The following is a 46,266-nucleotide window of genomic DNA, read 5'->3' on the forward strand; positions in this document are numbered from 1 at the left end:
GCCTTGTCCGCAGAAGATCGAGAGCGCGCGACCGTCCGGCTGATTGACGGTCTCGACCGGACAGTTCCTCTCGATGCCCGCCTCACCGTGGCTGTCTATTGGCCGATCCGGGGCGAACCGGATCTGCGGGGCTGGATGGGCAAGGCACACGACGTCGGGGCCGAAGTCCTGTTGCCCGTCGTCATCGAACGAGATGCGCCGCTCGAATTCCATACGTGGACCCCGGATTGCCGCATGGTGCGCGGCGTCTGGAACATTCCCGTGCCAACCGCAGGCGAACCTCGCACGCCCGACCTCGTGATCGTCCCCCTTGTCGGTGTCGACACGACGCTTCATCGCCTCGGAAACGGGGGAGGCTATTACGACCGCACGCTCGCCCGTTTCGAGAAAAAACCGCGGATCGTCGGAATAGGTTTTTCGGGCTGCGTCTTGCAGACCATCTACCCGATGCCCTGGGATGTGCCGATGGACGAGATCCTTCTGTCGGATGGAACCCATTTGACGAGATAGCGCAGAGAGGAGCTGAGCCGTGGCGCATCGCCGCCTCTAACGGCAGGGCTCCGCGTCGAACCTCTTCGACCGTAACCGGCGCGTCGGATGCCGCGTTCGATTTCGCGACACAGGCCGCCCGCCTTGCGAGCAAGCATCGACAGCTTTCGTCAGATCAGACATTGCATTGATGCCCAACGGGCAGTCGGTATGACACGCATGTGTTGGACGAGTTGATGATGGTTGAGGTGATCAGTCTTTCTATTGCGGCTCTTGCCACGGCGGGCGTGATCCTGCGTCCCTTCGGCTGGGCCGACTGGATCTTTGCCGTGAGCGGCGCCGCAGCGGAGGTTCTTCTGAGGGCACTACCACTCTCCGACGCCCTGCATGCCATCGGCGAAGGCCGAGAGGTCTACTTCTTTCTGGTCGGCACGATGCTTCTCGCAGAAGTCGAGGGCCGCGAGGGCCTTTCGAACATCTTGCCGCCCGCGCGGTGCGGGCGGCGGCGGGGTCTGCGCGGCGCCTGTTTTCCATCCTCTATCTGGTCGGCGCAGGCGTGACGGTTTTCCTGTCGAACGATACTACGGTCGTCGTGCTGACGCCTGCCGTCCTCGCGGTGACGCGCCATGCGCGCGGGAAGCCCCTGCCCTATCTCTTCACCAGCGCCATCGTCGCAAATGCGGCGAGTTTCGTCCTGCCGATCTCGACCCCTGCCAATCTCGTGCTCGACCATGGTGTCCTCCCGCACCTCGGCGATTGGCTCGCGCGGCTCGCTTTGCCTGCTCTCGTTGCGATCGTTGTCAGCTATTTCTCTCTTCGCTGGGCGATGCGCCATGATCTGGGCACAGAGCTCGGGACGCCCGATGCCCCCGCGCTTTCGCGGGGTGGCTGGGTCGCAGCGGCCGGGCTGAGCCTTTCGGCGGTGGCGCTGGTCACGGTCTCATCTCTGGGCGGGAGGCTGGGACTTGCGACGCTCAGTGCCGGAGCCGCCGTGGCGCTGGTGGTAGCGTTGACCACCCGGCGGTCTCCCTTGCCCCTCTTACGGCACCTGACATGGGGCGTGGTGCCGCTCGTCGCCGGGCTTTTCGTGCTGGTCGCCATACTGGACCGCGTCGGGTTACTTGCGGCCCTCGGCCAATGGCTTGGGCAGATCTACGCGACCTCGCCGCGGGTGGCAGCGGGAACGAGCGGGATAGCGGTCGGCATCGCGAGCAACCACGCCAACAACCTACCTGTCGGACTGGCTGCCGCCGCAGCCGCGACAACAGGAGACCTCGGGGATCTCATGCGCGACTGCCTCTCGATCGGCGTGGATCTTGGACCGAACCTCTCGGTGACTGGGTCGCTCGCAAACACTCCTCTGGCTCGCGACCCTTCACCGGTCCGGCCTTCACGTCTCCGCAGCCCAGTTCCTGGGCGTCGGGCTCAGGATCATGCCGCCCGCGCTGATCCTGGCACTTCTGATCCGCCTGTGTCTGCCGCGATAAGAGGCTTGAAGTGACCAGGCGCCATGTGGCGAGGCCAGCGGGCATGGCCCGCTGAACACGCGCCCAAAATAGATGAATATTAAATCCGCCAGGGAACCGCAGATGTGCGATAGCGTTGGTCTAGGTCTTCTGACCACAAGTTGGTCTATCCCAATCGCGTATTGTCCCTGTGTCTCGGCAAAGCGCACCTTCTCCTCAGGCACCAAGGTAATATGATGCGCAACGATGCGACCAAAGTTCTCGTCGTCGAGGACGAGGCCATCATAAGGATGGATCTCGTTCTTGGGCTCGAAGAACTGGGCTATTATGTGCTTGAGGCGAACTCCGCTGATGCTGCACTCAGCCTCCTAGACGCGTGGCAGGATATTGACCTGCTAATTACCGATATCGACATGCCCGGCAAAATGAACGGAGCGGGGCTCGCGCATGAGGTGCGGCGCAGGTTTCCCGCATGCCAGATCATCATCATGTCGGGGCATTCGGCGCCCGAAACGCTAGACCTCCCCAAGCGCAGCGCTTTTATGCCAAAACCGATCAGCCCTGGCGAACTCGCAGCGACCTTCACCTGACGAAAAGCTCTGAATATCCGCGATTGCGCCTAAGACGGCATCCTCAGCGTGAAGGTCGTGCTGGCTGACACGGCGTCCGGTTCCCGGATTAGAATTCTGACAGCCGAATGACCTATCCGCTAAGAAAGCGAAGCGGCAGGAGTTTCCTCCCGCCGCTTTGCCTCCCGACGAGTCGTGTGGCGCGCGTCATTAAGTTTTTGCGAAACCTCACATCGCTCAGCCCTCTTGCCAGGAATTCCGGTCCCGAATTTCAGACAAACTATTCCTGAATACCGCCCGGTAGGGCGCTGCGCTCGTCCGGTATCTTTTCTTCGGACAAACTCCGGAAGAAGTGATGCCAAGCAAGAGCAGCATGGCCCTTGGAATGCGCGAGGTCCTTCGTCTGGGACGTCTTGCCCGCAGGCATTTTTTCGACAGCCATATTTCGGCCCTCCCTTTAATCCCCGAGAGATACTCGGAAAATTCCTGTGGATGACCGAAATATCCGGTCAGCGTCGCGGCTTTTTCTCGCGCGGGGACGGTGCCGCAGCACTTTCGTCCGAATTCCGTTCCAAACGCGCCGCGCGCAAACTCGCGGTCAGCTCCGCTCTTTTCTCGGCGTCATCGTCACGGATGAGGCGCACTGCGGCATCCGTCTTGTCCTGAGCCGTCGCGGCTTTCCGAGGCAGATCACGGAAAAAGCCGTCCACGTTGTAATTGCGGGGCATATGCCCTCCTTGGTCGCGAAATCCGGCCCACCGGGCCGGATATGGAACCTTTGAGTTCAGCCGAGCGCCAGATTGCAGGCGGACTCACGCCCGTCGCGTCCGGTTTCGATCTCGTAGATGACGGCCTGTCCGTCATCGAACTGCGAGAGGCCCGCGCGCTCGAGGGCCGAAATGTGGACAAAAATGTCACGTCCACCCGTCTTCGCTTCGATAAAGCCGAAGCCTTTGGTTTGGTTGAACCACTTCACGGTGCCATTGGCCATCGTGATGTCTCCTCAAATATTGCGGTCCGCGGAATGCGACAGCCCGGCTCAGTCAATTCAATAAGGCAGACTGAAGCCAAGTAGGGAGACAGGTTGCAGAAGGGAATAACGTAGCCTGTTTGTTCTACGCCAATTTGGCTCATTTAGCAAAGGAAATGCGCGGCGCTCCATCGCGTTGTCCGGCCTCCCCTGACGACAGCCGATTAATATCGAGCACAATCAATCTGTTGTGCGAAAACGCGGGCGCGCGCTGCAATTTCCTCGCAATAGTGGCGCAGATCGCTTATCTGTGAACTCGCATATCTTAATTCTCGGACCCTGTTCCTTCCGGCTCAGCGACGATCTTGAGCTTTGTCGGGCCGCGCGTTTTCGAAGGCGGCATAAGGAAAAGGAGCCTCACCCGGCCCATAGCGCCGTTCGAGCAGACGAGTCGCTCACAAAACGTGCCGTGCGGGTTCTGGCCGATTGCACATATTCCACCCCTTGCGCGTTCGCCGCGAGCTTCGCACATCGAAAGTGCCCGATAGTGAGCCGCGCGCGTTGACGCTGACGGGGCACTATCCGAACGCAAAGACATCTCGCGCGCAATACCGCGCGTCGACCCAATTCACCGCATGGCGCAGGCCTCGCCCGCACCGTGCCTCCGTGATCGCGCGACCAGTCAAACTGGTCCCCTCACGAATTCTTGGAAAGATACGAACCTTGATCGAAATTTACTGGGGCAAGCCCATCTCTCTTGTCGTGTCGCCTGAGGGCGACGTCAAAAACTTCAGCACCATCGAGCAGGTGCATCACTGGCTTCGCAAGAAGTGGCCCGTCGCCGACACCGCGCAAGACCATGCGATCGGGCGTGTCGAGGCCGCCATGGACTGCCTCGGTTCCGTGGGCGATGCGCGCAGCGCCTTCCTTGGCGCCGCCTGCACCGCAGGTTTCGTGCCATTTGAACCAGCGGCTCGTGCCCTTGCGGCCTGACCGGTTAGACCCCGCGGCAGCCCGTCCGCAGCGGAGCCCTCCGGGCGAAGCGCGAAGGCTACAGGCTCTGCGATCGAAACTTTTCGACGGCCTGTTTGTCTCACCGCAAGCTGACCCCACCGATCGTGCAAGATGCGGACAATGTCTGGCGCAAGGGCACGGGCGCCTCCTTCTTGATGATCCCGCCCTGGCTTCCGGCCGCCGAAGCGAGCGCGCAGGTCGAGGCCTTTCTCGATATCGAGAAAGGCCGTCCGCCCTCAGCCTCGAACGCGCACCTGAGCTAAGAGACGCATTTCTCATCTCATTCCTCGGTTGCATCTTGTATCGCCGCCCGCCAGCCCCATCTATAAGAGGCTTAGTTATTCCGACCGCACCCTGTCTCCTTCATCGGCCTCAGTTTGCTTTTCGATCTGACCGGCCGACCTGCCGCATCCTGCGGGCAGATTTTCAAACAAGGAGACAACACGATGGCCAATGGCACCGTGAAATGGTTCAACCCCGGCAAAGGCTTCGGCTTCATCCAACCCGAGAACGGTCGTAAGGACGTATTCCTGCACATCAGCGCGCTCGAACGAGCGGGCCTTTCCCAGGTCGACGACGGTCAGAAAGTGACCTTCGAGATCGAGACCGGCCGCGATGGCCGGGAATCCGCCAAGGATCTCGAACTCGCCTGATAAAATCGTTCGCGGTCCGGTGTCTTCCGGTCCGCGAACGCACCCATGTTGCGAGAGTCTTCTCTGCTCGAATACCTTTGCGCAGTCCAGGTTCGAAACATCTGTAGAACCACCCATCCGGCATTGCGGATCAGGATGTGCGGGCGGGTTCAAAATTCACCTGTCTACGCGGAGAACGATCATGGGCTATTCCCCTCAAAAGAAACAACTCGACCTCAAGGATTTCCTGAGCCAGCCCGCCAAGAAAGGCTTTCGGAAAGGCGTCGGTTTTCGTCGTGCGCCAACAAATCCGACCCCAGTCAAAGCCGGCGCAAAACAGGCTGTGACGAAATAAAAAGCTGCGCCGAGTTAATTGATTTCCCCGCTCCCCGAGTGAACCTGCCTGATGGCCGCCCCCCCGAGAGACGGGGCTGATCAGTCGGCGTTCAGTGCAAGCCGTTTTCCTGAAGGCCTATTGAGACGTCTTGATCCTTGTTTTGGGCCACGAAACCCTCATGGGTGATGGCCTCCTCGCTGGCCAAGTTCGCCAAAGATTCGGTGCACTACGACTCTTCTCCAGCTTTGGTGATGACCGTTACGCGACATCGTTTCTCTCGCACCGCGCTACCGGCCTTCGGATTGCACGGATAAAAGTGAGACAGTTTGACTGACGCATCCGCCATAGCGGATGTTTGGCTTTCTATCGGGCATTCGAAGCGATGGTAAAAACTGGTGGCCGAACAGGCATATAACGCCGTAAGCCGCTCCGAGCGATTGGCCCGCCGCCTGCATCCAGCAAGATGGGGCGCACACTCGCAAAAGAACAACACAGCTTGAAGTGTCTTGCGGTAGTCGTCGAGAACTCGGCCATGCCAGGTCGGCGTGTGGGATGCAGCGAGCCGCCGCTTGGCCCCAAATCAGTCAGCACAGTCAATCGTGACATTTCCACATTGACGTGGATCACGGACTTAAGCTCCCTTCTCATGGCATCCAACGACAAGTGAACCCACTTTCGCACGCGTTTTGCCTTACCAAGCATTGCTCGCCGAACAGGATATCTGGATGCCCAATGATCCATACGAAACCCTTGGCCTGACCAAGACTGCGACGGCTGACGAAATCAAGAAGGCGTATCGCAAACTGGTGCGGACAAGCCATCCGGATCTGCACCCGGATGACGCGGGGGCCGAAGCGCGGTTCAAGGCGATCTCGGCCGCCTATGAGATCTTGAAAGATCCCGAGACCCGTGCGCGCTATGACGCGGGAGAAATCGACAGTCTCGGCGCAGAAAGTTCGCGGCGACAGTATTACCGTGATTTCTCGGGGTCCTCCGATAACACCTACCAGCACGGGCGCGGGTTTGGACCAGATGTTGATCCGGCAGATATCTTCGCGGACATATTGCGCAATCGCGGGCGGCCTGGCGCTGGCGACTTCGGCGACCGTGGGTTTTCCGCGCGCGGCGCCGACGCGCGGTATTCGCTCACTGTGCCATTTCTGGATGCAGCGCGGGGGGCGGAAACCCAAATAACGCTACCCGATGGACAAAGCCTGACCGTCAAGATCCCACAGGGCACCGAAGACGGCCAGACACTTCGGTTACGCGGCAAAGGTGCGCCTGGATATGGAGATGCCCCCGCGGGAGACGCGCTGATTACCGTTCTCGTGGGGTCCCACCCGGTGTTCGACCGCGAGGGGGATGACATCCTTGTAACGCTCCCGATCACCATCGAAGAGGCTATTCTCGGTGGCAAGGTAACCACACCGACCATTGACGGCCCAGTTGGGCTCACCATCCCAGCGGGCGCAAATTCGGGCCAGGTCTTACGTTTACGGGGACGTGGCATCGCCAACGCAAAGCGCAAAACCAAGGGAGATCAGCGGGTTGAGCTGAAGATCGTTACACCGCCCGACATTGACGAGGGCCTGCGTGATTTCCTCACCGAGTGGCGCAAAACACATAGCTTCGATCCGCGTGTCGACTTGATGAAAAGGGCCAGCGCATGACGGACAGTTTTTCCGAAGAGGACGTGATCTCCAACGTCACCCGGCTCACACGAAGTCAGCTTTTGAGCTATGTCGAAGGCGAGCTCGTCCGACCGGAAAAGAGTGACACCGGCTATGTTTTCCGCCGCGTCGACATCGCGCGATTGGAGTTATTGTGCGATCTTTCCCATGATCTTGACCTCGACGAAACGGCGCTGGCTATCGTGATCTCGCTCCTTGACCAGCTGCATGCTGCGCGACAGGATCTCGTTACGATTGCCCGCGCGCTAGACAGCCTGCCACCGGAACTTCAGACGCGTGTCCTGGCAGCAATGAAACGGCCATGAACACAATGCGCCTCTCCCCCTTTGGAGAAAAGACTAACCTCAAAACGAGGACATTTCAGGGGAACAGGTCACCTGTCTTGCAGTAGTATGGCGGCTCGTTTCATTAACTGCCTCGAAGTGCGGACACTACAGGGAGATTAAAAATGGAAGACCCAATTCAGCTCGGCCAAGGCGTATTCGTGACTGGCGCAGAAAAAACGATCTTCCGATTTGAAGGACGCGCACGGGATGGCTTCGTCACTATTAGCGGATCAGGCGGATTCACGTGCGATGTGCCGGAAGATTGTATTCAAGCTGTCAAAAAGCGCAGCCGTAAGGAATTCGGAAATATCGACTTCCATCGCGACTGACCGCCTGGAATTGAGCCACTGGAACACTCTGAGAATGTCGGCTCCAACACGCTTTGCGCAGCCGCACGAGCGATTGAACCCACAAAACGCGCATCATCTGATTAACGCCTTCACAGGTCGTCGAAACCTACCTCCTCCGCCACGGACACGGCGGCCCGCCCGCTTTGAACGGAGACCTCAACAGAGAGATCGTAGAGCGCGTTGCCATATCCTGAAAAGCTGCCCGAAATCGGTGAGACCTGATGGATGCCTCGACCGACCGCGACCGGTATCAGGTTCTGCGACCCGACGCTGCGATTTGTCGGGTCGAATGCGATCCATCCGGCGCCGGGGACGAATATCTCGACCCATGCGTGGGTCGCCCCTGAGCCAGCCGATCCCACAAGGTTCATTTCGGGATTGAAGAGATATCCCGAGACGATGCGAGCGCCGAAGCTAAGATGGCGGACGGCCTCGGCAAGCAGGACCGCGAAGTCGCGGCACGATCCCCAGCGCCGGTCGAGGGTTTCGGTCGGCGACTGGGTGCCCTCATCCTCCCGGCTCTGGTAGGAAATCTGCGTGAACACGCCGGTGCTGATATCCTTCAGCAGAGACAATGTGTCAGTCGGGCGCGCCATGACGAAGCTCTCGACCCAGCGGGAAAGGCGGCCTTTGGGGTCTTGGTATTGGGGCGTGGTCAGCGCTCCCAAATCCGTCCAGTCGTCCGCAGCGTAGAGAAAAGGATACTGGGTTGCCGAGGCAGCGATAGCGAAGACCGGCCAGGGCGACGCGGTCAGTTCCACGGACGCGCGGCTTTCGATTGCCAGATGATCAGTCTGACCGTCGAACACGGCGGTGGCGATCGCGTTGCCGGCCACATCATGCGCCCACGTTATGTGCGCCGTCGGCGTAATGGAAAGTGCGTGCGAGAGTAGCCGCAATTCGCGCGTCTCACGCGGGCGCAGCATCAACCTGTGCGGCCCGAGAGAGACGTCTCCCCGGTATCGGTAGGTCGTGGCGTGAAAAATGTCGAGACAGGCCAAATGGCGCTCCAATAGGTCCAAAAAAGTGGCGCCCGCGCCTATGCCCTTGCCGGTCAGCGGTGTCGAGATGGGGCCGGCCCGAAGCCAGACGCTTCGCTGAGCCTCTAATCTCTCAGCAGCGGCTCCGGTCTCGTCGGCATCCCTTCGTTTTCAGCGGCCCGAATGGAAGCTTCGTAGCGCCGTTTTTGGGGAGCCGTCAGGGGCTCCAGTCCGGATGGATCCGGATCAGGCGACCGGAATACCGAGTAGAGATGGCGCAGATGCGCCTCCGAGACACCATCGGCTTCCATCACGAGGCGCACCATCGGATCCGAAAGCATCTCTTCCACGAAAAAGTCCGACAGGGCACGCCCCGTAAGCTTGTCTCTGGCACGCGCGTGATCGAGATCGGCCAGAGAAACGGTCAGCGTCCTTACCAATCCGGGATGTGTGGCTCTGGGATGAAGCTTCACCATGACGGAAGCTTTCCAAGTTTCGGGGTCCTTCCGATCCGGAGGAGAGACCAGCTCCGTCTCGATCTCATACTCTCCCGCCGGGAGTGTCTCGGTAAATCCCGGAAGGCTGAACGGGCGGGAAAAAACCGCAATGGTCTTGCGTGTAAACTCTTCCACCGGCGCAATCCTCTCACATGATGAGCGAATGGCTCGCGCCCCTTGTCAGGAGCGGGGCGCGGGCCTGTTCAGGTCTCACGAAGTCTTGGATTTCGCGGGCGCGTCCTCACTGGCGGCTTTGGGCTCGCTCTTCTCTGCAGGGGGCTTGGCGGTCTTCTCGGGCGTTGGCTTCAGCGCCGCAGCGGCCCGAGTGGTCAGGTCCTTGAAGGACATGTCATCGATCCTTTTATCGCCCGACGTCAACTCTTGGTCCATGTCGGACCGGGATGCTTGTCGTCGGTCTGATCTATATGGGGACGAGGGACCTACTTTACGACGGTCAGACGCCGATGAATCTGAGATCAGGTGCAATTTCCGGTCCAGCCCCCGAACTCCTCAAGCGCATCCCGATCCGATGTCCGGGACATTCGCACGGGCCAGTCAATGGCGAAAGAACCGTGGCAGGTCATCGCGAGAACAACCGGCAGATAGCTGTGTCGGGAACACCGGTGCAAATCACGTGACACCCCGTGGAGCGCAAATGAGCTTCATGCAACTTCTCTGCAATGGCCTGGCTTGCGCAGGGCGGAGCGCCTGGCGATAGTTCGAAAGGAAAATTCAGGACAAGTAGGGATGCGCATGCAAACACTCCGACCTCATGGCCTCGAGTGTGTCACATGGAATGTCCATCGGGGACGCGGGCAGGACAACCGCGTCGATCCGGAACGCATCGTCGACGTGCTTGCATCGGAAGTCTGCGCGCACGGCCCGGAGGTTCTCGCCTTGCAGGAGGCTGATGAGGAAACACCTCCACACGCAGGACTTCTCGATCTCAAAAGGATCGAAGCCGAGACCGGGCTTCGATCCATCCATAGCAACGCGGCGCTGCGCTGGGGGCCGCAGAGCGATGGGTTTCTGGGCGCCATCCTATTTCTCCATCCCGATTTCGAGATCACCGCCACCCATGTCCTCGACCTGCCCGGCCATTGCCATCGCGGCGCGGTGGTGGTGGACACACGAAAGAATGGCAAGGCGCTGAGAATCCTGACCACCCATCTTTCGCTGGGGCAGATGCTGCGCGCCGCGCAAATGCGCACGATCGGGCAGTTCCTGTTTCGGCGCCCGGAGATGCCGACGATCGTGCTGGGAGATCTGAACGAGTGGCGGCCCTGGGGTGGTCTGGCATTCTCGAAAAAGCTCGTCGGGCTGCGCCTGTCGGGCCCGCTGCGCAGAACCTTCCCCGCCACCCGCCCACTATTGCCGCTCGATCGGATCCTGAGCGACCAGCCCGCTGCCGTGCGCGAAGCGCGGGTTCTCGACGGGCCGGGTATTCGCGTGGCCTCGGATCACCGGCCGCTGGCGGCGCGGGTGCTACTGGCCTGAACGGCGCGGCCACATCCGGCGTAGAAGCCCGTCGCGCAGCCAGAGCGTATGATAGAAGGCTGCGCCGATATGCAGCGCGATCAGGGCAATCAGGCCAAGCCGCGCATAGGCATGAATCGCCTTCGCGGCCGTTTCGAGCCCTTTCTCCTTTGCCACGAGGCGCGGCAGGCCCAGAGCGTCGAGCCCTTCGATCGGATAACCGCCCGCGCGCACGCGCGTGTAGCCCGAAACCACCATCACGAAGACCAGAAGATAGAGAAGCGCATGTGTCACATGGGCGACGCGTGCCTGCCAGTGCGGCGTGGTCGCGGGCAGCGGCGGCGGAGGATGAGCGATCCGATACCCAAGCCGGATCAGCATCAGCGCACCGATGATTACGCCCGCGTTTTTGTGAAAGAGGTAAAGCAGATCCCGGACCGAAGGCGCCAGCCCTTCGGCGATCATCACCTGCCCCGCAGCGATCAACCCGAGGACAAGCACCGCCACGCTCCAGTGCAGCCAGCGGGCCGGGGCCGAATATGCCGCATTCTCCTCATGTCGAGTCTTGCGCATGCTTGCCCCCCAGATTCTCCGAATTATTCGGCTATTCGCTTGCCATAATGAACCATATCATGCGCCATTGCGTTTCTTTAACTATTGTCACGCCGGGGTTGTCTTCATGATCCAGTCGCCTCTCGCGCCACAACAGTTTCAGCGCCTTCTGGCTGCGGCACGCGCGGACCGTCCGTCGGGGGCGGCGTTGCGTATGGCATCGCTGGGGCTGCCGCTGGGACTGGTGGCGGCGTCGATCATCGCGCCCTGGGGATTCGCCCTTGCCTTCCTGAGCTTCAGCGCCGTCGCCTTCGGAACGATCGCAATTTCACTCGCCTTCTGGCGCTCCTACCCACATGGCCGGCTGGGCCTGTGCAACGTGGTTACGCTTTCGCGCGCCGCCCTGATCGTAACCTTGCTCGCCCCGCTTCTCGCGCGCGATCCGACCACGGAAATCCTTGCCTGGTCGATCACGGCGATCGCGACACTGGCCTTCGCGATGGACGGGCTCGATGGCTGGCTGGCGCGCCGCACTGCGCTGGTGTCGCGCATTGGCGCACGCTTCGACATGGAAACCGATGCGGCGCTTGGCTTCGTGCTGTCGGTCCTTGTCTTTGCCTCGGGCACGGTCGGGGCCTGGGTCCTGCTGCTAGGTTCGATGCGCTATATCTACATTGCGCTGGCGCAAGCCCTTCCCTGGCTGAATGCCCCGCTGCCCGAGAGCTTCCGGCGCAAGACGATCTGCGTGGTCCAGATCGCAGCACTCATCGTGCTGACAATCCCCGGCGTTGATGGCCTGCCCGCGCAGATCATCGCCGCCGCCGCCACGCTCGCGCTCGCCTGGTCTTTCGCGACCGATATCCTCTGGCTCTCCCGGGCCCGCGATTGATGAGCGCAGGGCGTAAAATCGCGGGGCTGCTGCTCGCGGCTTGGGTATTTCAGATCGCTCTGGTGCTGCCGGACTACCCGGATGGCCTCGTGCTCAAGACATTTCTGCGCGTCCCACTCGAGCTGCCAGCGATCTTGCTGAGCCTCGCCGTTCTGTCCAGGGGATGGCGCGCGACCAACGCCATCCGAGCCCTGCTTGCGGTCGCGCTGGTGGTGATGGTGCTTCTGAAAATCGCCGATATCGGCAGCTTCATCGCCTTTTCCCGACCGTTCAATCTCGCGGTCGACAGTTTCGTTTTCGATTCTGGACCGAGGCTTGCCGCACGCACGATCGGCCTGCCGCTGACCCTGCTGGCCGGGATCGGCTTGATTGTCGGACTTGGTGCCCTGATCACCGCGCTCTGGTGGGCAAGCGGACAATGGACGGGGCTCGTGCGCGGGGTCGGATGGCGTGCGGGCGCAAGCCTTGGCGCGGCGCTTTGCATTGCTGCCGTAGCACTTCAGGTTTCCGGAACAGCACTCAAGCGTTGGCCCTGGCGCGCCGATACGACCCGGATCGCGGGGTATCACCTCACCCGCTATGTCGAGACCACGCGGGGTCTGCGGCTGTTTTATGCGGCAGCCCAAACCGACCCTTACGCGGGCGCAACCGATCTCTTCACGCGGCTTCAGGGCCGTGATGTACTGATCGTCTTCATCGAGAGCTACGGGCGCGCGAGCTTCGACAACCCGCTCTATGCACCGACGCATCTGGGCACGCTCAAGGCCGCCGAGCCGCGCCTGAGACAGGCCGGCTTGGCGATGCGGTCGGGTTGGCTGACCTCGCCCACGGCGGGCGGGCAGAGCTGGCTTGCGCATTCCACGCTGGAATCAGGGCTGACGATTTCCGATCAGACGCGTTATCGGGCCTTGCTCGCGAGCCCCCGCAAGACCCTGTTCGATCTTGCCGCGGCCTCGGGACTGCGGACGATTGCGGTAATGCCAGGCATTACGATGGACTGGCCCGAGGGGCCAAAACAGGGGTTCCAGACCATCCTCGCCGCAGCCGATCTCGGCTATCGCGGCGATCCGTTCAACTTCGTGACGATGCCCGATCAGTTCACCCTTGCCGCCTTTGACCGGCTCGTGCCGCGCAGTCGGCCCGACGATCCGCTGCTTGCACAGATCGTGCTGCTGTCCTCGCATGCACCCTGGGTCCCGGTGCCGCATCTCGTGCCTTGGAACACGGTCGGCAACGGCACGATTTTCAATGAGATGGCCAATTCCGGCGATCCGCCCAAAATCGTCTGGCGTGATCGCGACCGGGTGCGCGACCAGTATCGCAAAGCCATCGACTATTCGCTGCAATCCATTCTGGCCTTTGCCGAACGGCAAACACGCCACCCCCCGCTGATGATCGTTCTCGGCGACCACCAACCCGCCTCTTTCGTAGCCCAGAGCGAGAGCCGGGACGTGCCGGTTCACCTGATCGGCCCGCCCGATCTGGTCGCCCTGTTTGACGGTTGGAACTGGACCGAAGGGCTCGTGCCCGATGTGCAGACCCCGGTCTGGCCGATGCGCGATTTCCGCGATCGCTTCATCAAGACGCTCAGCGCAGAACCGTCGGAGGCAAGCGGATGACGCATCTGGCTCTCAAGTTGATCACGGTCGCGACCGTTCTGGCGGTCACGCTCTATTTCGTCGATCCGACCATCGTATTGTCGCATCTTCGCATGGCGGATTGGCGCTGGCTCGCCCTTGCGGGGATCGCGGTCAATCTGCAGACGGTGCTCTCGGCGCTGCGCTGGCAGGTCACCGCGCGCGCGCTTGGGCAGCGGATTGAGACGGGCGAGGCGATCGGGGAGTATTACCTCGCGCAGCTGGTGAACCAGACCCTGCCCGGCGGGGTGCTTGGGGATGCGGGCCGGGCGATGCGGGCGCGCCGCTCGGCCAATCTCTTGCGTTCCAGCCAGGCCGTCGTGATCGAACGGCTGGCGGGGCAGATCGCACTGGCCGCGGTGGTTCTGGTTGCACTGCTGCTGACGGGACGATTGGTGTGGGCGCTCGAGCTTTTGGGTGCCGCGCTGACGCTGTGGCTTCTCGCGCGCAGCTGGAACCGTTTGGCGCGGCTTCTCGCGCCGCTGCGTCGTGCGCTTCTGGGGCGCGAGGTGCGGGCACGCCAGATCGCGCTCGGGCTGTCGATCGTGACCTGCAATCTTCTGGCCTTCGCCTTCGCCGCGCGTGCGATCGGCACGCAGCTTTCGCCGAGCGCGATCGTGACGCTCGTGCCGCTGATCCTGAGCGCGATGGTGATCCCGCTCAGCATCGCCGGATGGGGCTGGCGCGAGGGGGCAGCTGCGGCGCTGTTCCCGCTGGCGGACGCAACGCCCGAGGCGGGGCTTGCAGCCGCGACCGCCTTCGGCGCGACCCTGATCGCCTCGGCGCTGCCCGGTCTCGGCTGGGTGCTGCTGCGTCGCGACGCGGCCGCCGCAACTACGTCAAAAGCAAAATGAAGCCCGCGCAGGACGCGCTAAGTTGAACAGCAAGGATAGCGAGGAATTTTTCATGAAACGAAACGCTCTTACCCGCCGCGGATTTCTGGCGACCGGCGCCGGCGGCGTTCTCGCCACGAGTTTAGGGCTGCACCCGGCGCTCGCCGCAGGCACCGTTAACCTGCAGCTGTCCTGGCTGCATTCGGTGCAGTTCGGCGGCAGCTATATCGCGAAGTCGAAGGGCTACTGGTCCGATCAGGGCCTCGACGTGAGCCTCACGCCGGGCGGGCCGAACGCGCCGGTCGAGCCGCCAGTCGTCTCGGGCACCGCGCTCGTCGGCATCTCGGCGGCCGATTACACCGCAGCTGCGGTCGCTCAGGGCGCGCCCTTCAAGATCATCGCCGTCGCGATGCAGAAGAACCCCTTTGCCATCGCCTCGCTGCCGGCGAACCCGGTGAGAGAACCGAAGGATCTAGAGGGCAAGAAGATCGGCATGGCGCTGGCCAATACGCCTGTGCTCAAGGCGCTCTGCACGCTCAACGACGTGAATTTCGACGCGATCGAAGTGGTGCCGACGCAATATGACGCGGCGCCTCTGGTGGCTGGTCAGGTCGATTGCCTGCTGTGCTGGGCCACCGATCTGCCCGTCGCGATGACGATGAAGGGACTCGATCCGGTGACGATGCTGATGGCCGATTTCGGCTATGCGGTGCAATCGCAGACCTATATCGCAACCGAGGACAGCCTCGCCAATAGCCGCAAGGAACTGGTCGAATTGCTGCGCGGCGAGATCCGGGGCTGGGCCGATTATCACAAGGACACCGATGCCGCGGCCGAACTGACGGTCAAGATGTTCCCCGATGCGGGGCTCGATCTTGAGACGCAGAAACTGCAAGCGAAACGTCAGGTGCCGCTGATGTTCTCGGACGTCACCGATGAACACGGTTTCGGCTGGTTCACCGATGAGAGCATCGCGGAAAACATCAAGACGCTCGCGCTGCTGGACAAGCCGGTGACGGCGGATCTGTGGGATCGTTCGATCCTCGAAGAGATCCATGCTGGTTGAGCGCGGGTCGGACATAGGGCCGGGCATCACCTGCGAGGGGCTCAGCCGTATCTTCGGAACGGGTGCGGCCCGGATCGACGCGCTGGCCCCGACAGATCTGCAGCTCGACGGCGGGCGCACGACCGCCTTTGTCGGCCCGTCGGGCTGCGGGAAATCGACCCTGCTGCGGCTGATCGCCGGGCTTGACCCGCCAAGCGCGGGCCGTGTGCGCATCGGCGCCGAGACGCCGCTGGAAATGCGCCGCCGCGCCGGGCTGTCGGTCGCGTTTCAGGATGCAGCCCTGCTGCCATGGCGATCGGTGCGCGGCAATATCGCGCTTGCACGCAAGCTCGCGCGGATGACGCCGGACCCTGCGAAGGTCGATGATCTGATCGCGACCGTGGGGCTTGCAGGCTTCGAGGATCGCCGCCCTGCGGATCTCTCGGGCGGGATGCGCCAGCGCGCGGCGATCGCACGTTGCCTCGCGACCGATCCGCAGCTGCTGCTCCTCGACGAGCCCTTCGGCGCGGTGGACGAGCTGACGCGCGCACGGCTCAATCAAGAATTGCCGGCGCTGTGGCAGGCGCGCGGGGTGACGGCGGTGATGATCACGCATTCGATCTCGGAGGCGGTGCGCATCGCCGATCGGGTCGTCGTGCTCTCGCCCCGCCCGGCGCGGGTGGTGGCCGATATCGCCGTGCCGCTACCGCATCCGCGCGAGAAGGGGCCGGCGCTGGATGCGCTGATCGAGGAGGTCGGCGCTGCGCTCGCCCGCCACGCGCCCGCGCCTCCCCCGGCCCGGATAGCCTCGTGAGCGCGCCCGCATGATCCTCTCCCCCGCCCGATGGCGCAGGCCCCGGACTGACTGGCTGCGCAGCATCGCGACCGCGCTGGTGGCGCTGATCGCGTGGGAGGCTCTGGCCCGCGCGCTCGCGGGCACCTATCTGATTGCGGGACCGCTGGAGATCGCCTCATACCTTTCCGATCACGCCGGACTGATCCTGCGTGCGACCGGCTGGACCGCGCTCGCAGCGGCGGGTGGTTACGTGATCGGCAACCTCACCGCGATCGCGCTGGCGGCAGTGGCAATCCTGATCCCCGGGGCGGCGCGACTGATTTCCTCGCTCGCGCTGATTGTCTTTTGCCTACCGCTGGTCGCGACCGGACCCATCCTGCGTGTTCTCTGGGGGCCGGGACTGGGGCCACAGGTGACGTTGGCCGCGCTCGCGGTCTATTTCACGACGTTCCTGCCGCTACAGGTGGGGCTGCGGGCGGCCCCGCCGAACTGGTTCGACCTCGTGCGCAGCTATGGGCGCGGCGGTTGGACCGCGCTTGTCGAGGTGCGCGCGATGGCCGCGCTACCTTACCTTATCGCCGGCCTCCAGATCGCCGCCCCCGCCGCGTTCCTGGGCGCGCTGGTGGGAGAGTTCACCGGGGCCGAACGCGGCATGGGCGTGCTGACGATCCGCGCGATGCGCAGCCTCGATGTGGCGGGCACCTGGTCGCTGGCAACCATAGCCGCCGCGGTGTCAATGCTGGCCCATGCCGGAATCGGATGGCTCTGGCGCAGGCTCGACGACGCGCCGCCGCCGCTGATCCTCGCGAGCCTGCCCGATGCCCGCACGGACCGCCGCTGGGCGACCCGGCTGAACCTGATCCTCGTCGTGCTGGTGGTGATTGCCCTCTGGTGGCTGTCGATGGAGTTCGCCGGGCTGAACCGGTTCTTCGCCAAGCGGCCCGACGACATCTGGGCCTTTCTCGTCACCGCAAGCGGCGCCGCCGATCACCGCACGACCCTCTTTGCAGCCCTCGGACAGACGCTGAGCCTTGCCCTGCCCGGCTATGCCCTGGGCCTCGCGCTCGGGCTGGGCCTCGCCATCGCGCTCCTGATGCTTCCTGCGCTGGCGCGAGCGATCATGCCGCTCGCGGTGGCCCTGCGCGCGATCCCCATCGTCATCACCGCCCCGCTCGTCGTGGTTGCGATGGGGCGCGGCGCGACAGGCACGATCACCATCACCGCCGTGATGACCTTCTTTCCAACTTTCATCGCCTGCTATCAGGGCCTCAAACGCACACCCGCCGCGCTGATCGACCTCTTTGAGAGCTATGCCGCGACCCGGTGGGAACGGCTGACGCTGGTGCAGTTTCCCGCGATGCTGCCCGCATTCTTCTCCGCCGCACGGATGGCGGTGCCAGCGGCAATTCTGGCGACGACCACAGCGGAATGGCTAGCCACGGGACACGGGATCGGTGGGCTGATGGCACTAACCGCCTCCACCTCGGATTACGGAATGCTATGGAGTTCTGTCGTTCTGCTGGCTCTCGTCGCAGTCGCGGCCTATGCCGCCATTGAACGGATCGAGCGCGCTGTTCTGCGCCGCTACGGAGCCGAGCAACTGGTCCGCTGATATTGTCGAGGGAGTTCACATGACACGAGCCGCCTTCGCCATCCCGGGCGACATCACGCAACTGACCGGGGGGCATCTACGAGCGCAAACTGCTTGAGGCGCTGCGCGCGGCAGGCCGCGACGTCGCCCATATCGAACTGCCCCCCAGCTTCCCCGGCGCGTCGGCGCAAGAGACCGCAACGGCGCGCGCCCAGCTGACCGCCATTCCCGCCGACCGGCCGGTGATCCTCGATGGGCTGGTCTTCGGCTCGATCGAGACGGAGGTGCTCGATGCGATGGCGGCGCCCGTGGTCGCGATGCAGCATCACCCGCTGGGGCTCGAGACCGGCGTGCCCGCGCCGCGCGCGCGACATCTGCTGGCCCGTGAGGCCGAGAACCTCAAGCGCGCCGCGCATGTCGTCGTGCCCAGCCCTCATACCAGCGCGATCCTGCAGGCTGAGTTCGGCGTCGCGCCCGAGCGGATCTCGATCGCCCTGCCCGGCTTCGACCGGCCCGCCCATTGCGACATCGCTAAATCCGCCCCCCCGATCCTCTCGGTCGGATTGCTGGCCGCGCGAAAGGGGCATGACGTTCTGATCGACGCGCTGGCGCGGATCACCGATCTCGACTGGCAGGCGCAGATCGTGGGAAGCGCGCATGCTCCTGAGGTCGCGCGCGCACTCGCCAAACAGATCGAAAGGCTTGGGCTGGGCGGTAAGGTTCGCCTGATGGGACGGGTGGAACGGGAGGAGCTTGACGCATCCTATCACACCGCGACCCTTTTCGCCTTGGCGACGCGATGTTGCATGGTTTGCCGATCGTGTCCTGCCGCACCGGCGCGGTCCCCGATACTGTGCCAAAGAAAGCAGGACTATTGGTGCCAGTCGATGCGCCTGTGGCTTTCGCAAACGCCTTGAGAGGCCTCTTGCGCGATTCCGAATTGCGCGTCGAAATGGCGGCCGCGTCCCGTGCAGCTGGCGCCCGGCTTCCAGACTGGAGCACCGCGGCAGATATCATGGGGGCAGCGCTTGATCGTGTGAATTCAGCCCTCGATTGAGACGATGGCGCGGTTTGCTCGGCATGCCATGCATCTCTCGCGGTGATGCAGAAACAAGCAGTTGCCCCCAAACTGTCTGGTCACACGGGGCCTTGGTATATGGTTCTCGCACTTCCGCCGGACCTGACTGGACCCATTTTATCATCTAAGGGCTCGCGTCTTTTCGAGAAGCGCTGATCGCTCCTGATCGCGATGCCAAATCTCGGGCGGCGAAGATCTTACGCCGTAGCTCCCTTGTCGCGACAACTTTGTCAGGGTCGGCGCATTCCGCCTCGTCGCCTTGGCGTTGGAAAGCATGGACATCGACACCTTGCGAATCCACGATGACGAGGCTCTTCCGCCACATCCCCGCGAGCGTCCAGCGTCGAAACTGGCGATAGACGCTGGATCATTTGCCGAACTCCTGAGAGACCGAGCGCTCGAGGAACGCCCATTCTTCATCCGAAATCACACCGTGTTCCGAATTGGCCTCCATCGTTAATCCCATGTCTTGAAAAACGCTCGACATATCTTGTGAAGTTGTTTCGCGCCCTCAATCCTCGATAACGAGACTAAGGACTGAACCAGCGGCTGGGTGAGGAAATTTCGTTCACGTCACTGGTTTTCTTTGTTTGCCAATTCAAGGGGACCTTTCGATTATCTTCGCTTCGGCTCCGCTCCGCCGTGACGTCAGCGCCTCAGTTCAGTGCGGATCACGAACTGGCGTAGAGGCGCCGAAACCTGAGTCATGTGAAGGAGAAAGTTGTGCTGACTTTCTCAGCTCATCTTCGTCTTCAAGCGTCATCTTATGTTCCTGAACGCGCAGCGCAATTTCACGACTCACGCGCCGGGACGCCGCCCTCGTCGCGCTGTCCGCCCAGCCGGGCCGTGACTTCGACGGTGGTTCCATCAGTCGGAAACTCGACCGTCGCGCTGGAATGCACGCAGCCATCCACCGTGACCTTGACGTAACCGCTGCCAAGGCCCTCGAGGTCCTCGACCCGAAGTGAGATGGCACCGGCTGGACCGCGGATGCGAGCGCGGAAACCGCCCCAGCCCTTCGGAAGGCAAGGGGCGATGTGCAATGCGCCCCCCTCGAGTTCCAGCCCGAGAATCGTCTCGATGCCCAGCCGCCAGGACCAGGCGGCGGCACCGGTATACCAAGTCCAGCCCGCGCGCCCCTCCAATGGCGCCGCGCCCCCGACATCGGCAGGCATCACATAAGGCTCTGCGCGGTAGCGCTCGGCATCTTCCCGAGAGGCACTGCGACGGATCGGATTGATCAGGTCGAATATACGGTAGGCTTCCTCTCCGTTCCCGAGCTTTGCCTGTGCCATACCGAGCCAAGTGGCGGCGTGGGTATATTGGCCGCCGTTCTCGCGCACGCCGGGTGGATAGGCGCGGATATAGCCCGGATCGCGAGGCGTGCGGTCGAAGGGTGGCGTGAGGAGACGCACAAGGCGCAACTCTCGGTCGACCAACCATGCCGAGGCCGATCGCATTGCCTGCCGGCTTCGATCCCTGTCGGGCGCGCCGGCGAGAACCGACCAGGACTGGGCGATGCTGTCGATACGGCATTCGTCGCACTCCTGCGAGCCCCAAGGCTGTCCGTCATCATCAAAGGCGCGCATATACCATGCACCATCCCAAGCCGCATCTTCCGCCGCCTGTTTCAAGTCTCTCGCTCGGCGTTTCCAATGCTCGACCTGGTCGTCGTGCCCGCCCCGCCGGGCCAGATCGGCGAAACCTTCGGCGCAATGGGATGCGAACCAAGCCAGCCACACACTTTCTCCTCTGCCGTTATGGCCGACACGATCCATTCCGTCGTTCCAGTCCCCTGCCCCGATCAGTGGCAGGCCATGCTGTCCGGAGGTGACACCATGGATCAGCGCCCGACGGCAATGCTCGAAGAGTGACCGAGCTTGAGCACTGCGCGGGAAGGCAGCGTATCGGTCTTCCTCGTCCTCGGTAAGAGTTGGCGCCGTGAGAAACGGAACCTCCTCGTCGAGAATGCCGACATCTCCGGTGGAGCGCACGTAGCGATGGGTGGCATAGACAAGCCATAGCATGTCATCCGAGCAGCGCGTTCGCACGCCGCGGCCTTCCGGCGGGTGCCACCAGTGCAGCACATCGCCCTCCTCGAACTGACGCCCGGCGCAATCGAGAATATGGGCGCGAACGCGCGCGGGTTCCGAGAAGAGGAAGGCCATCATGTCCTGCAATTGATCGCGAAAGCCGATACCGCCACTGGCCTGGTTGAACCCTGCCCGGGCCATGATCCGAGAGGATAGTGCCTGATAGGGCAGCCAACGATTCACCATCAAATCAAAGGCGGGATCGGGCGTTTCCACTGTCACCGTTCCCAACCGCTGGTGCCAGGCCGCGAGCGTCGCCTCCAGCGCCTCGGTCGCGCGCCCGACATCGCCCCATTCGATTGCGAGCGCCTCCGCATCCTCCATGTTCGCGCCGTCGCCGAGCACGAAAACGACCTCCTCGCTGGCCCCCGGCGCGAGATCGAGATGGACCTGATAGGCCGCACACGGATCGCGTATCATCCCGCATTGACCACCGAGCGACCAACGTCGCAGCCCTTCGGGATTTGCCGCGTCGTTTTCCGGACCGTAGAACGCAGCCCGGTCGCAGGTCAGGCTGTGCGCAGGATGGCTGGCGGTGAGAAACGCGACGCGCGATGCGAATTCCGGTTGCCAGCCGTTGCGGGCGATCAACGAACGGCTGTCTGCACGATAGGTGCAGGTGACATGCGGCCGGGCCGCGCTGCGCAACGCGCCGAGTTGCCATTCAGCGACATAGGTCGCGGTGATGCGGCGTGGACGATCATCGATGTTACGCAACCGCAGATGGGCGAGCTTCACGGTGGCTTCGGCGGGGACGAAAACGGTGAGCCGCTGCTCGAGCCCATGGGTTGCCCGCCTCCATTCGGTGCTGCCAGCTCGGCAGGTCACCTCGCAAGAAGCCTCGTCCCCTGCGGGCAGCGGCGTCGGTGTCCAGATCCTCGCTGTTTCTTCGTCGCGCAGATACAGCGCCTCGCCCTGGGCATCGGTTACCGGGTCGTTCGACCAAGGCGTCAATCGGTGCTCGCCGGCATTGAGGCTCCAGGTAAACCCGAGGCCTGCTTCCGAGACGATGGTGCCAAAGTGATCATTCGCGAGCACGTTGCACCAAGGGACTGGCGGAACGCGGCTGGCATCGAGGTGAATGACATAGGCGCCGCCATCCTCTGAGAATCCGCCGTAGCCATTTTCGAATTTTAGCCCCTGCGCAGGAGCTCGCAATGTTTGTTCTGCTCTTTGTTCTTGGCCATCAGGAGTGAAAAGCGGGGACTTGTCGCGCAGTTCCTCCACCGATTGCAGCGTCTCTGTCAGCGTCTCGGCCGCTCCGTCGAGCACCACCTGCGCCAATTCCTCGAGTGCGCGACGCTGGGTCGCGGCGATGCGGTCGGCGCTATGCAAATGCACGCCGCCGTCACCGCCCAGCCCTTCCGCCAGCCCAGCATCGCGCAGCGCGTCGCGTAGTCGGGCATTGATCGGTTCCTCATAGCTCGATGCCCCTGTGCTCAGAATTACCAAATCTGCCCGCAACCCATGCCGATGCCACCACCGATGCGCGCGCACCGCCGCGGGTAAAAGCGCCGCGTGGTCGGCATCAGCCACCCGCACGAGCACGATTGGCAGATCGCCTGACAGTCCCAGCCCCCAGAGGTCGTGCTGACCCGGCAGGAAACCGATCAGAGACTCGGCCTGCTTGACAGGCGGGCGGACGAGTTCTGCGGCAACCGCTTGAGCTGCGCGCAGCTCCGCACCGGACGCCCCGAGTTGATCCGCCTCGATCGCAATGCTGCGCTTGGCGTCCTCGAATGCCCAATCGAGCGTCTCGCCGCCGGAATAGCGGCTGGCAATTTCGATCGCGGTTTCACGCGAACCAGCGGCGACAGTCATGAATGCCAGTTGCACCCGTGCGCCCGGTGCGAGCCGAACCTTAGCCCGCAGCGCCGACGCCGGATCGAGCGTCCAACCCGCGGTCGCCTCCGGTGGGCGCTGCAGCCAGTCCAGTGGTTCGCTGCTACCATAGCGACCAAGGATCGCACGGCGGTCGCTGTCGAAGCCGCCGAACTGCACCGCGTTAGACCCACCTAGCAGCCGTTGGAGCATGACTGGCGGTCGGTCGGAGGGGCGGCGCGGGCGCCGGGTAAAGAGCAATGCATCGAGCCCGACCAGCGGTTCGCTCTGCACGAATAGCTTGCTGAAAGCAGGGTGCCGCTCGTGGGAGGCGAATGAGGCCAGGGCGACCTCGGCATAACTCGACACCTCGATCTCGCGCGTGGCCTGACTCTCGTTGACCAAGGTGACTCGGCGAAGCTCGACATCGTCTGCTTGGACGGTAACGATTTCCTGCGTCGCGGCGATCTCGTTCTTATGCAGGTGGAAGCTTGCTCGGTCAGGATAAAAGGTGATATCCACCGCTTGGCTGGACCTTCGGCGGAAATCCCAAATCATGCCGTTCTCGGCATCACGCAGGAACAGTCCAGCCCGGGCTGCGTGGCCGAGGTCGCCCGACCAGAGCGTTAAAGATTGCCCCTGCCACCACAGTGTGCTGTCTCCACCATCGCTGATCCAGGACGACAGGCGACCGTTGCCGATGACATGGAGCTGCGGCGCCCCGATATCGGGCGCTGGCCAGCCATCCAGAGGGGGCACGGCCCGGCGCTCGAGTTCGGGAAGTGGCGGAGGGGCGGCGTCGGGTAGCGGCTCGGGGACATATTCCCACGGCACCCTTTCCTGCAGCAGCATCTCCATCGCCGCGATCCGCGGGTCGCGGTTAAAGCGCCGCACGAGACTGTCGCCTGTGAGTGTATTGTCGATAGCGGACAGCAACATTCCCTGATGATGGGCCATGAAGGTCTGCACCGGGGTGAAACGCGCGCCGGGGCTGCGCTCAGTGGTAAAGTCGGCCGCGTCATAGAAGCCGTATCGCCCTTGCATCCCCATGGCATCCAGACGGCGCAGGTTGGCCACAGCGGTTGCCGGCGCCACGGCAAGCGCGAGCGCGCTGGCATAGGGCGAGACCACGTAGTCTTCATCGAGCCCGCGCTTCAGGCCCAGCCCGGGGACGCCGAAGGCGCGATACTGGTAACGATGCGAAGTGTCGCGCGTGGCGAAGGCGGCTTCCGACACCCCCCAGGGCAGACCCAACCGTTCGCCGTAGCGCTTCTGCACCGCGACGGCCGCCGCCTCGCTTTGTCCCAGGAGCCGCCCCGGACCGCTGCGCAATAGCAGCGCGGGCATGAGATATTCGAACATTGAGCCGTTCCAGGACAGCACGGTCAGGTCGCGGCCCGGATGCGCCAGTGGTCGTCCAAGGTGGAACCAGTGCTCGACGGGGACATCTCCCTTGGCGATCGCAAAGTAGCTTGCCAGCCGCGCCTCAGAAGCCAGCAGATCATAGCGGTGCTGGTCCATCTGGTCCTGGCTCAGGTTGTAGCCAATGAAGAACGTTCGGGTCTCGCTGTCGTAGAGCAGACCGAATTCCATCGCGAGAGCTAAGCGATGGGCATGCTCGGCGCTGACCGTGAGGCTGTCGCGAAGGGCGCTTCGCGCAGCCAGTCCGTCCTTCAATGCAGCACGAAGGGTGTCGTGCCATGGATCGGCCTCCCTCTCTCCAATCAGACCCCGTGCGGTCTCAATTGCGGTCTCGGTGTCCTCGAGACGAAGATCGGGCGGCAGGACCTCGGCAAGCTGAGCGGCGAGTGCGTCCTGCCCAGGTGGCGGCGCCGCGACAAGGGGCGTCCACGGGCAAAGCTTCTCGAGATCTCGAATGAAGCTGATCACATGGTGGATGCTGCGTTCGAGCCAGAGATGGATCTCTCGGGGATCCGTCGCCGGAGCAGCTTCGAACGCGACGGGAAGCTCCGCTGAGAGCGCGGGCAGCCCCGTGTCCCGCATGGCGCGGGCGCTCGCGGCCCAGTCCTCCGGCCGGTCGCGAACCCGTGCCGCTTCGGCGATCAGGTCGTCGAGACGAGCGAGCAGCGGGGCGGATGGTTGCAACGGCATTGCCGCGAGGGCATCTCGCAGCAGTCCGAAACTGTCCGCAAGACCATCCCACGAAACAGATGACACCGGCGGACCTTGGGCCGCCTCCCGGCACCCCTCCGCGAGCGTCACCAAGGCGACCGCAAGGTTGCCGCTATCGACGGTGGAGACATAGCGCGGCTCCAACGGTTCGAGGGTGCGGGTATCGAACCAGTTCAGGATATGACCGTGGTAGCGCTCGAGCCGCTCAAGCGTGGCCAGCACATTGGCGGCTCGCGCGACGAGGGCGGGCAACCCGGAATGACCAAGGTCGAACGCAGAGAGCGCTGAAAGCAGCAACATGCCGACATTGGTGGGTGAAGAGCGGTGAGCTATCTCTTCATGCGGCTCGGTTTGATAATTGTCGGGCGGTAGCCAGTTGTCCTCAGGCCCTGCATAGGTCTCGAAATACAACCACGTGCGACGCGCGAGGTGGCGCAAGAAACGCTGGTCGTCACAACTCAGAGCTTCTTCAGGGCGACGCAGAGGGCGGGCGATCAGCTGCGCGATCTCGGGAGAGATCAGCCATAGGAGCAGAAGCGGCGCTGCACCGGACAACGCTTCCGGGGCAAAAGCCGTCAGCGTGGCCGCCATAGCCACGGCCAATATCGGTGCGCCAGCCATCTCCTCCCAGGCACGCCTGCGATCCGCGCTGTCCGCGGTGGCGACATGGGCAGAGGATGTCCATTCGAGCATCCGCCTGCGCGAGACCATCATTCTCCACAGCGCACGACAAATTGCGTCAAGCGAGACGAATGCTTCATGAGCCATGAAAACGACGGCAAGGGTCCAGCGCCGGGCGTGATCGAGGAACTGGCGCGTCCGCTCGCGCACTACGCCGCGTCTGCGCCCGTGGATAAAGCCCGCTATGGCGTCTGTTATCAGGTAGACTCCCGGAGCGACTACGGTGAGCACAGACCACACAAACGCATCCGACGGCACGAGAAGCCAGCCGATCAGAGCGAGTATCACCAAAACCGGCGGGATCAGGCTGCGGCGCAGGTTGTCGATGATTTTCCAGCGGTCGAGAGGCGAAAGCGGATTCTTGAATTGCTTTTCGCCGCGCCCGGGCACAGTGCGCTGGAGCCAGGGCAATAATTGCCAGTCGCCGCGTATCCAGCGGTGCCAGCGGCGGGTGAATTCTGGGTAGTTGCCCGGGAAATTCTCATAGAAAACGATGTCTGACGCGAGCGCGGCCCGCCCATGCAGGCCTTCGAACAGGTCATGGCTGAGTATCGCGTTCTCCGGCACCCGCCCGCGCAGGCTCTGGCTGAATGCCGCGGCGTCATAGGCTCCCTTTCCCGTGAAAACGCCCTCGCCAAAAAGGTCCTGGTAGACGTCCGACACCGCCCGGCTATAGATGTCGATCGCCGTGTCGCCAGTATAGAGCCGGGCGAAAAGCGAGGCCGAGCCCGCCTCTGGCGAGATCTCGATCCGCGGCTGGATGAAGGTATAACCAGAGATCACGCGCTCGCCTGTCGGATCGAATTCCACCCGGTTGAGCGGATGGGCAAGCGTGCCGATCAACCGGTGGATCGTGCCTGGCGGGGCGATGGTATCCGCATCCAGCGTGACCACGAAGCGCACGACACCAAGGGTGCCGGTCTTACCTTCCGTCAGGGGAAAGGCCGACACTGCATCGCCGTGAAGGAATGCATTGAATTCTTCGAGCTTGCCGCGTTTGCGCTCCCATCCCATCCACACGCCTTCTGCCGGGTTCCAGCGCCGCCGCCGGTGCATCAGAACGAAGGGGTGACCGGGGCCGTATCGTCCATTCAGCTTCCGGATGCCCTCGGTGAGAGCGTCTTCTACGCCCGCATCTGATGACAGGGTTTCGCCGGCAGCGTCTGCCAGGTCGCTCAGGATCACGTAGTGCAGGCGCGGGTCGGGGCTGGTCAGCCAGTGCCGCTCGAGTTGGGCGATGAGCGTTGAAACCTCGTCTTGGGCGGCGATGATCACCGGCAGGACGACGGCCGTCTCACAGCCTTTCGGTAGGCCGTCACGGAAGTCGAGCTTGGGAAGCGTCCTGGGCGGGATCGTCTGAGTTACAAGCCAATTGACAACAGTGACGGCGATGATCGAGGCCGGCATGAGCGACAGGAGCGCAGTAACGAGCGACGCGGTGACCGACGCGTTGTTCACAGCAAGCAACACCAGCGGCACGGTCATCGCCACCGCCCCCACCGCGATCAACGCGACGGCATAGGAGGCGCCCGCATGAGCCAGGACCCAGCGTAGCCAAGTCACCGCGGCATGTGCGCGAAAGCCCACCTGACGCTCCAATTGGCGGCGCCCGTCGCCGACAAGCCACCAGCCGACATGGTTGGCGCGGGACGCCCCGGCATGGGCGGTAGCCAGCGAGATGGCCTCATCGGCGACTCGTGTTTCGGACCAATCCGACCCCTCGGAAAGCTCCTCGACCGCCTTGCGATAGCTGTCGCGCGTGTCGAAATCCATCGCGGCGTAGATACCTGCCGGATCCTTCCGTAGGATCGCCTCGACCCGGCTCGTCGCCTCGAAAACCTCCTCCCACGGCACGCGCGAGATGGCCGAAAGCGCCATGATGGCACGCGAGACTGCCTCGGTCGGGTCGTGAGCCTCGCCGTAAGCGGCTCCGGGCGTCGCTCTGAATGGAGGATCGATCTCTTCGATCAATTCAGAGAAAGCAACGACGATGGTCTCGAGGCAGGCGAGCCGCAGCATCGCCGGAAAGGCCCAGAGTTCCGCGATCGTCAGGGCCGCGCCGCGCTGAAAGGCTGTCAGGAACCTCTCTGCCGCCACGAGATTTACCTGCATATGCGCAGCTTCAAGAAAGCCATGCGCGGCCAGAAAGATCCGCGGCAGACCGCGGCACTCGGGCGTAGAGAGGCTGGGCAGGCGGCGATAGAAATCGGGCGGCATGTCTGCCTGAACCTGACGAATGGCGCGGCGAACGTGATACTCGTTGTCGAGCAACCATTCGGCGGCCTTGGTCGCTGCCGGAGGCGGATGGATCGAACAGCGTTGGGCCCTGACAAGCCATTTCGGGATCGCATCAAGCTCGGCCCAGACCGGTGCTGAACGCGGAGCGCCCGCGCAGATCTCGAGGTGGTGGCTCAAGCTCTCGGCTGCGTGATCGAGCAGTTCCTCCGGCCCGGCGCCAGCTGTCCGATCTGGCGCCTCGGTCACACCGGCGCCCTAACCATACGTGATCGCCATGGCGCGGCCTGCGCCGAAGGCCTCGATCCGGCTTCGGGGCGGCGCACCAGAAGCACGGGAACAGTGGCCGCCGAGATCAGGTATTCCGCCGTGCTGCCGATCGGCAGGTCAGGATGCGCCCCCTGCCCGCGCGCGCTGAGCACCACCAGGCTGGCGGCTTCCTCGTTCACGGCTCGGGCGAGCGCCCGACGCGGGTCTTCACCACTGAGCAGGCGCACGCGCGTGCGCAACGCGTCGGCGGGCAACAGTGCCCGGATTCTGTCGAGATAGGCTTGGGCCACGCGTTCGTTGCGGTGGCGCAGATCGGCGCGCAAGGCCTCGTCATGGGCGTCGGGCGGACTGTTTCCGGTAAGGCTTATGTCCGGCACCGCGTGCAACAGGACCAATTCGGCGCTCCGGCTCTGGGCGACACCCAGGGCAATCGGCAACACCGCCTCCGCCCAGGTCGAGCTGTCGAGCGGCACCAGAACGCGCTCCCCGGACTTCTGTCGCGTCACGTCATTCGCGGGGGTCTCGGGGACGATCAAGACAGAGCCTGCGGCGTGCTCGGCGACCTGACGCACCGTGCTGCCGAGACCCCATTCGGTCCAGCGGTCGCGTCCACCGACGCCCAGCACCATCAGGTCCACTCCGGTTTCATGCGCCTTGCGGCAGATACAGTCCGCAGTGGCTCCGCTCATCACCTCCGTGTGGATATCGGGCAGGGTGCAGATTTCACCGACAAGCCGACCAAGTTCGGCCTCTTCCTCTCGGCGGCCGAGGTCCCAATCGACGGGATCGACCGGACGTCGCATAGCTTGCGTTCCAGCCTCCATCACCCGGAGCACGGTCAACTCTGCTCCCATGACTTCGGCAATGGCCGCAGCCTCCGCGAGAACCTGGCGCGATTGCGGCGAGTGGTCGAGACAGGCCAAAACGTGATGGAAATGCAAAGAAGAACCTCTGGGGCGGCCCATCGCACCCAACAAGTCGCGCGCCGAATTTGGATGCAATTCTCGCATCGAAACCTCCTTGGCGAGATATTTTGTGTTAAGGCAACCCCTTACTGGCTTACGACTTCCTTTCTACCAGATGCGGGATGCGGAAACATTGACACAACGCAACGAGGTGGAAAGGGCTGAAGCGCGTGATCTGTCACTCGAATAAACTCTCGTGTCTTCGATCATCCGTCTCCAGTGGTGCTCGGAGGCGTGAATGTCGCGCTGCGCACACTATTTCGACCCAGCGTGCATCGAGTTCGCCAAGCATCGGATGGAAGCGGCGATGCACGGGCCCAAACCTCGCCTGAGGCAAGGGCAATGTAGTGAAGCCCCCTCGTCTCAACGGAGTTGCCCGATAAAGTAATCTCCCACATTATGACTACTGAGTTTCCTGCAGATCAGATTGAACCTGACGCCGCTCCCCGACGCGAGAAGGAGCCACATGCCGTCCCCACCCTATCCGCCCCCGACAAGCGCGGCGAATCTTCACCCAGTCGACACCCGGCTTCTGGCGGAAGAGCAGCATATCATCTCGAGGCTCCACGCACTGCCCCCGAGTGAGGCCCTTCACGCGGTCTCAGCCAGGGCGGAAGGACTTAGCAGCGAGGAAGCCGCGCATCGCCGGGTCGCGCACGGCCCCAACCGGCTTCCCGAACCTCCGCCACGCAGCCAATTGCTCCGTTTTCTGGCGCATTTCCACAATGTGCTGATCTATGTGTTGCTCGCATCCGCCGCAGTGACGGGAGCCCTGCACCATTGGGTGGATACGGGCGTGATCTTGGCAGTTGTAATCGTCAACGCGGTGATCGGATATGTGCAAGAAGGCCGCGCCGAGCAGGCGATGGCCGCGATCCGGGGAATGCTCGCGCCACGAACGGCGGTGTTGCGCGACGGACGCCGACAGAGCCTTGAGGCGGCCGATCTGGTGCCCGGTGACATCGTGCTGATCGAGGCGGGCGACCGGGTGCCTGCCGACCTTCGCCTGATCGCGGCCCGGGGGCTGAAAGCGGAGGAAGCGATCCTGACCGGCGAATCCGTGCCGGTCGACAAGGGCACGGCACCGGTCGCGGAGGAAGCGTCGCTGGGCGACCGGAATTCGATGCTCTTCTCGGGCACGCTGGTCGCCGCCGGGGCAGGACGCGGCGTCGTCGCGGCGACGGGTGCGCAAACCCAGATCGGCCGGATCAGCGGCATGCTAAGCCGGGTTGAGACACTCACGACACCGCTCGTCGCACAGATGGACCGCTTCGCCCGATGGCTGACGGCCTTCATCCTTATGGTGGCGGTGACGCTACTGATCTACGGCTACTTCGTCGGCCACCTCCCCTTCTCAGACCTGTTCATGGCAGTTGTCGGCCTCTCGGTAGCCGCGATCCCCGAGGGGCTGCCGGCGGTGTTGACAATCACTCTGGCTGTCGGAGTGCAGGCGATGGCCCGACGCAACGTCATCGTTCGTCGCCTACCGGCGATCGAAACGCTCGGCGCGGTGTCGGTGATCTGCTCGGACAAGACCGGAACGCTGACGCGCAACGAAATGACGGTCGCCTCCCTGGCCGCGACCGAGCACATTTATTCCGTGATGGGCAGCGGATACGCGCCCGAGGGCGCGGTGCGCTGGCGCGATGCCGATGTCGACCCGGACGACCACGCGGTGCTGTTGGAATTCGCCCGCGCCGCGGCCCTTTGTAACGATGCGCTGCTGCACAGCCATGCCGAAGGCTGGCGTGTCGAGGGCGACCCGATGGAAGGCGCGCTCATGGCGCTCGCCGGCAAGGTCACTCGCGACGGGCCCGAGCCCTTCCGCGAATGGACCCGCGCCGACGCAATCCCCTTCGATGCTGCGCATCGCTACATGGCCACGCTACACCGCGACCGCGAAGGCCGCGCCTGCATCCACGTCAAGGGCGCGCCCGAGGCGGTGCTGGCGCTATGCGCCGACCAGCGCAGCGCCGAGGGTGGCACGGAGCCGCTGGACGTTGATCACTGGCACGCAGCGATTGAGGAGCTCGCTGCCGAGGGACAGCGGGTGATCGCGATCGCCACACGCGCGGTGTCTGTGGGCCACACCGAGTTGTTGGCGACTGACCTCGAGGGTCAACTGACCCTCGTCGGATTGATCGGCCTAATCGATCCCCCGCGGGCAGAAGCCATCGACGCGGTCGCCGACTGCCATGCTGCGGGAATCCAAATAAAGATGATCACCGGCGACCATGCCGCCACGGCGCGCGCCATCGCCGAAAGAATCGGACTGAAGAACGCCGAGCGCGTGCTGACCGGAGCGGATATCGAGGCGATGGACGACGCTGAACTGGCCGACACGGCGGTAAAGACGGACATCTTCGCGCGCACATCTCCGGCCCACAAATTGCGGCTCGTAACTGCCCTGCAATCGCGCGGGCTGACCGTTGCCATGACCGGAGACGGGGTCAATGACGCTCCGGCGCTCAAGCGCGCCGACGCCGGGATCGCGATGGGCCGGAAAGGCAGCGAGGCCGCCAAGGAGGCCGCCGAATTCGTGCTGGCCGATGACAATTTCGCGTCTATCGCCGCTGCAGTGCGCGAGGGCCGGACGGTCTATGACAATATCAAAAAGGTCATCGGCTGGACGCTACCCACCAATGCTGGCGAGGCGATGACGATTATCGCAGCGCTCTTTGCCGGCATGACATTGCCGATCTCGGCAGTGCAGATCCTCTGGGTCAACCTGATCACCGCCGTGACGCTGGGCGTCGCGCTCGCCTTCGAACCGTCCGAGCCCGGCACCATGCGCCGCCCGCCTCGCCCGCGCGCCGCGCCGCTGCTGACGGGGCAGCTGATCTGGCACATCGTGCTCGTCTCGGTGCTGTTCCTGACGGCGGTGTTCGGGGTTTACTTCTACGCCACCGACCGGGGCTACCCGTCCGTCCTGGCGCAGACGATGGCGATGAACACCTTGGTCGTGCTCGAGATTTTCCATCTTTTCTTCATCCGCAACATCCATGGCACCTCTCTCACCTGGGCGGCCGCCCGGGGAACGCCGATCATCTGGGTCTGCGTTCTGACCGTCGTAGCCGCTCAGCTCGCGATCACCTACGTTCCCCCTTTGCAGAAGGTGTTCGCAACACAAGCGGTACCATTCCGCGACGGGGTATTGATCATCCTGATCGGCATCGTCTTCTTCATTCTGATCGAGATCGAGAAGCAGATGCGGCTCGCGCTTCGAAGCCTCACGCCCTGATAAGAACCGATTTCAGGAAGATCAAAAGGGCGGACCTCTTTGCATTGTTGCGCTAACTCCGGCTCTCGAAAGAACCCTAAATCCCGGTCAAAGCCTGCGCACGGAATTTCCGCCTGCGACGATTGCGCGGATCAGCTCTGCCGTGGCCAGATGCGTCTCCCCTGCGAGAGAGGCGGCAGCCGCGTTTTCATGACTTGTGGCCGCATCTTCGAGCACGCCGACGACATCGGCCTCCGACAGCAAACCACGATCGTTCATCGCCAAGAGCAACGCCTCGCAGATCGACAGCGCAGCGATCCCGGCATATTCCGATTTCGAGGACATTGGTTTCGGCCTTTCCTTGTGGAATTTGGGTCGCCACCGGCTGGTAATGGTGCCAACATGCAATATGACAGAATTTCCTTTCGGCTGGACTGATCGAAAGCAGCTTGAGCTTGCGATACCAAGTCTGTGCTGACCGGAACCAACGGAAAGCAAGCCACGGATGGAAGACACACCACTCGCGCGCAAGCTTTCGGCATTCGTCACCCTCACGGATCAGGAACGCGCGGCTCTGAAGCTCTTATTTCGTCGCCGCCGCTTCTTCGCGGCGGGGCGCGATCTGGTTCATCAGGGCCAATCCGAACACGCCACCTATATTCTCGCGAAAGGATGGGTCTCCTCCTACAAGATCCAGCCCGATGGCGGGCGCCAGATCGTCGACTTTCAGGTCCCCGGTGACTTCCTGGGCCTGCGCAGCATACTCTTGCGCACCTCCGATCACAGCTTCGAGTCGGTGGTCGAGATCGAGGCGGCAGAAGTGCGGCTGGATGAGTTGCTGGATGTTTTTGAGACCACACCGCGGCTTGCGACCGCCATCCTTTGGGCAGCCTCTCGCGACGAAGCGATGGTCGTCGAGCATCTCGTGGGGATCGGCCGCCGGAGCGCGGATAAAAGGGTCGCACATTTTCTCCTCGAGCTTGGCGCGCGCCTCTCCTTCGTGGGCTTTGCAGACAAGTGCGGGTTCGATTGCCCGCTTACGCAATATCATCTAGCCGATGCTCTGGGCCTAAGCGCGATACACGTCAACAGAGCCCTGCGCCGGCTGCGCGAGGATGGACTGGTCACCTTTCGCTCCGGCCGCGTTTCCTTCCACGATTACAACCGGCTGATCACCGAGGCAGAGTTCGATCCCTCCTACATGGACCAGGACGGCCCTTTGCTGACTTGATTACGCTCGGCACGCTGATCCATGTCAGGACCGATCCTTGCGATTGCGCTTATGTTGACGGGAAGTTTTCAGCGGAGGTCATCAAGACTGACCTGAAAAAACAATTATTTAGACGAGGTCTACATGGTGCTTTATAGTCAACTCACCTGCGCACCATCATCGACCTGTCTCCAGTTCGTGGAGGATGGAATTGGATTTTTCGGGGAGATTGACGCATGCGCGGCGAAAGCCTTGGCAACGCGAACACACGTCGCCCGCTTCCCGTCGGGCACGACCATCTTTGCCCAGGGCGAACCCGCGACCTGGATCGGCATTCTCTGTTCGGGAGCCGTCAAAGTCGTAAACCAGACTGAAGACGGCGAAATGCACATCCTGAGCCTGCTCTCTACCGGCGACATCGTTGGTGATATCGGTGCTACCGAGAACAGGCTGGCCTGGGAAGCTGCAACGGATGTTACCCTGTGCTGGATGACGCGTTCGAGTTTTGAAACGCTGCTGTCCGAGCACGAAGCGTTGCGGAAAGGCTATCTCGCCGCGACTATCCATCAGCTCGAGAAGGAGCGCCTCTGGATGTCGTCCCTGCGCAGCAAGGGAACAACTCAACGTATTGCGGCCTTATTGTTCGCTCAGCTGCCGCCCCAGTCCGGCACGACCGAGACACATTTGTCGATATCGCTCACGCGGCGCGACATCGCCTCTCTGCTGGATATGTCCTCCGAGACGCTTTGTAGGGCTCTCAACAAGATCAGGGGGATTGGGGCAATCCGCATGCCGACGCCCGCTCTGATCGTCGTGCAGCAGCCTGGCACTTTGTTAGCGATCGCAAAAGGCGTGGAGCCGCCGCTCCCCAACGACATGATGAACTACGGCATGAGGAACCAACCGAAACTCAACGACTCGTTTCCGATAACGGCTCATACGCCAAGGCGCATGAAGTCAGTCATGATCAAGGCCATCGAAGATGAAATCGGCTTTCTGCTGCCAATCGGGAGGCCATGAGGAGACGCTGCGAGCGCGCATCTGCGCTCGAAACCACCTTGCTGACAGCGTGTTATACGAGGACCAGTGGTCAATCCGCCGAGATTCATCTGAGGCGTCGGCGCAACGGGTGCTCGCCGCATGCAAGGCCCTGAAATCGGGATAACTGAAAGTGAATGCTCCCCGTTCTCTGCTCACACATCGTGTTCCGAGAAAAGGGAGTTCGTTCGGTCAGCGCGAGCGTCAGGATCTGGTCGTCGCGGGGAAGGTGTCCAGTTCCAAACCATCGTCCTCGCGGATACCGGCAGTTCAGTTTCTCTGTGAGATGAGCTGATGGGATGAACTGCCTTCAGATCGCTCGATCAACGAGGATGCACGATCACAGCGTCCTGCCGTTTGATTTCTCCCTTGGCGGAAGCCCGGGCGGCTTTCTTGGCGACGCTCGACAACTACACGATTGCCGATATCGCGATCTCGCCGCGCGATTTTGGGCTGGCAGCATCATAAGGCTAACGAACAGGTAGTTTTGACGTCGTGCCAGCCTCGTTTCGGAAAAAACACCCCGCTTGGAGCTTTCGCCGTGCGCGCAAGTCCACCGACACCGCCTGATCCAGCCGATAAAGGCCTGGCCCTCACGGGCCAAGGCAGCCAGTCAACCGCCAGCTATCTGGGGAGCGCGGCTGACTGGCCGCCGCCTCATGGCGCGCGTCGCGCCCAAACCCCGAAGCGGCCGGTTTTTGCGCCGCCCAATGGCAGGATTTTACTCCGCCGTTGCCACCGATAACGCTGAGCGGAGTGTTGTCGCCTGAAAACATATTGAGCACAGCGACCAGCAAACCCGCGATCGCAAGTGGAAAGATGGTAAAAAATTGGAAATCCTCGAAGACATGGGCCGCCCAAATTGATCAGCAAGCGCTTGGAGCGAATCAAAAAAGCTGCCGATCGCCCTCTTGCCTTCCGTGACGGCCTCCACTGCCCAACGTCTCACCCGCGACGCTACTTCAGGGCCCCGCGCGAACCCAGGACTTGTCAGAGCCATCCGGGTGCGCGCCCGGATATGCGGCGGAAAATCTCGATCGAGGGCAACAGGCCCGTCGCGCAAACCGAGAGACACCAGCTCAATCTCAAATCGGCGCTATTCGCGGCACTTTCCTGGCCACCTTGGCGAAGCTGCAAGGCAGCATGAATATTGGAGACGAGTGTCCTGTGCGGACCGACAGCGGTCAGACCCGGCTTGAACGAAACACCGCTTGGCACTCCGAGACTGAGTGTTGCGCGCGCTGCAACCAGTCAAGCGCGCGCAACGGGGTCGATGGCCTGCCGCCACATTGGATGAGACCGAAGGCGGCCCTGTTACATCTTCGGCATAATCACGGTGTCGATGACATGGATCACACCGTTGCTGGCCTCGATATCGGCCTGTGTGACATTGGCATCGTCGACCATGACTGCGGGTTCGGTCTTGATCGTCACCTGCGAGCCCTGGACGGTCTCAGCCATCATCCCGTCGGTCAAATCTCCCGACATCACCTTGCCCGGCACGACGTGATAAGTGAGGATCGCGGTGAGCTTATCCTTGTTCTCCGGTTTGAGCAGGTCATCGACGGTGCCTTCGGGAAGTTTGGCGAAGGCCTCGTCCGTCGGGGCGAAGACGGTGAAAGGACCATCGCCTTTGAGCGTATCGACGAGGCCCGCCGCCTGAACGGCGGCGACCAACGTACCGAAGCTGCCTGCGCCGACGGCGGTATCGACGATATCCATCTTGCCGTGATCATCTGCGTAAATCGGCGTCGAAACGAAGGCAGTGCCTACGATGACCGCCGCCATGAAAGTTCTTCTCAGCATACTCATACTCCCTGATTGGGCCCCGTTTTGGCCATGAGAGGGATACGCCATTTAAGCGGATTCGGATCACGAGGGCCTCTTGAATTTGCACGCGATCGCGAGATCAGGTGGACCCGCACATGTTCAGAATTGTCAGCCGGTCCGCGCTCAGTGGAAGCCGTTTTCCTGAATGTCTATCAAGAACTTCGTAATCCTTTCTTTGAGCTCTGACGAATGTGTTCGAACTCAACACCTGCACAGGGCTCACGCCCGGAGCGCCCATCAAATACGCGTGATATCTCTGGGGTGACGTTAAGTAAGAGACGCCGACGCTTACCTTGCGTCAGCTCACCACATCACAACCCAGAGTTATTTTTATATTTACTTCAGCACCTTGCATGCATATTATGTCTGAGCGATCCGGTTAGTGTTCTCTCTTCGGAAGGATTGAAATGTCCTTCCGAAAGGAGGATCGGCAACGATAGCACGCCGAACAGTTCGAAGATCTCTCAACTGGGAGATCAGCGGGCCGCAAGGTGCAAGACCGGATCGCACTCCCCCCCTGAGAACGACGACCAGTTCTATGCCCATCAGCCGTTGCGCGGCGCCGTGGATCAACGCGCGCAGAAAACTCGTGTCATCGCTCCCGACGATCAAGCCCGGAAGGTCGATCATGATCTCAGTCATCGTGCCCTCCTTCGTTTTCATCGGTCGTTGAACAAACCTAAACTGCGAAGAAGCACGGTGGCCGTCAGCCCAGCCGCGCGCTGCGCTACGTCAGAGGCTTCGCGCGCGGCCCCTTCCACCATCTAGAGAAGCGTTACCGTCTATCACCGACACCATGAAGCGCGTGCTTGGAGAGAACGTCCCAAGATTTCGCCCGGGAGACCGGACCTGAGACGCCTGCGAGCGCTTGGCGGCGGCAGAAGTGACGAGATTCGAAAGAAAAGCGCTCAAAGTGAAGGAAATCGACACGAGGTGACGGTTCTCTACGCGGATGATCTTGCAGATTTGGTGAAAAAAATCTAACTAAACATTATCAAGGTGATTATTTTCGTGGCGCGGTGATGAATTTCTACGGACGCAAGCTCCCTGGCCCAGGCCAGGTTGCAGGATATGGCTGGCTGATCAGCGAGCTCGACCTGCGCACGCCCATGCCGCGCCGCCTGGCTCTCGTCTCCGATCACCACGAACGCCGGTCCGAGCCGGAATGGGAGATATTTCGATCGGAGCAATGGCCGGGTGAGGCCGTCTTTGATCACCTGACCTTTGCCATCAAGAACGAAGGCATCGATCTTCGGATCATGCATGAGGTCACAAGGGTTGCAGACCCTTCCGAGATTTCCCGAGCCTTGATGGGAGCGACCGGCCTCGTCGCGCGTCGACTTTGGTTCTTTTGGGAATGGCTGACAGGCGAGATGCTGGACCTGCCTGACCTTGGGAAAGTGAAGTATCAACCCGCGCTCGATCCAGACATCTATTTCGCTATCGATCCAGGGATTCGATCGGCCCGCCACAAGATTATCGATAACTTGCCCGGCACCCCGGCCTTTTGTCCTCTCGTGCAGAGGTCCCAGAAGCTCGAGCGGCTGATCGCGCTGCAACTGCCAACTCTGGCAAGGGAGATCACAGGAAAGGCGCCGCAGCATATCGTGTCGCGCGCCGCGGCTTTCCTGTTGCTTGACGATTCCAAGGCTTCCTTTGCGATCGAGCAGGAGAAACCAGGCCCCCAGCGAGCAGCCCGCTGGGCACGTGCAATCGGCGAGGCGGGAAGCCATCCGCTATCGCAGGGCGAGCTTGAGCGCCTGCAACAGATTGTCTTGCGAGATGCACGCTTCGTGACGATGGGGGTTCGCAAGGAGGGTGGCTTCATTGGTAGCCACAGCCGCGACGGAAGGGTCCCGGAGCCGGTGCATATCAGCGCCCGCCATGAAGATCTGGCTGACCTCCTCGAGGGAATCGCACTCTATGAAACGCGGGCTCTCGAGGGCGGTGTTGACCCGATGGTGGTCGCGGCCGCGGTGGCGTTCGGTTTTGTCTACATCCACCCCTTCGAGGATGGGAACGGTCGTCTCCATCGGTATCTGCTGCACCATGTTTTGGCCCGTGGCGGGTTCAACCCGACGGGCCTGGTCTTCCCGATCAGCGTCGTGGTCCACCGGCGTATCGAGGAATACAGCGTTGTTCTAAAGTCCGTCTCGGAGCCTATGATGGAGTTCATCGAGTGGAAGCCCACGGCCCGGGGGAATGTGGAAGTCCTGTCGGATACAGCGGCGCTTTACCGCTTCTTCGACAGCACCATGCATGCCGAGTTCGTCGCCGATTGTGTCAGGGAAACGGTCGAGCAGGACCTACCCAGGGAAATTGACTACATTGAGCGCTATGATCGGTTCAAATCCAGTGTCGACGCGTTACTGGACATGCCCGCCCCAATGGTGGATTTACTGCGAGGTTTTCTGGAACAAGGCAACGGCACGCTATCCAGACGTGCCTTGCGCAAGGAGTTCTCGACGCTGACGGAAGAGGAAGTCACCGTGATCGAGGCGGCCTACGCGGCAGCCTGGCCTCCCGACTGAACTCCTCCAGGCCTACCCCATTCCCGGCCCATTAACCTCCTCATCGCACGACTGCTGCAGGCCGCCGACCCCGACCTCCCCGGCACGCACCAAGAGATCCAGCACACCACGGATCATCCGGTCTTCGTCGCTCTCGCCAAGCTCCGCGAGGCAGAGCGGCATATACTTCATCACGATGACGCCTTCCGAGATATCAGCACGGCCGTCGGTGAGCGCGGCAGTGACCTCGCCAACGGCGGCCTGCGTTTCCACGCGCGTTGGTGGTCGCAATTGAACGAGATGAACGGCCCCGCCTGGAGGCCCTGCCATTATCGAAGCGTATGCTCAAATCCGCTAATCGATCCCCTGATGTCATAGGAGACCCTTCAACTTTTCTTCGGGCTCGCCAGCTTATCTTCAGGGGAACTGTCAGCGACTTTTGGCTCTGACGATCAATAGATCTTCATGCACGAACGAGATCCGCTCCGAGAAATCGGATCGGGCGGGAGAGCTTTCGAAAAACCAGTGTCAGCTGAAGCGAGACTCTATTCGGCCGTGTGGGGAGCTCTCAAATGCGACTGCCGCGCAACGAAAGGACAGGCCATGCGTTCGACCCGCGGAAGCAGGGTCGATTTCGCCCGCAGCTGCCGGGCGCACCAGCGCCCCATCTCGCCATGCGGAAGAAGCACGGTGGAGAGCGCGGGCGAGAGGTGCTGCGCGATCTCCTGGTCGTCGTAGCCGACCACGGCGATATCCGCTCCGACGCGCACGCCATGTTCCTTCAGCGCTTCGTAACACCCGAGTGCGGTCAGGTCGTTGGCGCAGAAAATCGCTTCGGGGGGCGCATCGAGGGAGAGCAGCGCGCGGCTTTCGCGGTAGCCGCCGCTCGGCATGAAATTCCCCTGTCGGATCAACTCGGGTTCAGGCTCCAGGCCGCTTTCGCGCATCGCGCGGATGAAACCCTCCTGACGCTGCTCGGACGCTTCCATCCAGGCTTCGCCCGCGATGAACGCGATCCGTCGATAGCCCTCGCTAATCAGCGCCCTCGTTGCGGCGTGGCCGCCGCGCCGCTCCGCAGGCACCACCGCGCGGAACAGGCCCTCCTTGTCATGGCAATTGAGCAGCACCGCGCGATGCTTGCGGAGCGCGACATGGGGTGACACCTCGCGCGTGAGGATCGAGGCATAGACCACCCCATCGAGCCCGTCGCGCTGCCATTTCTGCAAAACTTGCTGTTCGTAGCCCGAATCCCCCCCTGTCATCGCGATCTCCACGAGCGCGCCGTCGGACCAGGCCTGTTCCTGGAACGCCTCGATGGAGATCGACGCGAAGGGGCTCGTTGCGATTTCGTCGATCATGAAACCGTAAGTCGCGGGACGACTGCGCGACGGCGGGCGCCCGGCTGAACGGTATCGGTAATCCAGCGCCTCGGCGGCCTTGAGAACCCGATCCCGGGTCTCCTTGCCGATCCGCATGTCCTCCTGCCCGTTCAGCACGAACGATACCGTCGATTGCGACACCCCGGCTGCGAGGGCCACGTCCTTCATCGTCACTTTCGCTTTTTTTTGCTTTTTCTTTTCAGGTTCTTGCATCGCGAAAATCCGGGATCCGAGGAAATTTCATTGACAGGTGGCGGTCTCTATCTGACATTGCTAATATTATTAGCACAAGAGCTAATGCGAGCTTTGGGAGGAGGCGCATGGCACGGCAAACGACCGGGAAACGCAAAAGGACGCTCTCGCAGCAGCAGGCGGCATGGGCGCTTCTGGCCCCATTTCTCGCCACCTATTGCGCCTTTCTCGTCTACCCTTTCTTCAAAGGCGTCTGGATCAGCCTGCACGACTGGAATCTTCTCGCAGTGGCAATGAACCCCGCGGCAGCGAAATGGGTCGGGCTGCACAATTACGTTCACATGCTCTGGGGACGAAACATCACCTGGGGGCCACTGTCGCACCCCCTCGTCCAGCTTCTCGCGCTCGCCGTTCTGGCTGGCGCGTTCGGACTTCACCGGGCGGGCCGTTTGAGTGGCCGCAGCGCGATCCCGATCGCGATCGCGGCTCTACTCATCTTTCTCCTCCTCGGCTTCACGCCCGGTGAAGGCGGTCGCTGGTTCGATCGCAGGTTCTGGCCGACCGTCGGCAACACGGTGCTGTTCGTGGCCCTCGCAGCCCCGGGCACCACCATTGCGGCGCTTTTGCTGGCAGCCGCGCTCAATCGCGAGACCCGGATGATGGCCGTGTTCCGCACGTTGTTCTTCCTGAGCCAGGTCCTCTCGGTGACGGTCGTCACCCTGATCTGGCAGATCATGTTCTCGCCCACACAGGGGCTGATCGACAACGTGATCCGGGTGTTCGGCGGCTCTCCGGTCAGCTGGCTCACCGATCCGCATTTCGCGATGCTGGCGATCGTGGTCACGACGATCTGGTGGTCGCTGGGCATCGCCATGATCCTGTTCCTCGCCGGGATGCAGGACATCAACCGCGAAATCTACGAGGCGGCGGCACTCGACAATGCGCGGGGATGGAAATCGTTCTGGTTCATCACCCTGCCGAACCTCAAACGAACCATCACGCTCGTCGTCGTCTTGCAGATCATCCTGCATTTCCAGGTCTTCGGGCAGTCGCACCTGATGACGCAAGGCGGCCCGGATGACCGCACCCAAGTGCTTGTGCGCTACATCTACCAGTCGGCTTTCCGCGACAGCGAGATCGGGCGCGCCTCGGCCATGGCGGTCTTCCTCTTCGCGATCATGAGCGTCTTCGCCGTGATCCAGTTCCTCATCGGTCGGGAGAAAAGCGAATGACGTCGAAACGTAGCTATTACTGGCTCTGCATAGCGCTCGCCATTCCCGCCTTTATCTGGCTCGTGCCGACGCTCTGGATGGTATCGCTCTCGTTCCAGCCGAACGAGGTTCTGGCGCGAACCACCGCTTCGACCTGGCTGGGTATGATCCCGATCCCTTTCACGTGGGACAATTACGCAAAGCTCTTTTCCTTCGGGGATACGCCGCGCTGGTTTTTCAACTCGATCGTCGTTGCAGGTGGCATGACCCTCGCGGTGCTCGCCGTCTCGACGACCGCAGGCTATGCGCTCGCCCGGCTCGAATTTCGCTTCAAGACCGCAATCACCATCTTCATTCTGCTCGGCCTGATGGTGCCGGAACAGGCGATCTTTATTCCGCTCTACACGATGTTGGCCAAGTTCGGCTGGCACAACAGCTATGGCGCGCTGATCCTGCCGCGCGTGGCTGTGCCGATCGGCGTCTTCCTGATGATGCAGTTCTTCAAGGCCGCGCCGAAGGATATCGAGGACGCCGCGCGCATCGACGGGGTGGGACCGTTCCAGATCTTCTGGTTCGTGATGCTGCCCCTCGCGCGTCCCGCAATGATGACGCTTGCGATCCTTACGTTCCTCTACGCGTGGAACGACTATCTCTGGCCGCTGGTTTCGGCGAGCCACAAGGAAATGTTCACCATCACGCTGGGCCTTGCGAGCCTGCAATCGAACTTCGCGCAATCGGAAGGGCTGGGCCGCGTCATGGCCTCGGGCGTGATCGCCTCGCTTCCGGTCGTCGTCCTTTTCCTGATCTTCCAGCGCTATGTCGTGCAAGCGATGACCGTAGGCGGAAGCAAGGGATAACCGGGGCGCAATTGCCCCATTCATACGGGAGGAAACCATGAAACATCTTGCTCTGGGCCTGGCGCTTGCGGCGGGACTGGCAAGCCCGGCCGCGGCCGAGCCTGTCACCGTCAATCTCGCGCGGTTCTTCGGTGCTTGTGAGAATGCCGGAACCGACACCAAGACCAGCGTCGGCGAAGCCTGCATCATCCAGTCGATCATCAACGCGGCCAGCAAGGAGATTCCCGATGTAACGGTGAAGACCCTGCCGACCGATTGGGGGAATTACTATGACCACGTAAAGGCGATGTTCGCGGCGGGCAATCCACCCGATATCTTCGTCATTCATCGTTCCTCGATTCCCGAATTCGCCTCGCTGGGCGCCCTGGCCGATATTGGACCGGACCTCAAAGCCGCGGGCATCGACACGTCGGACTGGACCGAAGGCGCGAAGAAGGCCGTGACCTACGACGGCAAGATCGTCGCCGTGCCGATGGATTTCCACGCCAACCTCTGGCACGTGAACATGGACATCATGAAGAAGGCAGGCCTCGTGAAGGACGGCAAGCCGATCCTTCCTCACAGCCCCGAGGAACTGCTCGCCCAAGCCAAGAAGGTGAAGGAGGCGACCGGCAAGGACTATCTCGCCGCCGATTTCTCGCAATTCCCGATCGGCGTGCGGCTGGTCCTGTCTCTGATCTGGCAACAGGGCTCTAACATCTTCGACGGCGACACCGCGACAATCGACACGCCCGAGGCCCTCAACGCGGTCAAGGCGATCACCCAGCTCTTCGATGGCGGCTATGCCAACCCCAAGCTGAACTATGCCGACAGCCAGCAGGAATTCCTAAACGGCAACGCGGCGGTGCTCGTCAATGGCACTTGGGTCGTCAACGAATATACCAAGCAGGCAGAGAACCCCGACACAGGCCTCAAGGACTACTACGTATCTGACTTCCCGCAACTTTTCGGCCAGCCCGCGACCTGGGCGGACAACCACACCTGGGCGATCCCCTCGACGCTGAAGGATCAGCACCCGGAGAAATACAAGGCCGCACTGAAGGTCGCAGCCTTCATCTACAATCACGACGCGGATTGGGCGCGCACGGGCCACATGGCGGTGCGCAAGTCGGTGCTCGAGAGCAAGGCCTATCGCGATCTGCCGCACCGTGCCGAATACGTGGGCACCGAGAAGATCGCGCACGATACGCCGGCCTCGCCGGAATACAGCAAGATCCAGGACGCGCTGAACCGCAACCTGCAATCGATTTGGCTGACCGGAAAGGACCCGAAGAAGGCCCTCGCCGAAGCGCAGAACGAGGTGCAGGACATCCTCGACCAGTAACCGAACTGCGCTCGCAGTCACCCCCGGAGGCGTTCGATCCGCACGCCTCCGGACCTCCCAGCCCCATGAGGACAAGATGAAAGACGACAGGCTTGAGCAGGCAGACCGGTGGAGCGCTGAACGCGCCTGGACATGGCGCCGCGAGATCGGATGGCTTTGTGGCTTCAACTACCTGCCGAGCGTCGCGGTCAACTTCGTCGAGTTCTGGCGCGGCGCGGATTTCGCCCCCGAGGTCATCGAACGCGAACTGGGCTGGGCGCGCGAGATCGGGTTCAACGTCGTGCGCGTCAACCTGCCCTTCGTCGTCTGGCAGGCCGAGGGGACCGCGCTGCTCGACCGGGTGGACCGCTTCCTCACCATCGCGGCCTCTCACCGTCTTGGCGTCATCCTCTGCCCATTCGATGATTGCGAATTTTCTGGCAAGCCGGCAACGCCCGGGCCGCAGCCCGACCCCGTGCCCGGCATCCATAACAGTCGCGCCGTAGGCAGCCCCGGCAGAGCGATCGTTGAGGATCCGTCCCGCCGGCCCGAGCTTGAAACCTATCTGAGGGCGATCGTCATGCGGTTTCGCGCAGACTCCCGCGTCATCGTGTGGGACCTCTATAACGAACCGGGAAACCGGATGATTTTCCGCTCCGGTCGCTATGAGAGCTACCCCGAAAGGCTTGAGGAAGCGAGCCTGTCTCTGATGTGTGACTGCTTTGCTTGGGCACGGGAGTGCGCCCCCAGCCAGCCGCTCACCGTGGCCGCATGGTCGGTGCCTGGAGATGGCACGCCCTACACGACGGAAATCGACCGAACCGCGCTCGCACTCTCCGATGTCGTGACCTTCCACGCCTATGTGCCGCGCGCAAGAATGGAGGCGACGATCGCGGCGCTCAGCGCGCTGAAGCGGCCCTTGATCTGCACCGAATGGATGGCACGCAGCCTCGACAGCACGATCGCCGAGCAGATTCCGCTGTTTCGCGAAACCGGCGTCGGCGCGTTGCAATGGGGCTTCGTGCGCGGGCGCAGTCAAACCTGGCTGCCTTGGCCCGACGGCGTGTCCGGCACGGCCAAGATCGGCGCGGACGGCGCGTGGTTCCACGACCTCGTGGACGAGACTGGTCAGCCCTACTCGTCAGCAGAAGTTTTAGAGATCAAAGCCGCGACCCGGCGTTAAACTCGCGGAGAACCTGTCCTGCGGGATCATGGTAGAAGGACGCTCCGCAAATCCGGCATTCGCGTCGCCAGGATCGAAAGTCCGGAATAGGGCCGAACGATGTGTCAGCACCACGAAACACTGAGCCGCGCACCATCGCGCTATCGCTTGGCTCTCCTGCGTCAGTCAGCTTTCGCGGCCTCAGGCTCGCGCGCCTTCTCCAGCAGCTCCGCTACCACCGGGTTCGGAAACCGGCGCTGCAGGGTCACGGCATAGAAATCCTCGCCAATATCGAGATCGAAGGGCGCGGTCACCAGCAAGCCCTCGCGAAGCTCGTCGGCCAGAACCACTGCAGGCGTGATTGCAAGGCCTGCATCCTCCCGGGCCAGAAGGCGGATCATGGCCATGTCGTCGACTTCCGCCGCCACTTGCGGGCGCAGTCCGAGCCGCGTGATCAGGCTGTCGAAGCCGGTGCGGATCGAACTGTCGGTCGGCAAGATCACGGGCTCCTCGCTCAGCATCTCTTCGAGAGTCGCATGCCGCAGCCGGTGCGGTGTGCCGTGAAGCAAGACTTTCTGCTCCGCGACGCGATGCGCGATGAAGCTCGAGAACACATCGCGGGCGGGCGGCTCGGTCGTCAGAACCACGTCGAGCGCCATCGCCTGCAGCGCCTCGAACAGCACGCTCGCGCTGCCTGAGCGAAGCACGATCTCCACATCCTGACGCCCGATGATCGGTGCGAGAAACCCGATCTGGAAGTTGCGCGAAAGCGTCGAGAGCGCCCCGATACGCACCGCTTGACGCCCCGCCGAAGCCTGCCGCAACGTGGCTTCAAGTTCTTCGCCCGCCTCGAAAATCCGCTCCGAATAGTCGAGCGTGATATGGCCCACCTCAGTCAAAACCAATTGGCGACCGCGGCGCTCGAACAGCTGGTGCCC

41 protein-coding genes and 2 pseudogenes are annotated in these 46,266 nt (G+C 62.4%); 27 read left to right on the top strand and 16 right to left on the bottom strand.

Annotation, left to right across the window (positions count from 1 at the left end; genetic code table 11):
- From F8R15_RS18485 to F8R15_RS18495, 4 genes are all read left to right on the top strand, one after another.
- The coding region (locus F8R15_RS18485; RefSeq protein WP_152845575.1) for a 5-formyltetrahydrofolate cyclo-ligase at positions 1–510 on the top strand (510 nt) is incomplete at its 5' end.
- Between the two features lie 203 nt (positions 511–713).
- On the top strand, positions 714–1,049 hold the full coding sequence (locus tag F8R15_RS21680) for a hypothetical protein (RefSeq protein WP_216644149.1): 336 nt from the start codon (positions 714–716) through the stop codon (positions 1,047–1,049).
- Complete coding sequence (locus tag F8R15_RS18490) at positions 983–1,990, top strand: SLC13 family permease (protein ID WP_216644150.1); 1,008 nt, start codon at positions 983–985, stop codon at positions 1,988–1,990. Before F8R15_RS21680 ends, F8R15_RS18490 begins: the two co-directional genes overlap by 67 nt.
- 201 nt (positions 1,991–2,191) lie before the next feature.
- Positions 2,192–2,545: a response regulator gene (locus tag F8R15_RS18495; protein ID WP_152845576.1), complete on the top strand. Its 354-nt coding sequence runs from the start codon at positions 2,192–2,194 to the stop codon at positions 2,543–2,545.
- 259 nt (positions 2,546–2,804) lie between these two features.
- Here the strand turns inward: F8R15_RS18495 and F8R15_RS21530 are convergent, their stop codons facing one another.
- The 3 genes from F8R15_RS21530 to F8R15_RS18505 form a co-directional block, all read right to left on the bottom strand.
- Positions 2,805–2,966 (bottom strand): hypothetical protein, encoded by a 162-nt coding sequence (locus tag F8R15_RS21530; RefSeq protein ID WP_172976259.1) that lies wholly within the window; start codon positions 2,964–2,966, stop codon positions 2,805–2,807.
- 67 nt (positions 2,967–3,033) lie between these two features.
- A complete protein-coding gene (locus F8R15_RS18500; protein ID WP_098410052.1) occupies positions 3,034–3,252 on the bottom strand; it encodes a hypothetical protein in 219 nt (72 codons plus the stop codon).
- Positions 3,253–3,308: 56 nt separating this feature from the next.
- Complete coding sequence (locus F8R15_RS18505; RefSeq protein WP_152845577.1) at positions 3,309–3,515, bottom strand: cold-shock protein; 207 nt, start codon at positions 3,513–3,515, stop codon at positions 3,309–3,311.
- 702 nt (positions 3,516–4,217) lie between these two features.
- Here F8R15_RS18505 and F8R15_RS18510 point away from each other — a divergent pair.
- The 7 genes from F8R15_RS18510 (at position 4,218) to F8R15_RS18535 (ending at position 7,823) form a co-directional block, all read left to right on the top strand.
- Positions 4,218–4,487: a DUF982 domain-containing protein gene (locus F8R15_RS18510; protein WP_098410050.1), complete on the top strand. Its 270-nt coding sequence runs from the start codon at positions 4,218–4,220 to the stop codon at positions 4,485–4,487.
- A gap of 95 nt (positions 4,488–4,582) precedes the next feature.
- Complete coding sequence (locus F8R15_RS18515; RefSeq protein ID WP_152845578.1) at positions 4,583–4,771, top strand: hypothetical protein; 189 nt, start codon at positions 4,583–4,585, stop codon at positions 4,769–4,771.
- A gap of 183 nt (positions 4,772–4,954) precedes the next feature.
- Entirely contained in the window at positions 4,955–5,161 is a 207-nt protein-coding gene (locus F8R15_RS18520; RefSeq protein ID WP_098410048.1) for a cold-shock protein, read from the top strand.
- Between the two features lie 181 nt (positions 5,162–5,342).
- Positions 5,343–5,495 (top strand): hypothetical protein, encoded by a 153-nt coding sequence (locus F8R15_RS21535; protein WP_157771556.1) that lies wholly within the window; start codon positions 5,343–5,345, stop codon positions 5,493–5,495.
- Positions 5,496–6,202: 707 nt separating this feature from the next.
- On the top strand, positions 6,203–7,147 hold the full coding sequence (locus F8R15_RS18525) for a DnaJ C-terminal domain-containing protein (RefSeq protein ID WP_152845579.1): 945 nt from the start codon (positions 6,203–6,205) through the stop codon (positions 7,145–7,147).
- Positions 7,144–7,473: a chaperone modulator CbpM gene (locus F8R15_RS18530; protein ID WP_098410046.1), complete on the top strand. Its 330-nt coding sequence runs from the start codon at positions 7,144–7,146 to the stop codon at positions 7,471–7,473. The genes F8R15_RS18525 and F8R15_RS18530 overlap by 4 nt, the downstream gene beginning before the upstream one ends.
- Before the next feature lie 143 nt (positions 7,474–7,616).
- Positions 7,617–7,823, top strand: a complete 207-nt coding sequence (locus tag F8R15_RS18535) for a hypothetical protein (protein WP_078530865.1) — start codon at positions 7,617–7,619, stop codon at positions 7,821–7,823.
- Positions 7,824–7,933: 110 nt separating this feature from the next.
- Here the strand turns inward: F8R15_RS18535 and F8R15_RS18540 are convergent, their stop codons facing one another.
- The 3 genes from F8R15_RS18540 to F8R15_RS21540 form a co-directional block, all read right to left on the bottom strand.
- Positions 7,934–8,845, bottom strand: a complete 912-nt coding sequence (locus F8R15_RS18540) for a transglutaminase family protein (protein WP_152845580.1) — start codon at positions 8,843–8,845, stop codon at positions 7,934–7,936.
- A 104-nt stretch (positions 8,846–8,949) separates the two neighbouring features.
- Complete coding sequence (locus F8R15_RS18545) at positions 8,950–9,456, bottom strand: hypothetical protein (protein ID WP_253732755.1); 507 nt, start codon at positions 9,454–9,456, stop codon at positions 8,950–8,952.
- 75 nt (positions 9,457–9,531) lie between these two features.
- Positions 9,532–9,669 (bottom strand): hypothetical protein, encoded by a 138-nt coding sequence (locus F8R15_RS21540; RefSeq protein WP_168172818.1) that lies wholly within the window; start codon positions 9,667–9,669, stop codon positions 9,532–9,534.
- A gap of 405 nt (positions 9,670–10,074) precedes the next feature.
- On the opposite strand from F8R15_RS21540, the gene F8R15_RS18550 reads away from it, so the two are divergent.
- On the top strand, positions 10,075–10,818 hold the full coding sequence (locus F8R15_RS18550; RefSeq protein WP_152845581.1) for an endonuclease/exonuclease/phosphatase family protein: 744 nt from the start codon (positions 10,075–10,077) through the stop codon (positions 10,816–10,818).
- Here the strand turns inward: F8R15_RS18550 and F8R15_RS18555 are convergent.
- Positions 10,807–11,370, bottom strand: a complete 564-nt coding sequence (locus tag F8R15_RS18555) for a cytochrome b (protein WP_078540097.1) — start codon at positions 11,368–11,370, stop codon at positions 10,807–10,809. The two genes, F8R15_RS18550 and F8R15_RS18555, sit on opposite strands and share 12 nt — an antisense overlap.
- 106 nt (positions 11,371–11,476) lie before the next feature.
- On the opposite strand from F8R15_RS18555, the gene F8R15_RS18560 reads away from it, so the two are divergent.
- From F8R15_RS18560 to F8R15_RS18590, 7 genes and pseudogenes are all read left to right on the top strand, one after another.
- Positions 11,477–12,238, top strand: a complete 762-nt coding sequence (locus F8R15_RS18560; RefSeq protein WP_168173789.1) for a CDP-alcohol phosphatidyltransferase family protein — start codon at positions 11,477–11,479, stop codon at positions 12,236–12,238.
- On the top strand, positions 12,238–13,857 hold the full coding sequence (locus tag F8R15_RS18565; RefSeq protein WP_152845583.1) for a sulfatase-like hydrolase/transferase: 1,620 nt from the start codon (positions 12,238–12,240) through the stop codon (positions 13,855–13,857). The genes F8R15_RS18560 and F8R15_RS18565 overlap by 1 nt, the downstream gene beginning before the upstream one ends.
- On the top strand, positions 13,854–14,729 hold the full coding sequence (locus F8R15_RS18570) for a lysylphosphatidylglycerol synthase transmembrane domain-containing protein (RefSeq protein WP_152845584.1): 876 nt from the start codon (positions 13,854–13,856) through the stop codon (positions 14,727–14,729). Before F8R15_RS18565 ends, F8R15_RS18570 begins: the two co-directional genes overlap by 4 nt.
- 52 nt (positions 14,730–14,781) lie before the next feature.
- The gene (locus tag F8R15_RS18575) at positions 14,782–15,774 is read left to right on the top strand and encodes an ABC transporter substrate-binding protein (RefSeq protein ID WP_152845585.1); all 993 of its coding nucleotides are present in this window, start codon (positions 14,782–14,784) and stop codon (positions 15,772–15,774) included.
- Positions 15,764–16,567 carry an ABC transporter ATP-binding protein gene (locus tag F8R15_RS18580; RefSeq protein WP_152845586.1) on the top strand — a complete coding sequence of 268 codons (804 nt, stop codon included), beginning with the start codon at positions 15,764–15,766 and terminating at the stop codon, positions 16,565–16,567. Before F8R15_RS18575 ends, F8R15_RS18580 begins: the two co-directional genes overlap by 11 nt.
- A gap of 10 nt (positions 16,568–16,577) precedes the next feature.
- Positions 16,578–18,161 (top strand): ABC transporter permease, encoded by a 1,584-nt coding sequence (locus F8R15_RS18585; RefSeq protein WP_152845587.1) that lies wholly within the window; start codon positions 16,578–16,580, stop codon positions 18,159–18,161.
- A gap of 296 nt (positions 18,162–18,457) precedes the next feature.
- A pseudogene (locus tag F8R15_RS18590) lies at positions 18,458–19,197 on the top strand (glycosyltransferase family 4 protein).
- A 340-nt stretch (positions 19,198–19,537) separates the two neighbouring features.
- Here the strand turns inward: F8R15_RS18590 and F8R15_RS18595 are convergent.
- From F8R15_RS18595 to F8R15_RS18605, 3 genes and pseudogenes are all read right to left on the bottom strand, one after another.
- Positions 19,538–19,615, bottom strand: a pseudogene (locus F8R15_RS18595) (IS5/IS1182 family transposase); the annotation flags it as partial.
- Positions 19,616–20,009: 394 nt separating this feature from the next.
- Positions 20,010–28,430, bottom strand: a complete 8,421-nt coding sequence (locus tag F8R15_RS18600) for a glucoamylase family protein (RefSeq protein WP_368731096.1) — start codon at positions 28,428–28,430, stop codon at positions 20,010–20,012.
- Entirely contained in the window at positions 28,427–29,392 is a 966-nt protein-coding gene (locus F8R15_RS18605; RefSeq protein WP_172976260.1) for a universal stress protein, read from the bottom strand. The genes F8R15_RS18600 and F8R15_RS18605 overlap by 4 nt, the downstream gene beginning before the upstream one ends.
- Positions 29,393–29,843: 451 nt before the next feature.
- On the opposite strand from F8R15_RS18605, the gene F8R15_RS18610 reads away from it, so the two are divergent.
- A complete protein-coding gene (locus F8R15_RS18610) occupies positions 29,844–32,657 on the top strand; it encodes a cation-transporting P-type ATPase (protein WP_253732757.1) in 2,814 nt (937 codons plus the stop codon).
- Between the two features lie 87 nt (positions 32,658–32,744).
- Here the strand turns inward: F8R15_RS18610 and F8R15_RS18615 are convergent, their stop codons facing one another.
- On the bottom strand, positions 32,745–32,981 hold the full coding sequence (locus F8R15_RS18615; RefSeq protein ID WP_152845589.1) for a hypothetical protein: 237 nt from the start codon (positions 32,979–32,981) through the stop codon (positions 32,745–32,747).
- A 160-nt stretch (positions 32,982–33,141) separates the two neighbouring features.
- On the opposite strand from F8R15_RS18615, the gene F8R15_RS18620 reads away from it, so the two are divergent.
- On the top strand, positions 33,142–33,867 hold the full coding sequence (locus F8R15_RS18620) for a Crp/Fnr family transcriptional regulator (RefSeq protein ID WP_152845590.1): 726 nt from the start codon (positions 33,142–33,144) through the stop codon (positions 33,865–33,867).
- Between the two features lie 123 nt (positions 33,868–33,990).
- Entirely contained in the window at positions 33,991–34,866 is an 876-nt protein-coding gene (locus F8R15_RS18625) for a Crp/Fnr family transcriptional regulator (protein ID WP_152845591.1), read from the top strand.
- A gap of 1,332 nt (positions 34,867–36,198) precedes the next feature.
- Here the strand turns inward: F8R15_RS18625 and F8R15_RS18630 are convergent.
- Entirely contained in the window at positions 36,199–36,690 is a 492-nt protein-coding gene (locus tag F8R15_RS18630; RefSeq protein WP_098410033.1) for a fasciclin domain-containing protein, read from the bottom strand.
- A gap of 384 nt (positions 36,691–37,074) precedes the next feature.
- Complete coding sequence (locus F8R15_RS18635; protein ID WP_152845592.1) at positions 37,075–37,356, bottom strand: hypothetical protein; 282 nt, start codon at positions 37,354–37,356, stop codon at positions 37,075–37,077.
- Positions 37,357–37,736: 380 nt separating this feature from the next.
- Here F8R15_RS18635 and F8R15_RS18640 point away from each other — a divergent pair, with 380 nt between their 5' ends.
- Positions 37,737–39,245 (top strand): Fic family protein, encoded by a 1,509-nt coding sequence (locus F8R15_RS18640; protein ID WP_152845593.1) that lies wholly within the window; start codon positions 37,737–37,739, stop codon positions 39,243–39,245.
- A 12-nt stretch (positions 39,246–39,257) separates the two neighbouring features.
- Here the strand turns inward: F8R15_RS18640 and F8R15_RS21545 are convergent, their stop codons facing one another.
- Complete coding sequence (locus tag F8R15_RS21545; protein WP_172976261.1) at positions 39,258–39,416, bottom strand: hypothetical protein; 159 nt, start codon at positions 39,414–39,416, stop codon at positions 39,258–39,260.
- 353 nt (positions 39,417–39,769) lie between these two features.
- Positions 39,770–40,816: a LacI family DNA-binding transcriptional regulator gene (locus tag F8R15_RS18645; RefSeq protein ID WP_098410029.1), complete on the bottom strand. Its 1,047-nt coding sequence runs from the start codon at positions 40,814–40,816 to the stop codon at positions 39,770–39,772.
- Positions 40,817–40,923: 107 nt separating this feature from the next.
- Here F8R15_RS18645 and F8R15_RS18650 point away from each other — a divergent pair, with 107 nt between their 5' ends.
- The 4 genes from F8R15_RS18650 to F8R15_RS18665 all read left to right on the top strand — a co-directional run bounded on the left by F8R15_RS18650 (position 40,924) and on the right by F8R15_RS18665 (position 45,349).
- The gene (locus F8R15_RS18650) at positions 40,924–42,027 is read left to right on the top strand and encodes a carbohydrate ABC transporter permease (protein WP_152845594.1); all 1,104 of its coding nucleotides are present in this window, start codon (positions 40,924–40,926) and stop codon (positions 42,025–42,027) included.
- Positions 42,024–42,863, top strand: coding sequence for a carbohydrate ABC transporter permease (locus F8R15_RS18655; RefSeq protein WP_098410027.1), 840 nt, complete (start codon positions 42,024–42,026; stop codon positions 42,861–42,863). Before F8R15_RS18650 ends, F8R15_RS18655 begins: the two co-directional genes overlap by 4 nt.
- A 37-nt stretch (positions 42,864–42,900) precedes the next feature.
- A complete protein-coding gene (locus tag F8R15_RS18660; RefSeq protein ID WP_098410026.1) occupies positions 42,901–44,187 on the top strand; it encodes an extracellular solute-binding protein in 1,287 nt (428 codons plus the stop codon).
- Between the two features lie 76 nt (positions 44,188–44,263).
- Complete coding sequence (locus F8R15_RS18665) at positions 44,264–45,349, top strand: 1,4-beta-xylanase (RefSeq protein WP_152845595.1); 1,086 nt, start codon at positions 44,264–44,266, stop codon at positions 45,347–45,349.
- A gap of 161 nt (positions 45,350–45,510) precedes the next feature.
- Here the strand turns inward: F8R15_RS18665 and F8R15_RS18670 are convergent.
- A partial coding sequence (locus tag F8R15_RS18670; protein ID WP_152845596.1) for a LysR family transcriptional regulator occupies positions 45,511–46,266 on the bottom strand: 756 nt, incomplete at its 5' end.

This window comes from Thioclava sp. JE_KL1, assembly GCF_009296265.1.
In the GTDB taxonomy this organism is placed as follows: Bacteria; Pseudomonadota; Alphaproteobacteria; order Rhodobacterales; family Rhodobacteraceae; genus Thioclava.

What these genes read in the sequence shown, in the direction of transcription:
- F8R15_RS18650 (WP_152845594.1), top strand. Translation starts at nt 40,924, where the DNA reads ATGGCACGGCAAACGACCGGGAAACGCAAAAGGACGCTCTCGCAGCAG.
- F8R15_RS18560 (WP_168173789.1), top strand. Translation starts at nt 11,477, where the DNA reads ATGATCCAGTCGCCTCTCGCGCCACAACAGTTTCAGCGCCTTCTGGCT.
- F8R15_RS18565 (WP_152845583.1), top strand. Translation starts at nt 12,238, where the DNA reads ATGAGCGCAGGGCGTAAAATCGCGGGGCTGCTGCTCGCGGCTTGGGTA.
- F8R15_RS18625 (WP_152845591.1), top strand. Translation starts at nt 33,991, where the DNA reads ATGGTGCTTTATAGTCAACTCACCTGCGCACCATCATCGACCTGTCTC.
- F8R15_RS18640 (WP_152845593.1), top strand. Translation starts at nt 37,737, where the DNA reads ATGAATTTCTACGGACGCAAGCTCCCTGGCCCAGGCCAGGTTGCAGGA.
- F8R15_RS18535 (WP_078530865.1), top strand. Translation starts at nt 7,617, where the DNA reads ATGGAAGACCCAATTCAGCTCGGCCAAGGCGTATTCGTGACTGGCGCA.
- F8R15_RS21545 (WP_172976261.1), bottom strand. Translation starts at nt 39,416, where the DNA reads ATGAAGTATATGCCGCTCTGCCTCGCGGAGCTTGGCGAGAGCGACGAA.
- F8R15_RS18525 (WP_152845579.1), top strand. Translation starts at nt 6,203, where the DNA reads ATGCCCAATGATCCATACGAAACCCTTGGCCTGACCAAGACTGCGACG.
- F8R15_RS18645 (WP_098410029.1), bottom strand. Translation starts at nt 40,816, where the DNA reads ATGCAAGAACCTGAAAAGAAAAAGCAAAAAAAAGCGAAAGTGACGATG.
- F8R15_RS18635 (WP_152845592.1), bottom strand. Translation starts at nt 37,356, where the DNA reads ATGACTGAGATCATGATCGACCTTCCGGGCTTGATCGTCGGGAGCGAT.
- F8R15_RS18620 (WP_152845590.1), top strand. Translation starts at nt 33,142, where the DNA reads ATGGAAGACACACCACTCGCGCGCAAGCTTTCGGCATTCGTCACCCTC.
- F8R15_RS18530 (WP_098410046.1), top strand. Translation starts at nt 7,144, where the DNA reads ATGACGGACAGTTTTTCCGAAGAGGACGTGATCTCCAACGTCACCCGG.
- F8R15_RS18580 (WP_152845586.1), top strand. Translation starts at nt 15,764, where the DNA reads ATGCTGGTTGAGCGCGGGTCGGACATAGGGCCGGGCATCACCTGCGAG.
- F8R15_RS21530 (WP_172976259.1), bottom strand. Translation starts at nt 2,966, where the DNA reads ATGGCTGTCGAAAAAATGCCTGCGGGCAAGACGTCCCAGACGAAGGAC.
- F8R15_RS18495 (WP_152845576.1), top strand. Translation starts at nt 2,192, where the DNA reads ATGCGCAACGATGCGACCAAAGTTCTCGTCGTCGAGGACGAGGCCATC.
- F8R15_RS18615 (WP_152845589.1), bottom strand. Translation starts at nt 32,981, where the DNA reads ATGTCCTCGAAATCGGAATATGCCGGGATCGCTGCGCTGTCGATCTGC.
- F8R15_RS18630 (WP_098410033.1), bottom strand. Translation starts at nt 36,690, where the DNA reads ATGCTGAGAAGAACTTTCATGGCGGCGGTCATCGTAGGCACTGCCTTC.
- F8R15_RS18570 (WP_152845584.1), top strand. Translation starts at nt 13,854, where the DNA reads ATGACGCATCTGGCTCTCAAGTTGATCACGGTCGCGACCGTTCTGGCG.
- F8R15_RS18660 (WP_098410026.1), top strand. Translation starts at nt 42,901, where the DNA reads ATGAAACATCTTGCTCTGGGCCTGGCGCTTGCGGCGGGACTGGCAAGC.
- F8R15_RS18500 (WP_098410052.1), bottom strand. Translation starts at nt 3,252, where the DNA reads ATGCCCCGCAATTACAACGTGGACGGCTTTTTCCGTGATCTGCCTCGG.
- F8R15_RS21535 (WP_157771556.1), top strand. Translation starts at nt 5,343, where the DNA reads ATGGGCTATTCCCCTCAAAAGAAACAACTCGACCTCAAGGATTTCCTG.
- F8R15_RS18520 (WP_098410048.1), top strand. Translation starts at nt 4,955, where the DNA reads ATGGCCAATGGCACCGTGAAATGGTTCAACCCCGGCAAAGGCTTCGGC.
- F8R15_RS18505 (WP_152845577.1), bottom strand. Translation starts at nt 3,515, where the DNA reads ATGGCCAATGGCACCGTGAAGTGGTTCAACCAAACCAAAGGCTTCGGC.
- F8R15_RS18585 (WP_152845587.1), top strand. Translation starts at nt 16,578, where the DNA reads ATGATCCTCTCCCCCGCCCGATGGCGCAGGCCCCGGACTGACTGGCTG.
- F8R15_RS21540 (WP_168172818.1), bottom strand. Translation starts at nt 9,669, where the DNA reads ATGTCCTTCAAGGACCTGACCACTCGGGCCGCTGCGGCGCTGAAGCCA.
- F8R15_RS18555 (WP_078540097.1), bottom strand. Translation starts at nt 11,370, where the DNA reads ATGCGCAAGACTCGACATGAGGAGAATGCGGCATATTCGGCCCCGGCC.
- F8R15_RS18665 (WP_152845595.1), top strand. Translation starts at nt 44,264, where the DNA reads ATGAAAGACGACAGGCTTGAGCAGGCAGACCGGTGGAGCGCTGAACGC.
- F8R15_RS18575 (WP_152845585.1), top strand. Translation starts at nt 14,782, where the DNA reads ATGAAACGAAACGCTCTTACCCGCCGCGGATTTCTGGCGACCGGCGCC.
- F8R15_RS18550 (WP_152845581.1), top strand. Translation starts at nt 10,075, where the DNA reads ATGCAAACACTCCGACCTCATGGCCTCGAGTGTGTCACATGGAATGTC.
- F8R15_RS18655 (WP_098410027.1), top strand. Translation starts at nt 42,024, where the DNA reads ATGACGTCGAAACGTAGCTATTACTGGCTCTGCATAGCGCTCGCCATT.